A 50,591-nucleotide genomic window follows, 5' to 3' on the forward strand; every position below is an offset into this window, starting at 1 on the left:
TTACCCGCACCCTTCCGCGCTACCCGCTGGTGCCTGCGACGTTGCTGGGGCGCCTGGCCGTCGATCGACGCGATCAGGGCCGGGGGTATGGGCGTTTCCTGCTCGCGGACGCGCTTTGTCGCGCGGTCCGCAGCGAGATCGCCTCGTTTGCCGTGATCGTGGACGCCAAGGACGAAAACGCGAAACGTTTTTACGAGCGCGAAAGCTTTCTACCTTTTCCGGATCAACCGTTGAAACTGTTTCGGCCGATGGCGGATCTTGAGAAACTGTTTGCATGAGGCGGCCACGCCTCGTCATCCTTTCCCCAAGGGGGCGAGGATCGGGCGGGGGCAGAAAATCTTTGACTCGGGCGGGTCCGGGCCCTAAGGTCCCGGCCTTCCTTTGTTGAAAAAAGGGACCGGTTAAGCCGGTGGGGTCCTTGGGCTTCGTCGCGCTGTTCGGTCCGATCCGTCGAGGGCCAGACCTATGCGTGTTCGTAACTCCTTGAAGTCGGCGAAGGTGCGCGACAAGAATTGCCGCATCGTGCGTCGCAAGGGCCGTGTTCTTGTGATCAACAAGAAGAACCCGCGCCTGAAGACCCGCCAGGGCTAAAACCCCTGGCGTTTCCGGGTCCGGTGTGCGCTGGCACGCCGGAGACGGTTGACGCGAGTAAGTGCCGTTACCCCGCACACACCCCGCCCGGGTCGCGAAACCTGGTGTGGGGTGTGTGCGTTTGGGTGCGCGTCACCCAAGGCAAGGGGCGCAGGCGATCGCCTCACGTCAAGGCTTCCTCCGATCCGGCCGCCGGGCGCGTGGCCTCGCGGAAGAAATCGATGAAAGCCCGCAGAGCCGGCCGCATGTGCCGGCGCGAGGGATAATACAGGTAAAACCCCTCGAAAACCGGGGTCCAGTCGTCAAGAACCGGCACGAGAAGGCCGGCGGCAATGTCCTGGATCACGCGGTCTTGAAAAATGTAGGCAAGACCAACGCCTTGCAAAACCGCCCGATGGATCAGGCCCTGATGCGACAAGATCAAGGGGCCCTTGGGGTCGATCACCAGCTTCCGCCCGTCCTTTTCCAGTTCCCACGCATAGATCTGTCCGCTTGAAAAGCGGCGCCGGATGCATGGATGCGACAGGAGATCGTGCGGGGTCAGGGGGGCCGCCTGCCTTTGGAAATACTCGGGCGTGGCCACGATCCGCCCGCGCCGGCGCCCGCCCAGGGGAACGGCGATCATGGTGTCCTCAAGGGATTCCCCCAGCCGGATCCCGGCATCAAAGCCGCTGGCCACGATGTCCTCGAAATGGTCGTCGGTGCGAATCTCCAGTTCCACCTTGGGAAAGGATCGCGCGAACGCCCCCAGGTGGGGGGCAATCACATCCTCGGCGACCAGCAGCGGCATGGTCACGCGCAAGGGGCCCGACGGCTCGGCGCGCAGCTCGGCCAGGGCGGCGAAGCCGGAGTCGATCTCCGCCAGGGGGGCGGCCGTTGCTTCCAGCAGGCGTTCCCCTTCCGGGGTCAGGCGCAGGCTGCGGGTCGAGCGCGCCAGAAGCCGCACCCCCAGCGAGGCTTCCAACGCTCCGACCGCATGGCTGATCGCCGACGGCGCGAGGCGTAGCCGTTCGGCGGCGGCGCGAAAGCTCCCTTCACGCGCCACCGTGGTGAAAACGACCAGTCGGGAAAGTCGGGTGCGGTCCATTGTGCGAAAATTTCGAACATGGTGTTGCCGAAAGAGCCGGTTATCCAAACGATGCTCCCTCGGTACCTTCAGGGCAACCCATCCGAATCCTTGCAGGAGGCAAACCCATGAAAAAACGGACACTGGGCCAGGGACTTGAGGTTTCGGCGGTGGGGCTGGGGTGCATGGGCATGAGCCAGGCCTATGGCGCCTACGACGAGGCGGACTCGCTGAAAACCCTGGACCGCGCCCTGGATCTGGGAGTGAATTTCTTCGATACCGCCGAGGCGTATGGCCCCTACCGCAATGAAGAGCTGCTGGGGCGCTCGCTTGCTTCCCGGCGCGCGGGGTTGGTGATCGCCACCAAGTTCGGCTTTACCTTCAAGGCCCAGGCCGGCGATCACGGGGCGATCAGCGGAACCGACGGGCGGCCGGAACACGCGAAGGAAGTGGCCGAGGCCTCGTTGAAGCGCCTGCGGCTCGATGTGATCGATCTTTACTACCTGCACCGGGCCGACCCGGCGGTGCCGATCGAGGATACCGTGGGCGCCATGGCCGATCTGGTGCGCGACGGGAAGGTGCGGGCCCTCGGGCTTTCGGAAGTCTCCGCCGACATGCTGCGCCGGGCCCACGCGGTCCATCCGATCGCCGCCTTGCAAAGCGAATATTCACTGTGGACGCGGGACGTGGAAAGCAACGGAGTCCTGGCGGCGTGCCGGGACCTGGGGATCGGGTTCGTGCCCTTCAGCCCGCTGGGGCGCGGCTTCCTGACCGGCAAGCAGGTGGGCACGGACGGGCTGGAGGAGAAGGACTTCCGCCGCTCGCTCCCCCGTTTCCAAGACGAGAACCTGGCCGCCAACCGGCTTTTGGTCGAGGCGGTGACGCGGATGGCCGAGGCGCGCGGCGTCACGGCGGCTCAGGTGGCCCTGGCCTGGGTTCTGGCGCAAGGGAACGACATCGTGCCCATTCCCGGGGCGCGCCGGATCCGGCACCTGGAGGAAAACGTGGCGGCGGCGGATATCGCGCTGATCTCGGACGACCTGGATCGGCTCAACGACATCTTCGCGCCGGGCAAGGTGGCCGGGGCCCGCTACCCCGAGGCCTTCGAGAAACTGACGAAGACGTGATCCAGGCCTGTCGCGGGGGCCCGGAGGCCCCCTTGCAGGGACACCATCAGGCGGGGGCCCGGAGGCCCCCTTCCAGGAAAGCCGGCAGATCGCGAATCGACGACAAGGTGGCAAAGCGGTGGGACGCCTCGGGGGAAGGCTCGACCTGTTCGTGTTTCCAGGTCACCTCATAGGGGATATGGACCGCTTCGCCTCCGATGGCCAGCACCGGCAGGATGTCCGAGCGAACCGAATTGCCAACCATGAGGAACTGGCCGGGATCGAGTCCTTCGCGCTGCACGATCGAACGGTACATGTCGGGATCTTTTTCCAACACGACGTGCACCTCCTTGAAAAAGGGGCGCAGCTTCGATTTAGCCAGTTTTTCCCGCTGTTCGATCTCGTCGCCCTTGGTGATCAGAAAACACGGGTAACGCCCCCGCACCCACGAAAGGGTTTCAATGACGCCGTCAAGGAGGTGGACGTCCTTGTCGAGGAAGCGCTGAACCATCGCGATGATGTGGGCGATCTCGGCCCCGGAAACCCGCTGCTCGGTCAGTTCCAGGGCGGTTTCGATCATCGACAGGGCAAATCCCTTGGCGCCATAGCCGTACTTGCGGAGATTGCGCCGCTCCACCGCCATCAGATGCGCGTCGATTTGATCCGGATCGCCGGTATGGCCGACGATAATCTCGGTCAACTGGCGCTGCATGTCCTGGAAGTGGGTTTCGTTGTGCCAAAGCGTGTCGTCCGCGTCGAACCCGATGGCCTTGATCATGTCGTCCTCTTCGTTCGACCCGCAGCCCTTCCCCCGCCCCCCCTGGAGTCTGTTCGTTTCACGTTGAAGCGGACAGACTCCAGGGGATCGGGGGAGGCTGGTTTCCGGCCGGGCCGCGTCGCACGGCGATCCGGTCCGGCCGGAAAACAAAAGGATCAGCCCTTGATCTCGGGCAGATCGGTCAGGGCTTCGGCCAGGGCCGCGTCATCGAACTCGGGGTCTTGCAGCTTGCCCGAGAAGTAATCGGTGTAGGCCTGCATGTCGAAGTGGCCGTGACCGGACAGGTTGAACAAAATGGTCTCGGCCTTGCCCTCGGCCTTGCAGCGCAGGGCCTCGTCGATGGCGGCGCGGATGGCGTGCGACGACTCGGGGGCGGGCACGATGCCTTCGGCGCGGGCGAACTGGACGGCGGCGGCGAAGCATTCGGTCTGATGGTAGGAACGCGCCTCCATCAGGCCCAGTTCCTTGACGTGGCTGACCATGGGGGCCATGCCGTGGTAGCGCAGGCCGCCGGAGTGGGTGCCGGGGGGCATGAAGGTGGCGCCCAGGGTGTGCATCTTGACCAGCGGCGTCAGCTTGCCGGTGTCGCCGAAGTCATAGGCATACTGACCCCGGGTCAGGGTCGGGCACGACGAGGGTTCCACGCCGATGATGCGCACCGAGCGGCCCTTGATCTTCTCGCGCACATAGGGGAACGCAAGGCCGGCGAAGTTGGACCCGCCCCCGGTGCAGGCAATGACCACGTCGGGTTCGGCCTCGGCCATGGCCATTTGCAGCATGGCTTCCTGGCCGATCACGGTCTGGTGCAAGCACACGTGGTTGAGCACGCTGCCCAGGGCGTACTTGGTGTCGTCGCGCGAGGCGGCGACCTCGACGGCTTCCGAGATGGCGATGCCCAGCGAGCCGTTGGAGTCGGGATGGGCGGCCAGGATGGCGCGGCCGGCCGCGGTCTGGGGCGACGGGCTGGCCACGCAGGTGGCGCCGTAGGTTTCCATCAGGGCGCGGCGGTAGGGCTTCTGGTTGTACGAAACCTTCACCATGAAGACCGACACTTCCAGCCCGAACAGCGAGCCGGCGAAGGCCAGCGAGCTGCCCCACTGCCCGGCCCCGGTTTCGGTGGACAGGTGCTTGACGCCTTCTTCCTTATTATAGAAGGCCTGGGCGACGGCGGTGTTGGGCTTGTGGCTGCCGGCGGGGCTCACGCCTTCGTTCTTGAAGAAGATCTTGGCGGGCGTATCCAGGATTTTTTCCAGGCGCCGGGCCCGGACCAGCGGCGACGGGCGCCACAGACGGCAGATCTCGCGCACCGGCTCGGGGATGTCAATCCAACGCTCGGTGCTCATTTCCTGTTCAATGACCGCGCGCGGGAAAATAGGTGCCAAATCATCAGGCGAAATAATCTCGGTCGTGCCCGGATGGCGCGGCGGCGGCACGGGGGTCGGCAAATCGGCGGCCAGGTTGTACCAGGCCTTGGGCATCTGGTCCTCGGGCAGAAAGTACTTGGTGCTTTCGCTCATGATCGGGCAACCCCCCTTACTCTGTGACACGATCGCCTCTTCTACTCCCGCCGCTTCACCTGTGTAAACGATGGCGATCGGGGGACGGGAAAGGGAAACGCGAGGCGGAAACCCGGCGAACACACCCGGCCAGACCGTCCGACACGCTGTCTTCGGGGGATGCCTGGGGCCCCTCCTTCTTCCTTAGCCTGGAGCCGTTGCAAGGTCTGGCGTTGGCGGGCGGGCTGACCTAAAGTCCCGGACCGAGGGCACGGTCCAGGAAGGGGAAGGCGCCATGGCGGCGGAAGACACGCAGGCAGGACAGGCGATGCACACGGAGGCCCCGGCGCGGGTGCTGTGCACCGATTGCGGGGTGTCGCGGGGCGCGGATCCCCGCCAGTGCGGCCAGGCCTGCCAGTTCATTCATCCCGATTACGCCAGCCTGGAAACCCGGGTGCATGGACGCCCGCGCGATCCGGCCCGGCCCGACGAGCTGTTCTTCGGTCCCTTCGAGCGCATGGTGCAAGCCGCCCTCAAGGCCCCGCGCGCGGGCGCCCAGTGGACGGGCATCACCACCCGCCTGGGCGAGCGTCTGCTGGAAACCGGGCAGGTGGACGCGGTGCTGGCCATGGGCGCCGACCCCACGGATCGCTGGCGGCCCTTGCCCCGGTTGGTCACCGACGCCGCCGACATGGTGCACTGCCGGGGCATGCGCATGGGCTACGCGCCGCTTTTGTCGTTGCTGGACGAGGCGCGGGCGCGCGGGCTGCGCCGGCTGGCCGTGATCGGGGTGCCGTGCCAGATCTACCCCTTGCGGGCGCTGGAGCCGACCTTGGGCTTCGAGTCCCTGACCGTGATCGGCATTCCGTGCTCGGACAACACCACCACCGAGAATTTCCACACGTTTTTGTCGCTGCTGACCCCGGCGCCCGAAACCGTGACCTATCTGGAGTTTCGCGCCGACTACCATGTTGAAATGCGCTTCCAGGATGGGCGGGTGCGCCTGATCCCCTTCTTGAAGCTGCCGCTTTCAACCTTGCCCTCCGATTTCTTCCCGCTGACCTGCCGGGCGTGCGTGGATTACACCAACGCGCTGGCCGACCTGACCGTGGGCTACATGGGCGGGCGGGGCGAGCAGTGGGTGGTGGTGCGCAACCCGCGCGGCCAGGCGGTGTTCGATCTGCTGGGCGACGAGGTGCGGGTGCGAGAGCCCACCAGCGCCGGCAAGCGGGCCAGCGCGGTGAAGGGCTTCCTGGCCAATATCGAGCGGGCCGCCGGCGGCCTGCCCATGCGCACCATGCCCGACTGGGCGCGGCCGATCGTGGCGTGGATGATGCCGCGCACGGGGCCTCGTGGTCTTGAATTCGCGCGGACCCGGGTAGAAATGAAGGCATTGGAAGCGGTGGTCACCTTGCGCCATCGTTTTCCCAAGCGGGTGCGTGCCATGATTCCCCCTCACTTGTGGTCCCTGGTCGAGCCCTATGGCCTGACCCCGGGACCGGACGAACGTGCCTGACGGTTTTATGCGCGCAAGGAGGCGCCTTCTCCCCGTGTTTAACCTGACCCTGACACCCGAAGTCATCGTGCGGGCCTACGCGAGCGGTGTTTTTCCCATGGCCCGGGCCCACGACGACCCCCGTTTGTACTGGATCGACCCCCAGCACCGGGGCATCTTGCCCCTGGATGGCCTGAAGGTCTCCCGCTCGCTGCGCAAGATCCTGCGCCAGGAGGTTTTTTCGGTCACCGTCGACAAGGCGTTCTCGCACGTCATCCGGGCCTGCGCCACGCGCACGCCCAAGCGGGCCGAAACCTGGATCAACGACCGCATCACCCGCGTGTTCACCGATCTGCACCGTTTGGGCATGGCCCACAGCGTGGAATGCTGGTCGGCGGGATCGCTGGTCGGCGGGCTTTATGGCCTGTCGCTGGGCGGGGCGTTTTTTGGCGAAAGCATGTTCTCGCGCATGGCCGACGCGTCGAAGGTGGCGTTGTGTCACCTGGTGGCCCGGCTGAAGCGGGGCGGGTTCCATCTGCTCGATACCCAGTTCACCACGCCCCACCTGTGTTCGCTGGGGGCGATCGAGATCCCGCGCGATGCCTACCATGAGCGGTTGGAATCGGCGCTGGCCGAACGGGGCGAGTTCCATGTCCCGGTGCCCGAGGACGGGGTCCTCGACATCCTCGACCGGCCCTGTGGGTATTAACTCTTGATCCAGGCAAAGCCGTTGATCATGAACGCGTCGTTTGCGCTGTCTCCTCGTCGCGTCGCCCTTGGTCTGGATGTGGCGGCGGCGGCGGTGCTGCTGGGAGCCCTGTATGCCCAGGTCGGCCTGGGCATCGCGCCGTGTGTCTTGTGCCTGGCCCAGCGCGTGCCCTGGGTCATCGTGGCGGTGCTGGCCGCGATGGCCTTGCAGCCGGCCGTGCCCTTGCGCTGGGCGCGGATTTTGCTGGGGATCTGTGCCCTGGCCCTGGTGGTCAATGCCGGGATCGCGGGCTACCATGTGGGGGTCGAGCAACATTGGTGGGCGGGCACCGCCGCGTGCGGATCCGGGGCGGGAACCGCCGCCACGGGCGCCGGGCCGGCAACGCTGGCCGATCTCAAGGCCGCCCTGGCCGGCCCCATCGACGCGCCCCCCCCGTGCGACGAACCGGGGTGGACGTTCATGGGCATCAGCTTCGCGGGGCTGAATTTCGGCTTGTGCCTGCTGCTGGCGGGAATCGCCGTGTCGGGGGCTCGGCCGCGCGGCTGATCTGGCGGGGCGCCTGGGCGCGGCCCATATCAGGGGGGTCTTTCCCTGTTGAAGGAGCCCCCCCCATGACGGTTCGCCGCTCTCGCGCCACCCCCGTGCCCGAGGTGTTTCGTCCCAGCGAGGAGGACGTCCTGGCCCAGGTCCAAGGACGCCTCACGCGCCGGGGCCGCCGTCCCGGTGATCTGCCCCGGGCCGCCCTGGTCGACCGGGTGCTGCGGGTCGATCAGGCGGGCGAATATGGCGCCGTGCGCATTTACCAAGGCCAGCACGCGGTGATGGCGCGCCGGCGTTCGCCCAAGGCGGCGGTGGTCGCCGGCATGCGCGCCTCGGAAGAACGCCACCTCGCGACCTTCAATGCCCTGATGGTTGAACGCCGGGCGCGGCCGACCTTGCTTGCGCCCCTGTGGCATGTGGCCGGCTTCGCCCTGGGGGCGGGAACGGCGCTGCTGGGCGACGAGATGGCGATGGCGTGCACCACGGCGGTGGAGGAAGTCATTGACGACCATTACCGGGCCCAGGCCGACAGCCTGGGCGACGACGAACTGCCCTTGAAGGCGACGCTGGCCCATTTCCGGCTGGAGGAAGTCCATCACCGCGACCAGGGTCTGGCGCACGGAGCCGAGCAGGCCCCCGCCTATCCCCTGGTTTCCGAGGCGATCAAGGCGGGAACGCGGGTCGCGATCTGGCTGTCCGAGCGGCTGTAGGGTGCCTTGGATCCCGTCCGCTTCATGGTGAGGCGGACGGATCGCGGAGCCTCTTTATCCCTGACGCGCTCTCGTCGATCCGTCGGGCAAGAAAAAGCCCACCCCTGTCTCGGGTTTTCGAAACCATAAGCGCCCGATGATGGTGGGGGACCTGGAAAACCAAGGGATGATTTGTATCGAGCCCGTTTCCCCGAGGGGGGAGGCGGGTTTCTTTTTGTCAGAATCAAAAAACAATTCTTGTCGGCTGAATTTCCACGAGGAAGGGAGGGGGTGATTGCCATGCCCTGGCAAGAGAAAGGGGCTCTCCAGATAAAATTACAGACCATGGGTCGTACGCAAGGGGAGTGGAAAGAAAGCGCTCTATTCGTTGATTGTCTTGAAATATGTTGCGGGCTCATTTCAACAGTGTTGTTATGGATCGATAAGGAATCGATGGCTGAATAAGACGGTTAAACCCATCGATTAACAAGAAAACCCGTCCCTCGGATGCAATCTCCATGGTGGTGAAGTGCTGCTTGATTGCTCTTGAAGGGGCAATCTTTTAAAAAGTGAGTATCTGGGGGGTCGCATGATCAGGTTGAAGGCGCTGTTGGGAGAAGGGAGGCCGGCTTCTGGCGAGGAGTCGGGCATCCCTTCCGAGGTCAAACCGGAAAACGCGCTGGCGCTTCGACAGGTCGCCTTGCTGATCGACGGAGCCTATTTCGATGTGGGGGAGGGGACGGATCCCCTGACGACGGAAATCCGTGCGCTGGCCGAAAAGCTGCTGCATCGGGTGGAAGCGAACCTGGAATGCTCGGTGCATCTTTCCATGGGGGTCGCGTCCACGGTCATCTCGGCGGTGGAATCCAAGAAAGCGCTGGGGGGAACCCTGGACCGCATTCAGGCCATGGCGGCGGCGTCGGAGGAAATGGCGAACGCCATAGAGGGGATAGCCGAGGCGTCGTCATCGGCGGCGAAAGACGCGCAAGGGGTGTATGACCTGGCGCGGGCCAGCCGGGCGGAATCCCATCAGGCGATCAGGGCCATGGAGGCCATTTCCTCGGCGGTGCGAGAAGCCGCCGACCAGGTTTCGGCCATGGCCGAGGCGTCGGCCCAGATCGAAAGCATGGTCAAGCTGATTAACGAGATCGCCAGCCAGACCAACCTGCTGGCCCTGAACGCCACCATCGAGGCGGCCCGGGCCGGGGAAGCCGGCAAGGGGTTTGCCGTCGTCGCCTCCGAGGTCAAGAACCTGGCCAGCCAGACGGCGCGGGTGACCGAGGACATCCGCCGTCGCGTGGAGAAGCTGGGCGAGGAAACCCAGCGCATTACGCTCTCCATGCAAAACGGATCGGAGGCGGTGAGCCAGGGCTCGGGCGTGATTACCTCGACCATCGGGTCCTTGGACCGGATCGAGGCCCGGGCCGAGGCGGTGTCGGTGGGCGTGTCGGAGGTCGTCGAGCTTTTGTCCCAGCAGCGCTGTGCCTCCAACGAGATCGCCCAGGGCATCGAAGCCGTTGTCCGGTCGGTCGAGGACAACGTGGGCGCCATGGAAACCCTTCTCGACTCCATTGACCAGATCGAGGGACTGATCAGCTCCCGGGTGGAGGATCTCGCCCAAACGCCGTTCCCCGCGCGCGACCTGATCCAGGCCAAGGCGGATCATATGATGTGGCGCAAGCACCTTGCCGACATGCTGGTGGGGCGGGCGCATCTGGATCCGGGCGAGCTGTCCCATCACACCCACTGCCGTCTGGGCCGGTGGTACGCGAACGCCCCCGAGGCCTTGAAGCGGGCCCGGGCCTATGCCGATCTCCTGGAGCCCCACAAGGAGATCCACGATCTGGGAATCAAGGCCGCCGAGGCGTGGCAGAGGGGCGACATCGGCGCGGCGGTGGCGCTGGTGAAGCGGATCGAGGCGCCTTCGGAACAGGTGCAGCGTCTTCTGGACGACCTGATCGATATCGCGCGCCTGGGCTCCGACGGTCCGCTGTGCGGGGCGTGACGTGCCCCAAGGCGGGCGCTCCTCGCCTGGGGGCCCGCCTTCCCTCATCCCCCGGAACGGAGAAAGGCCCGGCGGATGCCGCCGGGCCTTTCGGAAACTGGTGGAGCTGAGGGGAATCGAACCCCTGACCTCGTGAATGCCATTCACGCGCTCTCCCAACTGAGCTACAGCCCCTCAAGTAAAGCTGGCTTCAGGGCACGCCCTTCTGCCTTCGAGGTTGGCTTCAGGGTGTCCCCGTCCGCCTTGGGACTCCGGTCCGAGGACCGAAGAGAAAGGATGGTGGAGCTGAGGGGAATCGAACCCCTGACCTCGTGAATGCCATTCACGCGCTCTCCCAACTGAGCTACAGCCCCATCCTTGGGTCACAACGAAGCAGGCTTCGTTGTCTTGGGATCGGCGGCCCGGGCCGGGGAAGAAGACCGGTCAGCGCCGCCGAGGTCCGGGTTTCTACAGGCTCCGGGCCGACCCGGCAAGAGGAAAAAACACCCTTCTTCAAAAAAAATCCGGTGGGCTTCCGAAGGGTGGACCCGGGGGTGGGTGGAGGGCCCGCCGGGGGGGGGAAGGGCGCCGGGGGGAAACGGCGCCCGTGCGTTTTTATTCGGATTCGTCGAGCTCGATGTGATCCTTGACCTCGTGGAGGTCGGAATCATCCTCGCCGAGGTCGGAGGTATCCTCGATCAGATCGCCCACTTCGTCGTCCTCGTCGGTCTCCAGATCCTCGTCGACCGCCATGTCGACCTCGCCGAGATCGACATCATCTTCTTCCAAGGTGGCGGCGGGCACGGCCTTGGGGGGCTCTTTCTTGCGTTCGGGCCGGCGCGCCTTGACCGGCGTATCGACTTCAAGGACCGCATCGCATTTTGGACAGACGATGGGGGTGCGGCGCATGTCATAAAAGCGCGTGCCGCAGCTCGTGCAGGTCCGCTTGATGCCCCATTCGGGTTTGGACACAGGTTTCCCCTCCCTTGCAATCACGGGTGGTGATGGGCCGCGGCCTCGGGTGCGTCGCGGGCATGATGGCGTGGGCCCCATGGGCCAGGCCGGCCGGACCGGCGGGCGTCTTCCCGGGCTTGGCCGCTATTGCCATTTTCCCCGGGTCCTTGTCAAACGATCCGCGCGGTCCTTTTGCGAGGAGGTTCCAAGGGACGGCAGGGAAGGCCCGCGCCGGGGCGGGGAAGGCACCCGTGGGAGTGTGGCCGGGCGCTCTGTTCACGCGGCGCCCCCTGTGGTAGGAAGCCCCCGTCTTGTGGTTTTCGCCTTCTGTCAAGGCCCATGCCCGGAGCGCCGATGATCGATCTCCCTTCTGCCCACCCCCTCAGCGCGCGTCGCGGTTCCCCCCTTTCGGGTCGGATCCGGGTGCCGGGTGACAAGTCCGTTTCCCACCGGGCCCTGATGCTGGGCGGCCTCGCGGTGGGGCGCACCACCATTACCGGTCTTCTGGAAGGCGAGGATGTGCTGGCCACGGCGCGGGCCATGGCCCTGATGGGCGCCTCGATCGCCCGCGAGGACGACGACGCCAGCGGCGCTTCGGTGTGGACGGTCGATGGCGTCGGCGTGGGCGGTCTGGCCGAGCCGGCCGAGGTCCTGGACATGGGCAACGCGGGCACCGGCGCGCGCTTGCTGATGGGGGTGGTGGCCACGCATCCCATCACCGCCTTGTTCACCGGCGACGCCTCGCTGCGCAAGCGGCCGATGGGGCGGGTGATCGACCCGCTGTCGCGGTTTGGCGCCACGTTCCTGGCGCGGGCCGGCAACCGGCTGCCCCTGGCGCTGAAGGGGGCGGCCGAGCCCTTGCCCGTGACCTACCGGGTCCCGGTGCCCAGTGCCCAGGTCAAATCCGCCGTGCTGCTGGCGGGGCTCAACACCCCGGGCGAAACCACGGTGATCGAGCCGGTCGCGACCCGGGACCATACCGAACGCATGCTGATCCACTTCGGCGCGCGCCTGGTGCGCCGTCAGGGGGACGACGGGGCGGACGTCCTGGTCTTGAGCGGACAGCCCGAATTGACGGGGGGGCCGGTGCGGGTGCCGGGCGACCCCTCGTCGGCGGCCTTTCCGCTGGTGGCGGCCTTGCTGGTGCCGGAAAGCGACCTCCTGCTGGAAGGCGTGGGCCTGAACCCGCTGCGCACGGGTCTGTTCGACACCTTGCGCGAGATGGGGGCCGACCTGGAGGTTCTGAACGTCCGCGAGGAAGCCGGCGAGCCGGTGGGCGACCTGCGGGCGCGGGCCAGCGCCTTGAAGGGGGTGGAGGTCCCGGCGGACCGGGCGCCCTCGATGATCGACGAATACCCCATCTTGGCCGTGGCGGCGGCGTGCGCGCACGGGACCTCGCGCTTTCATGGCCTGGCCGAGCTGCGGGTCAAGGAAAGCGATCGCCTCGCGGCCATCGTGCGCGGCCTGGAGGCCTGTGGGGTCGAGGCCACGACCGAGGGAGATACCCTGATCGTCAAGGGCCAGGGCGAGGCGCCCCAGGGCGGCGCAGTGGTGCAGGTGGACCTGGATCACCGGATTGCCATGGCGTTCCTTGTCCTGGGGATGGTCAGCGTCGAGCCGGTGCGCATCGACGACGGGCGGGCGATCGAAACCAGCTTTCCCGGGTTCGTGGATCTGATGACGGGCCTGGGGGCCCACCTCACCACCGAGCAGGAGACTTTCGCATGATCATCGCCATTGACGGCCCGGCCGCGTCGGGCAAGGGCACGCTGGCCCGGCGGCTGGCGGCGGCCTTGGGGTATGCTCATCTGGATACCGGCAAGCTCTATCGGGCCGTTGGCTGGGCGGTGGCGCGGGCCGGCGGCGACCCCGGTGACCCGCAGACGGCGGAAGCGGCGGCGCGTTCGCTCGATCTTGGGCTGCTGGGCGACCCGGCCCTGTCGTCCGACGAGGCCGGCATGGCGGCCTCGAAGGTGGCGGCGCTGCCGGGGGTGCGCGCCGCGCTTCTTGATTTCCAGCGCGCCTTCGCGGCACAGCCCCCCGATGGCGCGCGCGGCGCGGTGCTGGACGGGCGCGACATCGGCACCGTGGTGTGTCCCGGGGCCGATCTCAAGGTCTTCGTCACCGCGAGCCTGGAAGTGCGCGCCCAACGTCGTCTTCTGGAGTTGCGCCAGAACGGCCAGGATGTTAAGGAAGAGGTGGTGAAACGGGACATGCGCGAGCGCGACGATCGGGATCGTACCCGCTCGGTTGCGCCGCTGGTGCCGGCCGACGATGCCGTCGTGCTGGATACCTCGCTCCTGACACCGGATCAGGCCCTGGCTGCCGTCATGGGATTGCTGGCGAAACGCGGCCAGTAATCTTCAAGGCGTTTGGGCCACGCCGCCTAACGTTCTTGCGGGCCGGCCCGCCAACTTTCGTGGGTTGGTTCGTTTCGCAAGAAAATTTAGTAAGTTTTCAAAGCCTTCCGGCCGCCCTGGGGCGGCGGGAGGGCTGTTGTCCTTCCCCACGAGGCAAGACAAGACCGCCGGAGCCAACCGGCTGGCCAGATAAGACGAACGACGAACGAAAGGATGAACAACCCCATGGTATTGGCTCACGCAGGCCACGACGAGTTTCCCGCCCACGAGGATTTCGAGGCCCTTCTGAACGAACAGCTGGGCAGCTCGGGCAGCCTGGAAGGCTCGGTGCTGACCGGCACCGTCATCGGCCGTTCCGGTGATTTTTTTCTGATCAACGTGGGTCTGAAGTCCGAAGGGCGCGTGCCCGTCAAGGAATTCACCCGTCCCGGCGAAGAAGCGCAGGTTGCCATCGGCGACACGGTTGACGTGTTCGTCGAGCGTTACGAGGACAAGGACGGTCTGATCGTCCTGTCGCGCGACAAGGCGCGGCGCGAGGAAGCCTGGAACGAGCTGGAGAAGTCGTTCAACGACGGCCAGCGGGTGCGTGGCACCATTCACAGCCGGGTCAAGGGTGGCTTCACGGTCGACCTCAATGGGGCGATTGCGTTCCTGCCGGGCTCGCAGGTGGACATCCGTCCGGTGCGCGACATTTCGCCCCTGCTGGGTCAGCCGCAGGTGTTCCAGATCCTCAAGATGGATCGGGCCCGGGGCAACATCGTGGTGTCGCGTCGCGCGGTGCTGGAAGAGACCCGCGCCGAGGAACGCAGCAAGCTGATGGAGACGCTCAAGGAGGGCCAGATCCTCGACGGCGTCGTCAAGAACATCACCGACTACGGCGCGTTCGTCGATCTGGGCGGCGTCGATGGCCTGCTGCACGTCACGGATATTTCCTGGAAGCGCATCAACCACCCGACCGAGGCCCTGGCCATCGGCCAGACGGTCAAGGTGCAGGTCATCCGCTTCAACGCCGAAACCCAGCGCATCAGCCTGGGCATGAAGCAGCTGGAAGCCGATCCCTGGGACGGCGTGGCCGCCAAGTACCCGGTGCAGACCCGCTTCCTGGGCCGCGTGACCAACATCACCGACTACGGCGCGTTCGTCGAGCTGGAGCCGGGCGTTGAAGGCCTGGTCCACGTTTCCGAAATGTCCTGGACCAAGAAGAACGTCCACCCGGGCAAGATCGTGTCGACCAGCCAGGAAGTCGAGGTGATGATCCTCGACGTTGATCCCGACAAGCGCCGGATCAGCCTGGGCCTGAAGCAGACCATGTCGAACCCGTGGGCGTCGTTCCTGGAAACCCACCCGATCGGCACCGAGGTCGAGGGCGAGATCAAGAACATCACCGAGTTCGGGTTGTTCATCGGTCTCACCGGCGACATCGACGGCATGATCCACCTGTCCGACCTGGACTGGAACCGCAGCGGCGACGAGGCGGTGAAGGACTACAAGAAGGGCGACGTGGTGCGGGCCAAGGTCCTGGACGTCGACATCGAGAAGGAGCGGATCAGCCTGGGCGTCAAGCAGCTGGGCGAGGATCCGTACCGCGAGGCGACGGCCGAACTGCGCAAGAACCAGGTGGTGTCGTGCGTGGTGACCCTGGTTCAGGAAAACGGCATCGAAGTCGACGTCAACGGCGCCATTGGCTTCATCCGCAAGTCGGATCTGGCCCGCGAGCGCGGCGACCAGCGCCCCGAGCGGTTCTCGGTGGGCGATCGGGTCGACGCCAAGGTGACCAACATCGACAAGAGCAACCGTCGCATGACCTTGTCGATCAAGGCCCGCGAAATGGACGAAGAGAAGCAGGCGATGGCCGAGTACGGCTCGGCCGACTCGGGTGCGTCGCTGGGCGACATCCTGAGCGCGGCTTTGAAGCAGGCGCAGCAGCGCGCCGCCGCCGAGGATGACGAGTCCTGAGTGCGTGCTGACCGGTCTCCCCTTCCGGCGCTTCAACCCCTAGTGGGCCGGAGGGCGGGGGATCCCTGACCGCTTACGGGGCGCCCTTTTGAATGAAAAGGGCGCCCTTTTTACGTCCATCCGGGGAACGGAGCCGGTGGGCCACGGAAAATGCTGTCATATGAGCGGGTTGCTTGACGTGCGGGATTCCCTCTGGCACCCTTCGCTCGCCCCCTGGGGAGGGGCCCGAAGGCTGGAGGGATGGCGGGGCGATGACAAAATCAGAACTGATCGCGCGTCTTGCGGAGCGTAATCCGCACCTGTATCAGCGAGACGTGGAACGAATCGTCTCGACTATTTTCGACGAGGTCGCCGATGCCCTGGCGCGCGGGGATCGGGTTGAGCTGCGCGGGTTTGGAGCGTTTTCGGTCAAGAAACGCGATGCCCGGGTGGGCCGCAATCCCCGCACCGGGGAAACGGTTGACGTTGACGCCAAGGCGGCTCCCTACTTCAAGGCCGGCAAGCAGCTGCGCGAGCGGCTCAACGGGGGGGTCGACGTGGACGACGACCTCGACGACGACGAGGACTGAAGGACCCCTTCGCTGCCGGGGGTGGACAGGGGCAAACCGGGGCGATCGCGGGCCGGCAGGTGCCGCGCCCCCTGACGGGAGGATGAACCGTTGAAGAAACTTTCGTTCTGGCTGGTTGGCCTGCCGCTGGCCGTCGTGATCGCCGTGTTCGCCGTGAACAACCGGATCGAGGCCGAGGTCAGCTTGTGGCCGACCCCGTTTAGCGTGGATCTGCCGGTCTACCTGCTGGTCCTGGGCGGCGTGGCCCTCGGGCTGGTGGCGGGCGCCTTGATGATGTGGCTGTCGGCCGTGTCGCTGCGCGTGCGTTTGCACAACCGGGACCTGGAGATCCGCAGCCTGAAGCGCAATCTGGAGCGCTCGGCCAGCGAAGCGACCAAGCGTTTGGAAAAAGCCCAGGCCAAGGCGCTGCCCCCGGCGGCCTGACGCACGAGGCCGCCGCGCAAGGACGGGCCGGTGCTCAGGAACGCCTGGCGGGACCGGTTCCCTTGTCAATCCGCCCGCCCGGTCGGGCCGCTCACGGGGACATGGGGGAACCCCCCACGAGGCCCCCGCTCAAAGGACGGAAGGGAGCGAATGGCCCGCTCCCCCGTTTCCGCCCCTTCCCAAGGCGGGGGCGCCTTTCCCTTGAGGGGAGCCCCGGGGCGTGGGCACCGCTTTTCCCGAAAAGACAAACTCAAACAAAGGGATCCGGAGATTGTTCGCTTCAACGTGAAACGGACAGGCTTTAGTGGCCCAGCAGCACGGGCAGGGTCATCTGGCGCAGGATGTCGCGGGTCACGCTGCCCCTGAGCATGCGCGGCAGGCCCAGCTTGCCGTAGGCCCCCATGACCAGAAGATCGGCGCTGAGATCGGCCGCCTGCGACAGCAGGAAATCGGCGACGCTGATGTTGGCGATCGCCGGCGTTTCAACGGTGGCCTGCACTCCGTGGTCTTCCAGACGCCGTTTCAACTCGACCCACCGCCAATCGGAAGGATCGATCAGCTCGGGGGCGTGGCGCACGACCATGACCCAGGCCTGGGCGCCGTGGATGAACGGCAAGGCGTCGCCCAGGGCGCGGCTCGATTCCCGGCTGTCGTTGTAGGCCACGAGAACCCGCGAGAACGCGAAGGTATAGGTTCCGGTGTAGGGAATCATCAGCACCGGTCGCCCGCAGTTCAGCACGACCTGCTCGGCCAGGTCGGCCGGAACCCGGTCGGCGGTGGCGCGGGGGTCGATCTGTCCCAGCACGGTGAGGTCGGCGTACTGGGCGTTCGCGGTGATTTCGGCGGCGATGAAATCGGGGTTGACCGAATGAATGGTGTGCCACTCCGCCGCGACCGAGCCAAAGGGCGCCATGATTTCAAAAAAACGGTCGCGCTGCGGGGCTGCCTCGCGGTCGATGGCCGCCTTGTCGCCGTGATAGGCATAACTGGCCAGCGCGGTGGCCATCTGGCCGAAGACCCCCAGCACCCGGCCGCCGCCGCGCGCCGCCAGAAGGCGGGCGGCCGCGTCGGCGCGGCGTGGCCAGGAGTCGCCGGCATCAATATGCACCACGATTTTCATGACAGGTTTCCTCCCCCGTTTCCATTCGTCTTGGGTGGGGTGTGATCCCGGCGGCGCCGTGCGCCCGCGTTCGACAAGGCCCCGGCGAAGTGGAACACCCCCAGCATCGCGAAGGGTGACCGAAGCCCGATCATTACGCAAGCGTCAACCCGTTTCTCCCCATGGTCTGTGTTCTTTTTGGTTGAAAAACATCAGGGAATGACGGCTACTCGGGGCACGTCCGCGCCACGGCGGGCCGTGGGCGCGGGGAGATGGGTGTCATGGCCCCGCGTGGTCCTGGCGTGGCCCCGGGACTTGTCTGTCGCCCCCCCACGAAGGCAGGCCGGTCGGGAGAGAGAGGTGAACGTCCTGGTGTCGAGGTGCGAAGGCGATCCAGTGGGCGCGCGGGTTTCCGTGCAGCCCCAGGGAATCCTGCTGGTCGTCGAACCAGGGGACGAAACCATCTTGCATGCTTCGATACCCTTGAACCTGGGGACCGGGCGAAAATCCGTGCTGGGGGAGGCCCTTGGCTCGGTTCTGGAAGCGGAGGATGCCAGGCGCTGCCTGGAGCGGGCCCGCGCGAACGAGCCGCCTTTCTTGATTGATCCCCTCGTGGTGCGGGACCGCCAGGGGCGCGTGTTCGAGGCCCTGGCGCATCGCGCGGGCCGTCGGGTGGTGGTGGAACTGTTCGAGACGCCCCCCCGTCCCCTGGGAGAGGACGTGCTCGGTCGCTTGACCGTCGCGCTGGGACAGGTGGCGCGGGTGGCCACGCTGGAAGCCCTGTGCGCCCACGCCGCGCGCACGCTGGCCGACCTGACCGGCTACGACCGGGTCATGATCCACCGCTTCACCGAGGCCTGGGACGGCGACGTGGTCGCCGAGGTGTGCCGGGGGGGCATGGCCTCCTTCCTGGGGCGACGCTTTCCGGGCCTGGGGCATGCCCCCGAGGCGCGCGCGCGTCTTGAGCGGCTGTCGGTGCGCGCCATTCCCGACGTGGGCTACCGGCCCCAGCGCCTGGAGGGGCGCGGGAGCAGGGTGGATCTGGGGGGGTGCCTGCTGCGCGGGGTGAGCCCGGGGCTGCGGGCCGCCCTGGAGGCCCTGGGGGCACGGGCGAGCCTGGCCGTGGCCATCGTGGTCGAGGGGCGGTTGTGGGGCATGGTGGTGTGTCATCATGGCGAGCCCCGGCCGCTGCCCCCCTCCATCATGGGGGCGGCGCAGGTGTTCACCGAAATGGTGGGCCAGCAGATCGTGCGCCTGGACAGCGAGGCGCGGGCCCATTCGCGCGCGCGGGTATCGGCGGTGATGGAAGGGGTGGCCGGGCGCCTGGCCGAAGGGGCGGGCATGGCCGAGGCCCTGCGCGCCGCCCTGCCTGATCTGCGCGCCTTGTTCGGGGCCGGAGCGGCGGTGCTGTCGCTTGATGGCCGCCAGGCCAGCGCGGACGGTCCGCTTGATGGCGCGCCGGTCGAGGTGGATCCGGCGCAAAAGGTTCTGGTGAGCGAGCGCGTGCCCGAGGGCGTGGTGTTGCCACCCGCCTTGGCCCGTGGTTTCGCCGGGGTGGTGCTGCTGCCGCTGTCGGACGCGCCCGACAAGGATTTCATGGTGCTGGGGCGCGAGGAGGCGTCGTGCCTGATTCGTTGGGTGGATCCCCGGGGAAGGCAGGCGCTCCCCCCGGCCGGCCTGGAGGCCTGGGACGAGGAGGTGCGCGGCTGTTCACGGCCCTTCACGGCCCTCGACGAGGAAGCGGCGGTGGCGTTGCAGCTGTTCCTGGCCGAGCGTCTGGGCGAGGTGCGCCGGCGCGAGGCCGAGGACGCCCTGGAGGAATCCCAGCTTCGCCTGCGCCATCTGGCCGAGTGTTCGTCGGATTGGTTTTGGGAAACCGATGCCCAGGGCCGCCTGACCACCGTTTCCGATCTGCTCAAGGGGTTGGGGGACCTGCGCGCGGCCGAGCTGATCGGGCATCCGTTGACGCTTCTTCTGGGCGCGCCCGACGATCCGGGCGAGGGGTCGGAGGTGGAGGATATCGAGTCCGCCCTGGCCCGGGGCCATGCCTTCCATGGCCTGACCGCGTTGCTGCGGGTGGCGGGGCGGGGGCAGTGGTGGGTGCGCCTGTCCGGGGTGCCGTTGCTGGGCGCGGCGGGTGAACTGTTGGGCTTTCGGGGCACGGGCACCAATGTCACCCCCTTGAAGGCCTTGCAGGAGGAACGCCTGCGGGCCCAGAGGCTGGAGGCCCTGGGGCGCATGGCCAGTGGCATCGCGCACGAAATCAATAATGTTCTGCAACCGATGCTGACCATGTCCTACTACGCCGGCAAGCGGGTGGAGGACACGGCCTTCGTGCGTCAGGCCTTGGCGGACATCGAGGAAAGCGGTCTGCGCGCGCGCGAGATCGTGCGGGCGATCCTGGCCTTCGCGCGTCAGGCGCCCTCGCGGCGCCAGCCCCTCACCATCGCCCGGGACCTGGGGCGCGCCATTGAGTTCGCGCGCAAGGGCCTGCCGCAGCTGCGGGTTTTCACGGATATCGAAGAAACGTCGGTCCAGGTCCTGGCCAACGAAACCGAATTGTCCCAGATCGTTTTGAACCTGCTGGCCAACGCCAACGACGCGATGGACGGGCGGGGGATCGTGCATGTGGGCCTGCGGACCCAGCCCGACGTGGGGCGGGTGCGGATCACGGTGCGCGACGAGGGGCCGGGGATGGATCTGGACATCCGCGATCGTATTTTCGACCCGTTTTTCACCACCAAGCCCGAGGGGCGTGGAACCGGCATGGGGCTGGCCGTGGTGCACGGTCTGGTCGAGGCCTGGGGTGGCACCATCGGGGTTGAAAGCGCCCCGGGAATGGGTACGATATTCTGGATATCACTGCCGGTCACGACCGCGACCGCCCTCAAGACATCGCAAGCGGAACCCTGAGCATGCCCGAAAGTCTGTCTGTTCTGGTCGTTGATGACGATCCCGAAAGCCGCAAGGCGATTCGTCTGGGGGTTGAGGATATGGGCTGGGCGGCGATCGAAGCCCGGGATGGCGAGGAGGCGATGCGGGTCCTGCGCGAACATTCCCTTGGTCTCGTGGTCTGCGATGTCTGGATGCCCAAGGTGGATGGGATCAGCTTCATCAAGTCGGCCCTGGAAGCCCGGCCCGACTTGCGGGTGCTCGCGGTTTCGGGGGGCGGCTCGGCTCCGGCCGCGCTCAGCTTGAAAATGACCGAGATGTATGGGGCGTTCGATATCCTGTACAAGCCTTTCACCCAGCCCGAGCTGATCGAGAAACTGCGGATCCTGGCGGTGGGGGCATCGTAAGGCGATCGACGCGCGGGCGCTTTTTGGTGCGGGAGGGCTCGCGCGCCAAGGCGCCGGCGGTTGTGGAACGCGCTGTAGAGCAATCGAAATGAGGCGAGCGGATCCGCTACGCCATCCTGAAGGGCGTTCCTAAAGCCCGCGAGGGGCGCGAGGCCGTCTGATACGCGTGAGAAGAGGAGATCCTCGTCCGGCTTATGGGGGCCTGGAAGCCGTGGAGCCGGTTATTCGGACGGTTCCAGGGCGTCGCCGTGGTCGCGGTCGGTCTCGAACAGGTAGCGGATCAGGAACTCCAGGGACTCGGCGAACACGGGCTTCTTGGAGTCGGGAAGCCCCTCGATGCCGTCGATCAGGTGGTTGATCGGGTCCTGGGCGATCAGGGCGCGGCCGGCTTCCGTCAGCGCCAGAACGTGCGAGCTTTTCTTGCCCCGGCTGGGCTGGCGGGCCAGATAGCCCTTGCGGACCAGGGCCGAGATGGATTGCGAGGCCGTGCCCCGGCTTGACCCATAGTGTTCGGCGAATTTCATCACCGTGGCCACGGATTCATTGGCTTGGCTAAAATAGCGCAGGGCCATCCACTGCGCCGGGTTCAAGCCGCCCGTGAAGCCACGGCTGTGGGCCAGTCGTCCGACCTGTGTCAACAGCTCGGCCACGGCCCGGGAGGTACAGCTGTGTTTCATCCGTTTCTTCCGTCACGGGGGCATCGGGCCCCGAAGCGTCTCCCGGCCATCGGAAGGTTTCGACTTAGAATAACTCGTTTCAAGGAAGGGTGCAAGGAAACAGCGTTTTGGCTGTCTTTTCGCATATTCTGCGTTTTCCTTGTGCGTTTCATCCCGTTTTAATTGCTGCGGGGCGAGGCCCCTGATCCAGTATCCTCAATGAAATCGGGGGCAGGATAGCAAAGCGTTCGCGCATGCGGCAAGAGGGCGCTTTTCCCTTGTCTTTCGGTTTGTTGCGCAAAGGCAATAAGATGTGGTCTGAGGTCGGTACGGTCTGGATTTAAGGCTGGACTACCCGAAAGAACATGATAAAGTCACCAAAGGTGCAAATGCGTCTCGTCAGAAGACCCGGCACCGCTTGAGAGGGAATTGGGGGTGGGGTAAGTGGAATGCTTGTCCTCCTCCCCGCAGTGAACATGCTGATGGGCTTGGCATAATGTTTGACGCCTTTCGGGAAGAGCTTGCTCGTCCCCCCTTGGATTCCAATAGGACATGGCGGCGGGGGAATCCAGGCGCAGGGCGGAAATTCAATCCCAGGGACGATGTGCGGAGCCCGTTGGACAGGACGCGAGAGAATGGCAAAGCGGGAGGACGCGCAGGCCATGCGCATTATGATCGTAGATGACCACGAACTATTCCGGAACGGCTTGCGCTATCAGCTGGCCCATATCGACCCGTCGATGGAAATCGTCGAAGCCGATACGTTCCACGACGCCATCCACCTGGCCGGAAGCGCGCCACGGCTGGACAAGGTGTTCCTTGATGTGATGATCCCGGACATGGACTGGCGCGAGGCGCTGCTGGCGCTGCGTGACCGGCCCGAACCGCCGGACGTGGTGGTGGTGTCCGGTGTGGGCGACGCCCGCATCATCCGCGCCGCCATTGATCACGGGGCCTGTGGCTTTATTCCCAAAAGCCTGAAGGGCGACATCCTGGAAAGCGCCTTGCGCCTGGTCCTGGTGGGCGGGTTCTCGATCGCGCCGCAAGGCGTGACCCCGGCCGTGGGCGGCCTCACCCTGGCAGCCGGTGGACTGGGTGGCGGAGCGGTGGGCGTGGCCGAGGACGTGCCGCTGACCCCCCGTCAGCGCGAGGTCTTGAACCACATCCATGCCGGGCTGTCGAACCGGCAGATCGCGCAGGCCATGACCCTGTCCGAGGCGACCATCAAGATGCACATCGGTCGTCTGTTCAAGGTGCTGGGCGCGCAAAGCCGCACCGACGCCCTGGCGGTGGCCCGGCGCAAGGGTGTGCTGTAAGGCACCGTGACGACTTTTTCCCGTTCCGTCGCGCGGCACGCCGACGGAAGGGGGCATCCCTTGGAGAACGCTCCCGGTTCCGGGCAGGGCTGCGGCCCCACCCGGGCGGGAGCGTTCTCCTTTTTGGCGTCAGGGCTGGATCCTGGCCGGGCGCGAGGCGGGGGTGGCCCTGTCGCAAAGCTGACATTGTCGTACATTTGACAGCCGGGCGGGGATTTTTCCCTTTATTTTCAAGGCCTGGCAAATGGTACGAAGATTGCTTATTCCCGAGCGAGGCGGTGAATCCCCCACGCCAGCCGGGAGGTGTCGATGATCAGCGAGCGTCTTGCAGCCACCGTATTCAACGAACCCGATTGCGCGCACAACCGCGCCAAAAGCCCCACCGAGCGCAAGAAAGGCTGCGCGGCCAAGGGCCCGACCCCGGGCAATGCCGCGGGCGGATGCGCCTTCGATGGCGCCAAGATTGCCTTGCAGCCGGTGATCGACGTGGTTCACCTTGTGCATGGCCCGCTTGCGTGCGAGGGCAACTCGTGGGACACGCGCAATGTCGGGACGTCGGGCCCCCTGATTTATCGCTATGGTTTTACCACCGACCTGTCCGACCTCGACATCATCCAAGGCGGCGAAAAGAAGCTCTACAAGGCGATCAAGGAAGCCATCGCCCGCTACGCCCCACCGGCGGTTTTTGTCTACCAGACCTGCGTGCCCGGCCTGACCGGCGACGATATCGAGGCGGTGTGCCGCGAGGCGACCAAGCGCCTGGGCACCCCGTGCGTGCCGGTGCTGGCCCCGGGCTTCGCCGGCTCCAAGAACCTGGGCAGCCGTCTCGCGGCCGAGGCCCTGCTGGCCCACGTCATTGGCACCCGCGAGCCCGACGACGCCGGCCCCACCGACATCAACATCATTGCCGAATACAATGTGATGGGCGAGTTCGCCCTGGTGGCGCCCTTGTTCAAGCGGCTGGGCATCCGGGTGCGCACCTGCATTACCGGCAACGCCCGCTATCACGATCTGACCACGGCGCACGCGGCGCGGGTTAACATGATCATGTGCTCGCAAGCCATGCTCAATCTGGCCCGGGGCATGCGCGAGCGCTGGGGGATCCCCTATTTCGAGGGCTCGCTGTATGGGGCGGGCGATACCTCGGCGGCGCTGACCACCATGGCGCGGATGCTGGTGGAGCGGGGCGCGCCCGCCGACCTGATCGAGCGCACCGAGGCCCTGGTCGCCGAGGAGGAGGCCCGCGTCCACGCCGTGCTGGCGACCTATCGCCCGCGCCTGGCCGGCAAGCGCGCGCTGCTGTTCACCGGGGGCGTCAAAAGCTGGTCGGTGGTCAACGCCCTTCAGGAATGCGGCATGGACGTGATGGGCACGTCGGTGCGCAAATCGACCGACGACGACAAGACCCGCGCCCGCGAGGCCCTGCAACGCAACCCCGGCACGGGCACCGAGGGCATCTTGTACGAAAAGCTGAGCCAGCCCGACATGGACACGATCTTCCGCGCCGGCGAGGCCGACATCATGCTGTCGGGCGGGCGTTCGCAGTTCGTGGCCTTGAAGTCGCTCACGCCGTGGATGGACATCAACCAGGAACGCCATCACCAGTACGCGGGCTACGACGGCCTGATCAATCTGGTGCGACAGGTGGACCGGTTCATCAACAACCCGGTGTGGGAGCAGGTCCGGGCCCCGGCGCCGTGGGACAAGGTGTCCCGGGTGGAGGCGGTGTCATGAGTGCCCCCCCGGCCGCCTCGGGTCCGGAAGGGGCCACGTCCGTTCGCGCCGCCCGGGGGGGTGGCCTGCCGCGCTCGAACAAGGCCCTGAGTGTCAGCCCGCTCAAGATCAGCGCCCCCCTGGGCGCGGCGCTGGCCTTCCTGGGGGTGGAGCGCTGTTTGCCCTGCCTGCATGGCACCCAGGGCTGCACGGCGTTTGCCCTGGTCTTGCTGGTGCGCCATTTCCGCGAGCCCATCCCCTTGCAAACCACGGCGATGGGCGAGGTCTCGACCATCCTGGGCGGCTTCGACAACGTTGAACAGGCGCTGCTCAACATCCAGAAGCGGGCCCATCCCCGCGTGATTGCCCTGCTGACCACGGCGCTGACCGAAACCCGGGGCGAGGACATGGTGGGCGACGTGGCCGCCATCCGGCGCAAGCACCGCGAACTGGACGACACGGCCGTGGTCCTGACCCGGGTTCCGGATTTCGCCGGCAGCCTGGAAACCGGCTGGACCAAGGCGGTGTGTGCCCTGATCGAGACCCTGGTGCCCGAGGGCGAAGGCCCGCGCGAGGCCGATCACATCGCGGTGTTGCCCGGGGCGCACCTGACCCCGGCCGACATCGAGGAAGTGCGCGCGTTGATCGAGGCCTTCGGGCTCAAGGCCACCATCCTGCCTGACCTGTCGGACTCGCTCGATGGCCACGTGCCCGACGCCTGGAGCCTCACGTCCCTGGGGGGCACGCCGGTGAACGCGATCAAGGGACTGGGGCGCACGCGCGCCGCCCTCGTGATCGGCGAGCACATGCGCCCCGCCGGCGCGCTGCTCGAAGCGCGCACCGGGGTGCCGGCGATTCACCTGGACACGGTGACGGGCCTGCCGGCGACGGATCGCCTGATCGAGGTGCTGACCGAGCTGTCGGGACGCCCCGCGCCAAAAAGCGTGCGCCGGCAGCGCTCACGCCTGCAAGACGCCCTGATGGACGCGCATTTCTTCTTTGGGGGCACGCGCATCGCCCTGGCCGGCGAGCCTGACTTCGTGTGGAGCATGGGGACCTTGCTCACCGGCCTGGGCGCGATCTTGCAAACCGTGGTCGTGCCCGTGGACGCGCCCCATCTCGCGGCCCTGCCTGCCGAGTCGATCCTGGTGGGCGACCTGGAGGACCTGGGGACCCGGGCCAAGGGCTGCGATCTGCTGATTGCCAGCACCAACGGCCAGTGGCCGGCCCGTCACGCGGGCGTGCCGCTGTTTCGGGCCGGGTTCCCGGTCATTGACCGGCTGGGGGTGCCGTTTCGCTGTTCGGTCGGCTACCGGGGCACGCGTGACCTGGTGTTCGCCCTGGGCAACGCCTTGATCGAGTCGTCGGAGGCCCGGCACGCGGCCCACGACCATGCCGAAGGCGAGCCCGATGCCTTGGGGAATGCCGGGGCTTCCGACGCATCCTTGCCCGCGTCGGGCCCGGTGTGCCAGGAGACGAGCGCATGCGGCGCCTGTGCTCCCCCATCCGCTTTTCATCAAACGGAGGATACGGAGCATGGACGCCCCGCCGGCCGCCCGCAGGCTGCGATTGGTTGAAACCGGGATCGTCCGTGGTCCCGTGGCAGGAGGTCATATGAAAGTCGCGCTCGCAACCCATGACATGACGCGTGTTGACGCCCACTTCAACGGCGCGCGCACCTTGGTGTTGTACGATGTGGACCCCGAGGGGTACCGCTTCGTGGAAGCCATTCAATTCGCTGAAACCAGCGCCGAGGACGGCCGCCACTCGCCCGACGGCGAGGACCGGATCAAGGCCAAGGTCGAGGCCCTGGAAGGGGTGGCCTTGCTGTTCGTCAAGGCGATCGGCGGGCCGGCGGCGGCCCGGGTGGTGCAGGCCCGCATTCACCCGATCAAGGTCGCCGACGACGAACCCATTGTCGATGTGCTGGAACGGGTCCGGCGCATGCTGGGCGGCAACCCGCCGCCGTGGCTGCGCAAGATCATGATGGCCCAGACCGGCGACAAGCCGGCCCGGCCCTCGTTCCTCGACGACGAGGACGACGATCTGGCCCCGGTGCCCGAGGAGACCAAGGCATGAGCGACGCTCCCCTGGAGACTCCGTTCGTCCGCCACCTGGTTCGCCAGGTGCGCGCCCAGGATTCCTATGGGGTGTGGGAAGGCAAGCCCGACGAGGAGTTGCTGGCCCCGTTCATCGTGACGCGGGCCCAGCGCCGGGAAATGCCGATCATCGCCGACCCGGATCCGGATCTTCTGGCGCGGGTGGAGCAGTTCTACGCCGCCGTGGGCCTGGCCCTGGAGGAGGCCACCGGTTTGCTGGGGGCCCCCTTGATGAGCCTGAACCACGAGGGCTTCGGGCGGGTGCTGATGACCACCGGGCGCCTGGTGGTGCTGAATCTGTATTTGCGCGACATCAACCGCTTTGGCTTCGAGTCCCTGTCGGTGCTCGCGGACAAGGGGGCGGGTCTGGTCGATGAGGCCCGCGCCATGATCGAGCGCTTTCCCGAGGTCGCCCGCGCCTGAGGCGCGAGCGTTAACCAAGGCCTCCCGCGCCTGCGGGCGCGGGGGACGGCCCTTTTCACGTTTCTTGTGTGCCTCTTGTGTGTGTCTTTGGCCCTTTTGTTCCTGATCGTGTGTGCTTCCTGTTCTCCCCCGTGCTCATACAAAAAAGAACCTTGACCCCTGCTTGAAGGAACCGCTTCCATGCCAGTTACCTTTTCCACCCGGGACGGCTCGCCCTGGGTCCCGTTGTACCTGACCGCCATCAATGATCAGGCCTGCATTGGCTGCGGGCGTTGCTTCAAGGTGTGTGGGCACGATGTTCTTGAGATGAAGGGCATCAACGAGGACGGCGAGCACTGCGATCCCTACGACGATGACGAGGAGATCGTGCGCAAGATCATGACCGTGTCCAACGCGGGCAAGTGCATCGGCTGCGAAGCCTGCGCCAAGGTGTGCGGCACCAACGCCCAGAGCCACGAGGCCGCCGAGGCGTGAGCCCCGGCCAGCCCACCGGGGGGGAGCGGGCGCCGGTCGCCGGCTCCTCCACCCCGAGGCCCGCGTCCGCCGGCTCCTCCACGCCCACGCCGGCGCCCGCCAGCTTCTGGACTCCGGGGCCGGTTCCCGAGGGGGTGGACCCCTTCGATCACCGGGTGTTCGCGTGCCTGGTGCGCGCTGCCCTGGCCGACGCCCCGCGACCGCTGGCCCATGCGCTGGGCCTGGACCCGGCCGCGCTGGCCCGCCTGGGCGCCCGCTATTTTCCCGACGCTCCCCTGGATCCCGGGGCCCCGGACGCCGGCCCCGACGCCCTGGAGGAACCGGATCTGCGCGCCTTGCTGCGGGCCCATCGCACCCGGGGAATCGAGGAAGAGGCATGGCTGGCCGCGATCGTGGCCCGACGCGCCCTCAAGCCCGATCACCTTTGGCAGGATCTGGGCCTGGACCAACGCGCCGACCTGACGCGGTTTCTGGAACGCCATTTCGAATCCCTGGCGACGCGAAACGTCCACAACATGCGCTGGAAGAAATTTTTTTACCGCACCTTGTGCGAGGCCGAAGGCGTGGTGGTGTGCAAATCCCCCACCTGCGCCGAGTGCGTGGACTACGCCGACTGCTTCGGCCCGGAAACCGGGGGGGGATCGCGGGCCTGAGGGGCGATCCCAAGAAGGGAGCAGCCGGAGCGCCACTCCCTTGATCGTTTTCGTCCCATCGCGCGGGCTGGCCGGTTTCAAGTCGGGGCGACGGGGCCCCTAGGGCTTTCTCGGCGCGATGCGTCGTTCGGGATAGCAGTGTCCCCTCTTTTTCCGATGGCACTCAGGCCGCGCGTCGGGCGCACATCGTATCGTGAAGCGCCTGGCGGATTTGTTTGTCGGGGACGATCGTTTCCCCATCCTTTTCAAGGATCAAGGGGACGGCTGTGAATGTGGCCGCGATCTTGGTGATCTTGATGCTTCTAAGAAGCGTTTCGCGCTCCGGCTCGGAGAATCTGTTGTAATCCGTCTTGGCGAGGACGATTTTTTCCAGGTCGCTGATGATGGTGTCGTACACATTCCGAACACGTTCGAGTTCTTCGCAGTACAAATCGCACATTTCGACAATGGAATCGAGAATGGGTGTCCCGTTCTCCATTGCCTCCACGGCTTTTGAAACGGAATTTTTGATTTCATCCGCTTTTTCAAGGCTGGAATTGCCTTTGGAATTCAAAAGGAGGCCTCCAACGGCCAGAAGAGGGCCCGCAACAGCACCTCCCAAAACCGAGGTTCCCAAAGCCATGCCCCCTCCACCCGTGGCGAGTGAACCACCGCCAAGGGCGGCCAAGGCGGCGTTGTGTGCAGCCACACCCGACAAGGCCGAAATGGCGGTGCCCGTGGATGCGGTTCCCAGGGCCAGGGTGCCGGCGTAGGCGGCATAGGCGGTCGCGGCACCCAATCCCGCCGCCACGGTGCTTCCTTTCAGAAGATCCAGTGCGCCTAACGAAAGATCCTTGATCTTTTGCAACTCGTAAACGGTGAACCGAAATTCATCGGCAGCGTAGTGTGCAAAGTCAGGTTTGTTTTTGATCGCTTCGAAGGCATTCGAAAACCGAATGAATCCGGAATGTGTTTCGGCTTTCATTTTTCCGGAGTTTGCGAGGCTGTCTTGGGCTTTGTCCGTTTTTTCATCGAAGGTAGATTTTTTTTGTATAATATAGTTTTTCGGCATCATCCTTTATCTTGTTTGCATCCGATATTTTATTCATTCCATTGATGCCGCTCGCGATACCGGTGATGCCGGCCACCGCTGACACGCCAATCAGAATCAAGGGGAGAGGCATGGATTTTATCCCTTAAAGATGCCTGAGGATGGAGCAGGCCTGTTTGTTGAGGGCGTGATATTCGGATCGCGACATCACCTCCTTGAAATGGATCTCGTACAGGTCGTCGACACGACACTTCAGGGGGCGTTCATCGTAAATTCGGCACAATAAAGTTGAGCGGTCGTAATGGATGCAGCACCCGGTGCCATCGTCGAGGTCGCGATAGAGGGCTGATCGTTCGAGATTCCGACAGCAGGCACCGCAAGCGTCGCAGGGAAAGGATTCAAGCGGCGGTGAGGCGGGATCACCCAGAGGATCAGAAACTGAGTTTGGCATCCGCGATCTGCATGAAAGCGTCCAACTCGGGGACGGTTTTGCAAGGCGCCGCCACGCCCAGCTTTTCCAGAACCCGATCAAGGCGTAGATTCATGTCCAGGTGGTCTTGGTATAAAATATCGGCGCACTGCCGTAGTCTCGTGGTTTCCGTTCGGAGATGTTCAAGGTCAATGCCGCCGATTCGAGCAGCATAGGCTTCATACGCACCGGCAACTTCACGGTAATAATCGGCTTTTTTCTCCATGGATGACTTAAGACTGTTTGCAAAATTAACGATTGATTTGACCAAGTCGGAGTGGTCCAGGTAATAAAGCATTGTTACGCTTAGAATGCCTGTGATCAGGCTCCCCAGGAACGAAGGGAGGATGTCGCCAACAATGGGAATGCTGCTGGTCGCGCTGGAGACCTGTGCTTGAATGGTGGCCCCAAGAACAATGGAAATGCCCGTGGAAATGACTTTGAATACGGCAAGAAGTTTGTCGCCGAGAGGAAGTTTTTCCGGATTAAAAATAAGAATTTTCAGGGCCTCGACGATGGAAGACCATGTTGATCTTATTATCATTCCAGCGCTTTTGGCGGTGACGGTAATTGTGTTGATCAGCGTGCTTGTTATGGAAGAGAGGATTCCAGCAAGAACACCATCCTTGAATGATGTTATAATTTCTTTGAATTTTATCTTTATGGATTCCCATGCTTTTTTTATTGCATTCTTGATTCCATCAAGAAAATACGAAAAATCTTGTTTTTTGGTGATGGCCTCAAAAATTTTTGGAAAGGCTTTGCGGAGCTCAATCCAAAATTCAACAAAAACAACACCAAGAGCTTGCCGAATGCCAAGCCGTATTCCTTGATTTAAAGCCGCAATTCCGGCATGTTCAAAAAATTTTTTGCTGGTATAATATTTCTCAGCCATCTTGCGATCGATGGTCTTTTGGGCCTCGTTTTCGGCTTTAATCAGTTTTTCGTGGTCAACGTTTTCTTTTTGTTCAAGTGTTGTTAGGGTTTTTCTAAGGTAATCCTTTTCGTCAGGTAAAAGATCCGGCTTATCAAGCTGATGGCGTAGTTCATTTATTTTTTCTATTCTTGACTCGCGTTCGGCCTGGAGTCGAGAAATAAATGCTTCAGCGTCGTCCGCCTTTTTGGATCGATTGATTGATGGGTGAGTGGCTACAAGGTTTTCTTCTATATTGGCAAGGTCAGGGCCGTCCATTTCCGCAAGGGTTCTGGCTTTGTCGTCGTGAATTTTTTTAGCGGCGACAACATGATCCAGATCGAAGGAATCGTTTTTTGCAATCTGATTTCCTGAATAAGCGTCTTGTAAATTACCTTTTTCTTTGTCCCCTTTGTATTTTTTATTTGTTTCTATATAATTTTTATGGCTGTGATAATCCGCGCTTTCATAGTTGCCGCGATTTTCATAGCGTTCTTTTTCTTTTGCGTTTTTGTATCCCGCTTGGGGATCGCGAACCGTTTTGATGGTGTCGACATCTCCTCCGCGCTGGTCGTTGAACAGCATGAAGTCCAATCCAAACGACGTAACAAGTGATTTGACCACCACCCGTTCGTATTCATCGACGAGGCAGTTCTTAACGGGAATGGAGGGGGGAGGTGTCGTCGTGGCGGAGGACAGGCTTGCAGAGGCAGACATGGGGGCTGACCTGACTAGGAGCGTTTTTCTCGACTTGAGGGTTTGTGAGTGAGAAAAATCCCTCTGAATCTATTTACACCTAAAAATACGCAAAATTCAAGTGTATCATTTAAAATTTAAGCGATATTTCATGTGAATTGGAGTCGCGCTGATGGGGCAAGGGAAAGCCGTATTCGGCCATGGGGGCTTTTATCCGGTGCGGCCTTCTTCTCGGACAAACAGGCGGATTGGTGTCGTGGGGGCGTGATTATCAATCAAGAGGGCGCCCAAGGGTAATCAAGCCGGATAGATCCGGATGCCGAGTCGCTTGATATGATCGAGCAGGGGCGGAAAGTGTAGCGCGTTCAGGGCCTTGACGTCGAAGCGATAGGGAAGGGGCAGGTCGTCGAGGGCGCTGGCCACCGCTTCGGCCTGCAGCGCGTCAAGCTCGCCCTCCAGCGCCAGATCAACGTCCGATCCTGGCATCGCGGTTCCCTTGGCGCGCGATCCAAAGAGAAGCGCGCCGCTAACCCCTGGCGTCGCGGCCAGAACACCCCGGATCAGGGCCAGTTCCCGGGGGGTGAGGCTTGTGGACGTGCTCATGACGCCAGACGCTCCATCAGCCAAAGATGCAGATCCTCGAACGCGGGCAGGTATCTGTCTTGCACGGCCTGAACCGTGGCGTCGAACGCCTTGGCGTCATAGGTGTGGGACAACAGGTTCCGGTGGGTGATCATGTCGATCCAGACCTGTCCGTCCCCCAGAATCCGGGCCGCGAAGGCTTCCTTGATGACGGCGCGGGGTGTGACCGGCTCGACCGGCCGCCCTTCGTGTTCCAGGTAATCCTTCAGGGTCTTCCAGGCCAGTTCCAAGGTGAAAACGAAACGCTGGACGGTTCCCTCCTTCTCCAGGGCCGACAAGGTGGCAATTCCCTGGTCCACGGGTTCGCGCAACAGCACAAGGGCCCGATCGAAATTTTGAAACCGCTGTTTCCATCGAACATCCTGGGACACGAGGAATGCTCCTTTTCTCCAAGGGGGAAGCCTGCCTGGATCGGGGGCGGTTTCTTCCCTTTCTTCATCACATCCGCCCCTTGCATCCCTTCTTCTTGCCCGGACGAACCGTTGGAGCGCCGTGCGGTAAATCGGATCCGGGCACGGTGCTCCAACTGTTTGTTTCTTACGTTCGATTGATCCGAAAAGCGTTTCTCACTTTTCGGGTCTCGCTCTAAACGTCGCTCGGGGTCGGCAGGGGGCGGCCCAGGCGGCCGGCCAGGTCCTGGATGTATTGCCACGCGGTGCGGCCCGAGCGGCTGCCGCGTGTCACCGCCCATTCCCGGGCCTCGCGCGCGATTTCCTCGGGGTCCGCGTCCAGGCCATAGGCCTTGGCGTAGCCCAGGACCATCGCCAGGTAGGTCGGCTGGTCGATGTTGTGAAAGCCCAGCCACAAGCCGAAGCGATCCGACAGGCTCACCTTTTCCTCGACCGCCTCGCCGGCGTGCAAGGCGGTGGACTGTTCGTTTTCCACCATCTCGCGGGCCAGCAGGTGGCGGCGGTTCGAGGTGGCGTAGAACACCACGTTGGTCGGCCGGCCCTCGATGCCGCCTTCAAGCACCGCCTTCAGCGACTTGTAGCTGGTGTCGTGGCCGTCGAACGACAGGTCGTCGCAAAACAGCACGCACGCCCGCCCGGCTTCCGCCAGAATGTGCAACAGCGTGGGCAGCGACGGAATATCCTCGCGGTGGATTTCCACCAGGGCAAGGCGGGGATGGCCTCCGGCGTCCAGGATCCGGTTGACCTCGGCGTGCACCGCCTTGACCAGCGACGACTTGCCCGTGCCCCGGGCTCCCCACAGCAGGGCATTGTTGGCCGGCAGGCCCCGGGCGAAGCGCAAGGTGTTCTCGCGCAGCGTTTCCACCTGCCGTCCGATGCCGCACAGCAGCTCAAGGGGCACGCGATTGACGTGGGGCACCGGTTCCAGGCGCCGGGCGGCCGCGCTCCAGATGAAGGCATCGGCCGCGAACAGGTCGGGCTGGGGCACGGGGGGCGGGGCCAGGCGGTCCAGGGCGTCGGCCAGACGGGTGAGAACGGCCAGCAGGTCGGGAGCGGGAGACTCGGTCATGGCGGGCTTTCGCGGGCAGGCGGGGACAACGGAACCGGGGATCGCATGGGTGTGCTTTCCCCGTCCCTTGGAGTATCTCCTGGCGTTGGGTGTTTGCAAGCCCGGCCGGGGTCGGTATAGTCCGGACCTCCGGGGGCGGGGCATTCGTCCTTGCGCCCCCCTCGTCCACGCCCACCTCACGAGGCCCCGATGTTCATTTCCCCGGCTTTCGCCGAGTCCGCGACCGATCCCGCCGCTTTGATGAACAGCGTGCAGTCGTTCCTGCCGCTGATTCTTATTTTTGTCATTTTCTATTTCCTGCTCATTCGTCCGCAGCAGCGGCGCATGAAGCAGCACAAGGCCATGCTGGCGGCCATCCGCCGGGGTGACAAGGTGGTCACGACCGGCGGCATCATCGGCACCGTTGCCAAGGTGGTGAGCGAACAGGAGCTCAGCTTGGAAATCGCCGAGAATGTGCGCGTGCGTGTGATGCGCGACATGATTGCGAACGTGCTGTCGCGCTCCGAGCCCGCTCCGGGCGCCGAAAGCAACGACAATCGCGGTGGCGACAAGCCCGAGGGCACCGCCTCGGGCCTCAAGAACCTGCTGACCAAGAAGTAATCGGGGCGGAACGCGGCTCCCGCCTGCCGTCGCTGTTTGCGTCTGGCGGGCGGGCCCCGTGTTCCGGTTCTCCCTGGGTCGGTTTTTTTCCCTATTGTGTCTGAAGCAGGGCGATCATGCTGTCCTTCGGCAAGTGGAAGATGTCGCTGGTTATCCTGGCGGCGATTCTAGGCGTTGTCTTCACCATGCCCAACGCCTTGCGCGACCGGGCCGCGAGCCTGCCTGGCTGGTGGCAGCCGATCACGCTGGGCCTTGACCTGCAAGGCGGCTCATACTTGCTTTTGCAAGTGGAAATAGATGCCTTGCTCGCCGAGCAGCTGGACGGCGTGGTCGAGAGTACCCGCGCGGCCTTGCGCGAGGAGAAAATCGCCTACCTTGATTTGCGCCGCGAGGGCCAGCAGGTCCGGGTGACCATCCCCGATGCCAGCCAGCGCGACGCCGCCTTGCGGGTGTTGCGCAAGGTGGAAACAGGGACCGATATCGAAAGCAGCGCCGAGGGCGTCTTGCGTCTGGCCTTCACGGAAAAGGCCCTGGCGGAAAAGCGCGATCAGGCGGTGGAACAGTCGATCGAGATCATCCGCCGGCGCGTGGACGAAACCGGCACGCGCGAGCCGACCATTCAGCGCCAGGGCACGGCGCGGGTGATCGTCGAGCTGCCCGGCGTTGACAATCCCGAGCACATGAAGGCCCTGATCGGCAAGACCGCCAAGCTGACCTTCCACCTGCTTGATGAAACCGTTTCGGCCGACGACATGGCCCAGGGCCGGGTGCCGCCGGGCTCGCGGGTGCTGCCCAACGCCGAGGCCGATCGTCCCGGCCAGCCCGCCCAGATGGCGGTGCGCAAGAAGGTGGAGGTGGCCGGCGATCGCCTGACCGGCGCCCAGGCCACCTTCCAGAACGGCGAACCCGTGGTCAGTTTCCGCTTCGACACCGTGGGCGGACGCAAGTTCGGTCAGGTGACCTCGGAGAACCAGGGCCATTTCCTGGCCATTGTCCTCGACAACACCGTGATCAGCGCGCCGCGCATCCGCGAGCCCATTTTGGGCGGATCGGGCGTGATCACCGGCACCTTCACCACCCAGCAGGCCCAGGACCTGGCGCTGCTGCTGCGCGCCGGTGCCTTGCCCGCGCCGCTTACCGTGCTGGAGGAACGCACGGTTGGCCCCGGCCTGGGCGCCGACAGCATCGCGGCGGGCGAGCTGGCCAGCGTGGTCGGGGGCATTGCCGTGATCGGGTTCATGATCCTGGCCTACGGTCTGTTCGGGGTGTTCGCCAACCTGGCGCTGGTGGTCAACATTTCCCTGCTGCTTTCGGCCCTGGGGATTCTGGGTGCCACCTTGACCTTGCCCGGCATCGCGGGCATTGCCTTGACCATCGGCATGGCGGTTGACGCGAACGTGCTGATCTTCGAGCGCATCCGCGAGGAATCCCAAGCCGGCCGCTCGCTGATCAACGCCATCGACACCGGTTTTCGCAATGCCTTGTCGGCCATCTTGGACTCCAACATCACCACGGTGTTCGCGGCCGGCCTGCTGTACAGCTTTGGGTCGGGCCCCGTGCGCGGGTTCGCGGTGACCCTGGCGCTCGGCATCTTCACGTCGATGTTCACGGCCATCCTGGTCACTCGTGCCATCATTTTTGCCTGGCTGCGGCTTGCGCGGCCGAAGACCCTTCCCCTTTGAGGTCACGGCCATGCTGCGTCCCATTCGCCTGATTCCCGACAATCTCAACCTTGACTTCATCTCGAAGCGTGTCTGGTTCATTTCCGCCTCGGTGATCTTCCTGACCGGCTGCCTGCTGTCGGTGGCGATCCAGGGGCTGAACTTCGGCATCGACTTCACCGGCGGCATCCTGGTGGAAGCGCGCACGCCCGAACCCGTTGACCTGGGGGCCGTGCGCACGGCCTTGAACAACCAGGTCGCCGGCGACATCGCGCTCACCACCTATGGCACCGACGGGCGCGACCTGATGATCCGCGTCCCCGAGCAACCCGGCGGCGAGGCCGCCAACACCGAGGCGCTGTCGCGCCTGAAGGCGACCCTGGGCGAGGGCGTGGAATACCGCCGCACCGAGCTGGTGGGCCCCAAGGTGGGCGACGAACTGGTGCAGGCCGGCGCGCTGGCCATGGTGTTCGCCATCTTGTCGATTACCGCCTACATCTGGTTTCGCTTTGAATGGCAGTACGCGGTGGGGGGCGTGATCGCCCTGCTGCACGATGTCATCGCCACCGTGGGCCTGTTCTCGATTTTCCAGATCCAGTTCGATCTGACCAGCGTGGCGGCGATCATGACCGTGGCCGGCTACTCCATCAACGACACGGTCGTGATCTTCGACCGCGTGCGCGAGGAGTTGCGCCGCTACAAGAAAATGGAGATGGGCGAGGTTCTGAATCTCGCCATCAACCGCACCATGTCGCGCACCGTGCTGACCGGGGGCACCACCTTGCTGGCCCTGATCTGCCTGTTCGCCCTGGGCGGCGACGTGCTGCGGGGCTTCAGTCTGGCGATCGCCTGGGGCATCGTGGTGGGCACGTACTCGTCGATCTACGTGGCGGTGCCGGCGCTGATCTACTTCCGCTTCGATCGCAGCGGCGAGGGTGACGCCCCGCCCGCGCCGTCGTCCAGCGAACCCGGCAAGGCCGAGGCCGAAACCGGCGCCAGCCTGGCCGCCCGCGCCGCCGCCGCCGAGGCCGCGTTGCTGGAGCAAGGCGACGGGCCGCGCAAGCCCGGCGTGGTCACCGGCAAGGCCCGGTCGCGCGACGCACGGCGCTAGGGCCATGGATCTCACCTTGCAGGCGGCGCCCGGCCGTCAGGTGGTCCAGGCCTATGGGGAGGGCGGCTTTCGGGTCAGTGGCGTGGCCTGGACCGGCTCGCTGCTGGTCTTTCCCGGCGAAACCCTGGCGTGGCCGGGAACGACCCCGACCACCTTGGACGAGGCCGCCCTGGCCCAGGTGCGGGAGCGGGCCTCGCACCTGGACCTGCTGCTTGTTGGCACCGGTCCGAGCCTGGTTTTTCCGCCGGCATCCGTGCGCGCGGCCCTGAAGGACATGGGGCTGGCGATGGAAACCATGGACACCGGCGCCGCCTGCCGGACCTACAACGTGCTGATCCACGAGGATCGCCGCGTCGCGGCCGCGCTTGTCGCGGTGTAGTCCCGGGACGACACAAGGGGAGGCGGGGCGAGACCCGCGCTTCCCCGTCGTTCAGGCCCGGCCCGGCCCGGGCCGTGGAAGTCAGGGCTCGGTGCGCGGCTTGCGCACGATATAGGTATCCATGATCCAGCCGTGCCGGGCGCGGCCCGCCTCGATCTCGGCGTCGATGACCGGCGCCACCTCGGCGACAGGGCCGGCGACCAGCCGTTCGTCGGGCGTGCCCAGGTAGGCGCCCCAATAGACATCGTGCCCCGTTTCGGCGAAGCGGTGGTACGCCGCGCGCGAATCCAGCATCACCACCGCGTTGGTCACGCTCTCCGCCGCCACGTCTTCGAGCAGGCGGCCGGTGGTGATGGTGATGGTTTCGGCGATGCGGTTGAGCCCGATGCGGTGGCGCGCGGTCAGGGCCTGCACGCTGGTGATGCCCGGAATCACCGTGAACTCAAAATCCAGGGTATCGCGGGCCTTGAGCAGCACCAGGGATTCGATCATGCCGTCGTACAGCGACGGATCGCCCCAGACCAGGAAGGCGCCGGTCTGGCCGTCTTCCAGCTCGGTGTCGATCAGGCGCCCGATGACATCAATGCGTTCATCGCGCCACGCCACCACGCCGCCGGCGTAATGGGGGTCTTCGCGGTTGCGCCGCGGGCTGGGGGCGGTGACCACCCGGTGGGGGTGGGAGACGTGGCGCTCCAGGATCTCGCGGCGCACCGCCAGCAGCTCGTCCTTTCCCCGGCCGGCCTTCTCCAGCATGAAAAAGACATCGACCGTGTTCATGGTCTTGACGGCTTCCAGGGTGACCTGGTCCGGGTTGCCGGGACCAATGCCAATCAGGTGGATGGTTTTCATGGGCAAGGCGCCTTGAAAGGGGCCCTGAAGGGCGAGCACGCGCCTTGAAGGGGCCGGGAACGGAAGAACGATAAAGGGGGCGGGGCGCCGGGCCCCGCCGCGAGCGGGGGTTATCGCGCGAGCGCCAGTAGGGCGTCCAGGTCCAGGTGGGCCTCGATGTGATCGGCCAGCGCGTCGAGCGTGGTTTCCACCCGGTGCTCGTAATCCAGGGCGGAGGCGCGCGCGCCGACCTCGTTCAGCCAGTGGGCGCGGAAGGCGTCGGCCCCGAACAGGCCGTGGACATAGGCGCCCATCACCCGACCGTCGGCCGAGCGGGCCCCCTCGTCGCGCACGCGGCCCTGGCCGTCGTCGAGGCAGAGCCAGGGACGCGCCAGACCCGGGCCCTGGGTGCGGCCCATGTGCATTTCATAGCCCGTGACCCGGCATCCGCTCAGGCGGTCGGTCACGTCCATGTCGATCAGGGTTTTCTCGCGTCCGATGGTGGTTTCAACGTCGAGAAGGCCCAGGCCCTCGGTTTCGCCCGGCGGGCCCTCGATGCCATCGGGATCGCGCAGCACCCGGCCCAGCATCTGGAAGCCGGCGCACAAGCCCACCACCCGGCCGCCCCGGCGCACGTGGGCGTGGATGTCGATGTCCCAGCCGTTTTCGCGCAGCACGGCCAGATCGGTGCGCGTGGCCTTCGAGCCCGGCAGGATGACCACGTCGGTATCGGCGGCGATGGGCTGGCCGGGCTGCACCCAGCGCAGTTCGACGCCCGCTTCCGCCGACAGGGGATCCAGGTCATCGAAGTTGGCCACGCGCAGCAGGCGGGGCACCGAAATGACCAGGCCGCGCCCGCCGCCCTCGGCCGGGCGTTCCAGGGCCAGCGAATCCTCGGCCGGCAGGGTCTCGGCCGCGTTGAACCAGCGCAGCATGCCCAGGCACGGCCAGCCGGTATGCTCGGTGATGGTGGTGCAGGCCGGTTCGAAGATCGACCAGTCGCCCCGGAACTTGTTGATCAGATAGCCCACCACGCGGTCGCGGTCGGGCTGGCTGAGCAGGGCGTGGCTGCCCACGATCGCGGCCATGGTGCCGCCCCGGTCGATGTCGGACAGCAAGACCACCGGCAGGTCGGCCGATTCGGCCAGGCGCATGTTGGTGATGTCGGTGCTGCGCAAATAGACCTCGGCGCCGCTGCCCGCGCCTTCGACCAGAACCAGGTCGGCCTCGGTGGTCAGGCGGTGGAAGCTGTCGAGCACGGCGGGCATCAAGGAGCGGCGCATCAGGTGATAATCGCGGGCCGGGCAACTACCCAGGACCTGGCCGCGCAACACGACCTGCGAGCCGACCTCGGTTTGCGGTTTCAGCAAAACCGGGTTCATGTGGATGGAGGGGAGAACGCCGCAGGCACGCGCCTGCAAGGCCTGGGCACGGCCGATCTCGCCCTTGGGCACCGTGCCATCGGGGCCCGGGGGCGCGTCGCTGTCGAGGGCGATGGCGGCGTTGTTGCTCATGTTCTGCGCCTTGAAGGGGCGCACGACCAGGCCGCGACGGGTGTAGGCCCGGCACAGACCGGCCACCACCATGCTTTTGCCCACGTCGGAACTGGTGCCCTGGATCATCAAGGCGCGGGCCCGGCGCGGGCCGGCGGCGGGAAGCCGGGGCAGGTCAAGGGGAAGGGGCGGGACGGACATCGAGGGAACTTTCCAAGGGAAGCGGGCGGCCCGCGCGGGCCATGGGATCAGGGTTTGGTGGCGGCAAAAAGTGTCACGGGCATGGCCGTGCGCCAGCCCAGGAACCCGCCCAGGGGCGCCGCGTGCGCCACCGACAGGCGGGTCAGGCTGCCCCCGACCCGGGCGTGGAGATCGACCAGGAGCGCCTCGGTCTGCAAGGTCACGGCGTTGGCCACCAGCCGGCCGCCGGGGCGCAGGGCCTGCCAGCAGGTTTCGAACACGCCGTCCCCGGTCAGGCCGCCACCGATGAATACCGCGTCGGGCGGGGCGAGGCCGGCCAGGGCCGTGGGCGCGCGGCCTTCCACGATCTCCAGGCCCGGCACGCCCAGGGCCTCGCGGTTGATCGCGATGTGGGCGCGGCGGTCGGCCCGGTCCTCGATGGCGACGGCGCGGCAGGTGGGATGCGCGCGCATCCATTCCACGGCGATCGAGCCGCAGCCGGCCCCCACGTCCCACAGCCGTTCGCGCGGGCGCGGGCCCAGAAGGCCCAGGGTGACGGCGCGCACCGCCTGCTTGGTGATCTGGCCATCGTGGTGGAAAGCCCCGTCGGGCAGGCCGGCGAGGGTGGACCAGCCGGGACCGGCCACACGCCCGGGGCCGCTGTCGGGGGTGACTTCGACCGCAACCAGGTTGAGGTCGGCGCCGGGCGCATGGGCCCAGCCGGCGGCGGGGCCGCTCAAACAGCGCTCGCGCGGGCCGCCCAGGTGCTCCAAAACATGTAGGGTGCTGGACCCGAAGCCCCGCTCGGCGAGCAAGGCGGCCAGACGGGCGGGCGTGGTGGCGTTTTCGCTGAGCACCATCAGGCGCGCCCCCGCCACCAGATGGGGCTGGACCAGGGCGAGCGGACGGCCGTGCACGGTGACGGGCACCACGTCTTGCAGGGCCCAGCCCAGGCGGGCGGCGGCCAGGGAAAGGGAGGAGGGAGCGGGGAAGACGCGCATTTCGTCGGCGGCGAGCAACCGGCCCAGGGTGGCGCCCACGCCATAGTACATGGGATCGCCGCTGGCCAGCAGGCACACCTTTTGCCCGCGCCGTTCCACGACCCGGGCCAGGGCCTCGGTGAAGGGGGTGGTCCAGGCCTCGCGGGTCTGGCCCGCCCGGGGGGGCACCAGGGCCAGATGGCGCTCGCCGCCGATCAGCACCTCGGCGTCGTCCACCGCCGCGCGGGCGGCCTCGCCCAACCCGGCCAGCCCGTCCTCGCCAATGCCCACCACCGTCAACCATGCCGCCATGCGCGTCGTCCCGGCTTTTAAGTCAGTTTCCTTGCGCCGGGGTCATACGGCACCCCCCCGCCCAGGGCAAGGGGGCTGGCGGACAGAGGCAGGGGCTTTCATCAGATGAAGTACATCAGGTCCGGCGGGCCGCCCCGGCGGGCCAGAAGGCCGGTGAGGGTGCAGGAATCCAGGATGTCGGCCATGGCGTCGCGCACTTCCAGCATCAAGGTGCGGATGGCGCAGGCCTGCACGTCGCCACAGTCGTCGCACGGCCGAAAGGCGGTGCGGCTGGCGCAGGGGATGGGGGCCAGCGGGCCGTCGAGGACGCGGATCACGCCGCCGATGTAAATTTCATCGGGGGAGCGGGCCAGGAAGTAGCCGCCACCGCGCCCCTTCTTGCTGCCCACCAGGCCGGCGTTGCGCAGTTCCAGCAAGATGGCATCCAGGAATTTCTTGGAAATGCCTTCGTGCTCGGCGATCTCGGCGATCAGGACCGGGCCCTGGTCGGCGGTGTCGGCCAGGTACATCAGGGCCTTGAGGCCGTATTTTGCTTTGTTGCTGAGCATGATCCGTCTTCGGGCGGCGGTGGGGCTTTTTCTTGGCCGTCCATGAAGGTTATGTCAATGGGTTAAATAGACAAAAGCCCGTGCCTTCCCTGGCCGCCCGGATGTGTGCGCGTGCGGGGGTGGCTTAGGGGTCATCGTGGCAGCCGGGCTTGCGCCGGGGGGGAGGGCCCGGGGGCACGAGGCCCTGTTCCTCGCGCCGGATGGCTTCCAGGCCTTGGCGGAAGGTCGGGTAGAGCAGGCGCAGCCGCAGGTCATCCCACAGGCGTTCGTTCTGAACCCGGCGGTGATCGGCCCAGAAGCTGAGCGCCATGGGGCTGAGGGTGGGGGCCACGCGCTCGAAGGGTTCGTTGGGGAAGGGGGGGCGGCCCATCAGGGCGCAGGCGTAATCCAGAACCTCGGCCGGTTCGGCGGGCTCGTCGTCGCACAGGTTGTAGATCGCGCCGGGGTCGGGATCGTGCATGCTGGCCGCGACCACCAGGCCGATGTCGTCCACGTGAATGCGCGAAAACACGTGCCCCGGCCGCCCGATGCGCCGGGCCGTGCCCGCGCGGATCTGGTCGAACACGCTGCGCCCGGGGCCATAGATGCCGCCCAGGCGCAGCACGTGCACGGGGGCGTCGTGGTCGCGCCACAGGCCGAACCAGGCCTCCTCGGCCGCCACGCGCCAGCGGGTGCGTTCCTGGGTCGGGCGCACGGGGGTGCCTTCGTCCACCCAGCCGCCACCGCTGTCGCCATAAACGCCGGTGGTCGAAAAGTAGCCAATCCAGGAAAGCGGCGCGGTGGCCAGGTCGTGGTCATGCTGGCGCAAGACCGGGTCGCCGTCGGCGTCGGGCGGGATCGAGGAAAGCACGTGGGTCACGCCCGCGAACGCGGCCGGGTCCAGGGGAGTCACGCCGTCGAAGGGGACCATGGCAAGGCCCGGGATCGCGTCTTGCAGTGCTTCGCAGCGGCTGGGGGTGCGCGCGGTGCCCAGAACCCGCCATCCGTCGCGCAGCAGTCCGCGCGCGAGGCGGGTGGCGGCGTAGCCCAGCCCGAAGCACAACAAATACCCTGGCGTGTCGGCCATGATGAGGCTCTCCCTTCCCCGTTTCGCGCCCGTGCCGGATACAAGTCTCCGCTTTCCGGCGCGCTTGTCCTTGCATCCGCGGATCCTTCGGGCAACTCTAGGCAGATGGACCGCCGACGACAAGACAGCCAGAGGCCCTTTTCCATGTTCTTCTTTCGCCTTCTTGCCGTGGGAGCGCCGCGCTTTTCCCATCGCCTGCCGGCCTTTTCCCGTGCCCCCGGCCGGTTGGGAACGGGCGCCGTGCTGCTGATGGGCGCGCTGGCCACGCCCGGGTGGGCACAGCAAGGCAGCGGCCCCATTTCGCTCACCGCGCCGCCCGCGGAGTCCAGCCCCGCCTATGGCGCCGAGTTCGGTCCCGGGGGCGGGGCTTCCTCCCCGGGGCAGCCGGTGCCCCTGGTGCCGTCCGGGGGGGAGGCGGGCGGCTCGTCCGTCTCGCCGCCTTCGTTCTCCTCGTCCGCCACCTCGGGGGCGTCGCCCCTGGGCAGCGACCTGCCCGATCGCGAGGTGGGACGCGCGCCCGGCACGCCGCCTGCCTCCTATCCGCCCGCCATCGCGTCGGAGCCGGTGGCGTCGTCCCCCGGGGCGGCCGGAAGCGTCGGCCCGTCGGTCTCGGCCGGAGCCGGGGCGGTGCCCGTGTCCGAAGCCGCCGCCGAGGCCCGCGCCCTGATGGGAGCGGCCGAGGCAACGTTCGTGCGCCTGACCGCCGACACCGGGTTCGGGCCGACCGTGCGCGACCTGATGACCCGGGCGCGCGGCGTGCTGATCGTTCCCGACTTCTACAAGGCCGGTTTTTTCCTGGCGGCAGCCTACGGCAACGGGGTTCTGATGGCCCGGGGGCCGGATGGCCGATGGTCCGATCCCGCGTTTTATCGCCTGACCGCCGGGTCGCTGGGCTTCCAGGTGGGTTTGCAAAACAACGAGGTGGTGATGGTGATCATGACCGAGGCCGGCTTGCGCGCCGTCATGGAGGATCACTTCAAGGGGGGCGCCACCATCAGCGCCACGTTTTTCCTGGTCGGGGGCGGCGCCGATGCCTCGACCACCACCGATATTGGCCAGGACATTTACGCCTATTCCCATTCGGTGGGCCTGTTCGGGGGCGCCGGGCTGGAGGGCACGGCCATCCAGCCGCGCACCGCGTGGAACGAGGCGGTCTATGGCGGGGGCGTCACGCCCGACGCCATCTTGATCCAGAGGGTCGCGCACACCGACTTGGCCCAGGGACTGCACCGCGCCCTTGCCGGCGTCCGATGATTTCCCGTTCGCCGGCCGGCACGGGCGGGAAGCGGGCCCGGGCCTTGATGATCCAGGGCACCGGGTCGGACGTGGGCAAGTCGTTGCTGGTGGCGGGGCTGGCCCGGGCCCTGACCCGGCGCGGCCTGGTGGTGCGCCCCTTCAAGCCCCAGAACATGAGCAACAACGCGGCGGTGACCGCCGACGGAGGCGAGATCGGCCGCGCCCAGGCCTTGCAGGCGCGCGCGTGCGGGGTGGCGCCCAGCGTGCACATGAACCCGGTGCTGCTCAAGCCCCAGGCCGAGATCGGGGCCCAGGTGGTGGTGCAAGGCGAGGTCCACGGCGCGGCGAGCGCCGGGGCCTACCGTGCCTTGGCGCCGGCCCTGCTCGCGGCGGTGCTCGACAGTTTCGGCCGGCTGCAAGCCGAGGCGGATCTGGTGCTGGTCGAGGGCGCGGGCAGCCCGGCCGAACTGAACCTGCGCGCGGGCGACATCGCCAACATGGGGTTCGCCGAGGCGGCCGACGTGCCGGTGGTCCTGGTGGCGGACGCGAGCCGGGGCGGGCTCGCGGCCCAGGTCGTGGGCACCCATGCCCTGTTGTCCGGCGCCGAGCGGGATCGCATCCAAGGCGTGATCGCCAACAAAACCGACGATCCACGCGGGGAACGCGTCGCCCTGGGCGTGGCCACGGCGGCCACCGGCTGGCCCGGGGTGGGGGTGGTGCCGTGGCTGGCGGCGGCCGCGTGCCTGCCGGCCGAGGACGCGGCGGCCCTCGACCACGCCAAGCCCTGCGGATCGGCCTGGGGCGGATCGAAACGGCCGGTGCGGGTGGTGGTGCCCCGTCTGTCGCGCCTGTCCAACTTCGATGACTTCGACCCGTTGCGGGCGGAACCCGATGTCGCGTTGACCTTCGTTCCCCCTGGCCAGCCCTTGTCCCGGGACGCCGACCTGGTGATCGTGCCCGGCAGCAAGGCTTCGCTTGCCGACCTCGCGTTCTTGCGCGCGCAAGGCTGGGACCTCGACTTGCGGGCGCACGCGCGGGCCGGGGGGCGGATTCTCGGCCTGTGCGGCGGCTACCAGATGCTGGGGCGCTCGGTCGCGGATCCCGAGGGCGTGGAAGGAGAGGCCGCCGCCGCGCCCGGCCTGGGACTCCTTGAGGTGGACACGGTGCTCGCGGGCGCGAAAGTGCTGCGTCCGGTCTGGCTGACCGATCGCCTGTGGGGCAAGGGGGTGGGGGGCTACGAAATGCACCTGGGGCGCACCCAGGGCCCCGACACGGTCCGGGCCTGGCTGGGAGCCGACAGCGCGCGTAGTGCCGATGGCCGGATCCTGGGCACCTACGTGCATGGCCTTTTCGCCGAGGACGCCTTTCGGGCGGCATTCCTGGCGTGGCTGCGCCCGGAGCGCCAGGCGCCGGAAGGGAGCTTCCAGGGACGGGTCGAGGCCGCCCTGGATGCCCTGGCCGGGCACGTCGCCGCCTCGGTGGACCTGGACGCCCTGGACCGGATGGCGCGGTAAAGGGGCGCGTCATGCGCGCCCCCGGGTCGTTCAAAAAGGGGCGCGTCATGCGCGCCCCTCGGGCGTTTCAAAAAGGGGCGCGTCATGCGCGCCCCTGGGCCGTTTCAAAAAGGGGCGCGTCATGCGCGCCCCTTTGGGGTCAGGCGCGCAAGGTGCCGCCGGTGGCCTTGGTGACGGCGGCAATGACCTTGGACGAAACCGCCTCGATCTCGGTTTCGGACAAGGTGTGGTCGGTGGGCTGCAAGGTGACCGCCAGGGCCAGGGACTTGCGGCCCGCTTCCAGGCGATCGCCCTGGTAGACGTCGAAAACCTGGACATCCACGATCAAGGCGCGGTCGGCGCCGCGCGCGGCCCGGATCACGGCCTCGGCGCTCACGGCTTCCTCGACGACGAAGGCAAAGTCGCGGCCCACGGGCTGGAAGGGCGACAGGGACAGCGGCGCCCGGGCCCGGGTCGGCCGGGCCTTGGGCAAGGGCAGGATGTCCAGGTCGATTTCCGCGCCGACCACCGGCCCCTTGACGTCAAGGAGTTCCAGCACCGAGGGGTGCAGTTCGCCGAAGGTGGCCAGCACCTTGGGCCCCAGGCGCATCTGGCCCGAGCGCCCCGGGTGGAACCAGGCGGGGGCGTCGGCGGTGATCTGGAGGTTGGCCACGGGCACCCCCGCCGTCTCCAGCACGGCCAGCACGTCGGCCTTGATGTCGAACACGTTCACCGGCCGGGTGGCGGTCTGCCAGTGGCGGGGCGCGCGGGCGCCGGCGCGGATCAGGGCCGCGACCAGGGTTTGCTGGCCGGGCTCGCCGCCGTGGAAGCGGGGCCCCACCTCGAACAGGCCGAGGTCGGGGAATCCGCGCGCGGCGTTGCGTCCGGCGGCCGCGACCAGGGCGGGCAGGATCGACGGGCGCATGGCGTCCAGGTCGCTGCTGATCGGGTTGGCGAGACGCAAGGCCGCCTGGCCGCCGCCGAAGGCCTCGGCCCAGGCGGAGGGCATGAACGACCAGGTGACGGCCTCGCACAGCCCCAAGGTGGCAAGCCGGCGCTTGACCGCGACCATGCGCCGCTGCGCCGCCGTGAGCACCGAGGGCGGTTGCGGCGGGCGGGGCAGGGGCACGGCGGGCACCGCGTCGAAGCCATGCAGGCGGATGACCTCCTCGACCAGGTCATGCTCGCCGGTGAGGTCGACGCGCCACGAAGGCGGCTGGACGGCCAGCACCGGCCCCCCGTTGTCGGTGACCACGCAGCCCAGGGCTTCGAGCATGGTGATCATGGCCGGCCGGGGGATGCTGACCCCGCCCAGGGCCTCCACCCGCTCGGGCCGGAACGCGATGGTGCGCATCCAGGCCGGCGGCGCGCCGGCGATGACCAGCTCCGACGGCTCGCCGCCGCACAGATCCAAGATCAGGCGGGTGGCCAGTTCGGCCCCCATCACGGCGCTTTCCGGATCCACGCCGCGCTCGAAGCGGTAGCGGGCGTCGGACTCGATCCCCAGCGCGCGGCCGGTGGCGGCGATGCGCTCGGGCGCGAAGTAGGCCGACTCCACGAAAACAGTGACGGTTTCGGCCGAGCAGCCGCTTTCCTCGCCGCCCATGACACCGCCAATGCCAAGCGCGCGCGCGTCGTCGGCGATCACCACCATGGAAGGCGACAAGGTGTAGGATTGACCGTCAAGCGCCAGCAGGGTTTCCCCCTCGGTCGCGAAGCGGGCGTGGATTGCGCCTTGCAGGCGATCGGCATCGAACACGTGCAAGGGCCGGGCGCGGTCCAGCGACACCAGGTTGGTGATGTCGACCAGGGCGCTGATCGGCCGCAGGCCCACGGCGGTCAGGCGGGCCTTCAGCCAGTCGGGGCTTTCCCCGTTGCGCACGTTGCGGATCAGGCGCCCCACGAACTGGGTGCACGCGCCGCTTTCTTGCGTATCGGGAGCCAGGGTCACGGCGATGGGGCAGGGGAACAGGCCGGGCACCGGCTCGACGGGGTCGGGCTTGAGCTGGCCCAGGCCGGCGGCGGCCAGGTCGCGGGCAATGCCGCGCACGCCCAGGGCATCGGCCCGGTTGGGGGTGACGGCGATCTCGATCATCGGGTCAACGGGCAGGACCGAAACCAGGGGCGCCCCGGTGGGGGCGTCCACGGGCAGTTCCATGATGCCCTCGTGGCCCTCGCCCAGGCCCAGTTCGCGCGCCGAGCACATCATGCCCTGGCTTTCCACGCCCCGGATCTTGCCGGTTTTCAGGCGGTCGCCGGTGGCGGGGATGACAGCGCCCGGCAGGGCCAGGGCGACCTTGAGGCCGGCGCGGGCGTTGGGCGCGCCGCACACGATCTGAAGCTCGCCCGACCCGCTGTCGACCCGGCACACGCGCAGGCGGTCGGCGTCGGGATGGGGGGCGGCGTTCAGCACATGGCCGACAACGAAGGGAGCCAGGGCGGGGGTGGGATCGACAACCGATTCCACTTCCAGACCAAGGGCGGTCAAACGCTCGGCGATCACCGAAACCGGGGCGTCGGTCTCCAGGTGCTCGCGCAGCCAGCCCACGGTGAATTTCATCGCGACAGTCCTCCGTGCACGGTCGGAACATCAAGGGAGGCAAACCCGTAATGACGCAGCCAGCGCAGGTCTGACTCGAAGAAGGTTCTCAGATCGGGGATGCCGTACTTGAGCATGGCAATGCGCTCCAGGCCCATGCCGAAGGCAAAGCCCTGGTATTCCTCGGGATCAAGGCCGCAGGCCTTGAGCACGTTGGGATGGACCATGCCGCAGCCCAGGATTTCCAGCCAGTCGTCGCCCGCGCCGATGCGCAGCTCGCCGCCCTTGCGCGAACAGCCGATGTCGACCTCGGCCGAGGGCTCGGTGAAGGGGAAGAAGCTGGGGCGAAAGCGCATGGGCACCGCCTCGACCTCGAAATAGGCCGACACGAACTCCGACAGGCAGCCCTTCAGGTGGCCGAAGTGGGTGGCCTTGTCGATCACCAGCCCTTCGAACTGGTGGAACATGGGGGTATGGGTCATGTCCGAGTCACAGCGGTAGGTGCGGCCCGGCGCCAGAATGCGGATCGGCGGCTTCTGGCCCACCATGGTGCGGATCTGCACCGGCGAGGTATGGGTGCGCAGCAGGTGGCGCGTGCCGTCGGCGCGTTCGGGCAGGAAGAACGTGTCGTGCATTTCGCGCGCGGGGTGGCCGGGCGGGAAGTTCAGCGCGGTGAAGTTATGGAAATCGTCCTCGATTTCCGGGCCCTCGGCGACGCAAAAGCCCATCTGGGCGAAGATGGCGACCACCTCTTCCCAGGTCTGGCTGATCGGATGCAAGACGCCCTCGGGCGCGGGGAGCACGGGCAAGGTCACGTCCAGGCGCTCGCGCGCGAGGCGTTCGCCCAGCGCCGCCTGGGCCAGCGCGGTCTTGCGGGCGTCAAGCGCCTGGGACAGCTCGTCCTTGAGGGCGTTCAGGGCCTGGCCCGCGTTCTTGCGCGCCTCGGGGTCCATGCCGCCCAGGGACTTCATCCAGGTGGTGATGTCGCTTTTCTTGCCCAGGGCGGCAACCCGCGCGGCATCCAGGGCGGCCAGGGAGTCGGCGGCCCCGATGGCATCAAGTTGGCGCGCGCGCAAGGTGTTCGCCTGCTGTATGAGATCTTCAAGGGTGGCGAAGGTCATGTCATCTCATCCCGGCGTGGTCACGAAAGGATCCGGATCGACGCAAGGGCGGGGGCCGCGCGCAGCGCCGATTCTTCGAGGGCATTTTCAACAAGCGCGGATGGTCTTCCGCGAGTTGAAAATGCGACACAAACGAGAGTCCGTCAGGGAAAAGGGAGCCCCGCTTTTCCCGAAAAAACAAACTCAAGCAAAGGGTTCCAAAGTCCGTCCGCTTCAATCCGAAGCCGACGGGCTCCGAAGGGCGCGAGCAAGGCCGCGAAAGCGAGACCCCGTTTCCCGGATCCCTCGCGCCCGCCCCCAGGGCCTTCAAGGCCCGCCGGCCGGATCAGGAAAGCGCCCGCGCGGGACCGGAAGGGCCGGAAAACACGCAAGGCTCGATCCGCGAAACGGCGGGACAAAAAAAAACGGGGTCCGCCAAGGCTGGCGGCCCCCGAAATCCGGTGGTCCCGACGCCCGACACCGGCCACGAGGGCCAGCAGCGGGACGACGCATCAACCCGCGTCCTGGAGCGCCGCTTGGGCCTGCTTGACCAGGCTGGCAAAAGCCTCGGGCTCGCGCACGGCGAGGTCGGCCAGGATCTTGCGGTCCAGCTCGATGCCGGCCTTGTTGAGGCCATCCATGAAACGGCTGTAGGTCAGGCCATGCAGGCGAGCGCCGGCGTTGATGCGCTGGATCCACAACGAGCGGAAATCGCGCTTGCGGTTGCGGCGGTCGCGATAGGCATACTGAAGGCCCTTTTCGACCTTTTCGATCGCGATGCGATAGTTGGTCGAATTACGGCCACGATAACCCTTGGCGAGATCAAGGATTTTCTTATGGCGGGCGTGATTGGTTTTGGCGTTTGTCGCGCGGGGCATGGGGGCGGCTTCCTTCTGTCGAGGCCTGGATTGTCAATTCGGGCGGCAATAAGCCCCGATCAGCCGTAGGGCATGTACTTCTTGACAATCTTCTCGTCGGAGGAGCACAAAATAAAGGTGCCACGGGCGTGGCGCTTCATCTTGGTGCCCTTGTTGGACAGAAGGTGGCTCTTGTACCCGACCTTGACCCGGACCTTGCCGGTGCCGGTCAGGCTGAAGCGCTTTTTGACTGCGCTTTTCGTCTTCATTTTGGGCATTTCGGGTTCCTTTGCTGCCGCCGACGCCTGTGACTCCCCGAAAGAATGGGGCAGACGTTGAGGCACTGAAATGACGTGTTGAGCGACTGGGCATGCCCGGGGCCTGATCTGGAAAAGCCCACAGCCGCGCCGCCCGGTTTGTCCTGAGGAAGTCGGGTTATACAGAGGTCATTCGCCCCGCGCAAGGCGTGTTTGGAGCGCGGGCAGGGCAATCGGGTGAAGCCCTCGATGCCCTTGAAAGAGGGTTCCTCAA

General features: G+C 66.3%; 48 protein-coding genes and 2 tRNA genes. 28 read left to right on the forward strand and 22 right to left on the reverse strand.

Annotated features, from left to right (window positions below):
* Positions 1 to 278: GNAT family N-acetyltransferase (locus ROR02_RS05990; RefSeq protein ID WP_147163108.1), on the forward strand; the 278-nt coding region annotated here is incomplete at its 5' end.
* A 187-nt stretch (positions 279 to 465) separates the two neighbouring features.
* Positions 466 to 591, forward strand: a complete 126-nt coding sequence (ykgO, locus tag ROR02_RS05995) for a type B 50S ribosomal protein L36 (RefSeq protein ID WP_014415198.1) — start codon at positions 466 to 468, stop codon at positions 589 to 591.
* Positions 592 to 754: 163 nt separating this feature from the next.
* Here ykgO and ROR02_RS06000 read toward each other — a convergent pair whose 3' ends face one another.
* A complete protein-coding gene (locus tag ROR02_RS06000) occupies positions 755 to 1,678 on the reverse strand; it encodes a LysR family transcriptional regulator (RefSeq protein WP_147163109.1) in 924 nt (307 codons plus the stop codon).
* A gap of 107 nt (positions 1,679 to 1,785) precedes the next feature.
* Between ROR02_RS06000 and ROR02_RS06005 the strand changes: the two genes are divergently transcribed.
* Positions 1,786 to 2,784: an aldo/keto reductase gene (locus ROR02_RS06005; protein ID WP_147163110.1), complete on the forward strand. Its 999-nt coding sequence runs from the start codon at positions 1,786 to 1,788 to the stop codon at positions 2,782 to 2,784.
* Between the two features lie 46 nt (positions 2,785 to 2,830).
* On the opposite strand, the gene ROR02_RS06010 is transcribed toward ROR02_RS06005, so the two are convergent.
* Both ROR02_RS06010 and ROR02_RS06015 read right to left on the reverse strand, forming a co-directional pair.
* On the reverse strand, positions 2,831 to 3,541 hold the full coding sequence (locus ROR02_RS06010) for an HAD family hydrolase (protein ID WP_147163111.1): 711 nt from the start codon (positions 3,539 to 3,541) through the stop codon (positions 2,831 to 2,833).
* Between the two features lie 155 nt (positions 3,542 to 3,696).
* On the reverse strand, positions 3,697 to 5,058 hold the full coding sequence (locus tag ROR02_RS06015; protein ID WP_147163112.1) for a TrpB-like pyridoxal phosphate-dependent enzyme: 1,362 nt from the start codon (positions 5,056 to 5,058) through the stop codon (positions 3,697 to 3,699).
* Positions 5,059 to 5,365: 307 nt separating this feature from the next.
* On the opposite strand from ROR02_RS06015, the gene ROR02_RS06020 reads away from it, so the two are divergent.
* The 5 genes from ROR02_RS06020 to ROR02_RS06040 all read left to right on the forward strand — a co-directional run bounded on the left by ROR02_RS06020 (position 5,366) and on the right by ROR02_RS06040 (position 10,475).
* Positions 5,366 to 6,553: a Coenzyme F420 hydrogenase/dehydrogenase, beta subunit C-terminal domain gene (locus ROR02_RS06020; protein WP_147163113.1), complete on the forward strand. Its 1,188-nt coding sequence runs from the start codon at positions 5,366 to 5,368 to the stop codon at positions 6,551 to 6,553.
* A 34-nt stretch (positions 6,554 to 6,587) separates the two neighbouring features.
* A complete protein-coding gene (gene aat, locus ROR02_RS06025; protein ID WP_407672597.1) occupies positions 6,588 to 7,241 on the forward strand; it encodes a leucyl/phenylalanyl-tRNA--protein transferase in 654 nt (217 codons plus the stop codon).
* A gap of 27 nt (positions 7,242 to 7,268) precedes the next feature.
* Positions 7,269 to 7,787, forward strand: a complete 519-nt coding sequence (locus ROR02_RS06030) for a disulfide bond formation protein B (RefSeq protein WP_147163114.1) — start codon at positions 7,269 to 7,271, stop codon at positions 7,785 to 7,787.
* A gap of 65 nt (positions 7,788 to 7,852) precedes the next feature.
* A complete protein-coding gene (locus ROR02_RS06035; RefSeq protein WP_147163115.1) occupies positions 7,853 to 8,491 on the forward strand; it encodes a demethoxyubiquinone hydroxylase family protein in 639 nt (212 codons plus the stop codon).
* A gap of 568 nt (positions 8,492 to 9,059) precedes the next feature.
* Positions 9,060 to 10,475, forward strand: a complete 1,416-nt coding sequence (locus ROR02_RS06040) for a methyl-accepting chemotaxis protein (protein WP_147163116.1) — start codon at positions 9,060 to 9,062, stop codon at positions 10,473 to 10,475.
* 98 nt (positions 10,476 to 10,573) lie between these two features.
* Here the strand turns inward: ROR02_RS06040 and ROR02_RS06045 are convergent.
* From ROR02_RS06045 to ROR02_RS06055, 3 genes are all read right to left on the reverse strand, one after another.
* Positions 10,574 to 10,649, reverse strand: a tRNA-Ala gene (locus ROR02_RS06045).
* A 103-nt stretch (positions 10,650 to 10,752) separates the two neighbouring features.
* Positions 10,753 to 10,828: transfer RNA gene (locus tag ROR02_RS06050), tRNA-Ala, on the reverse strand.
* A gap of 241 nt (positions 10,829 to 11,069) precedes the next feature.
* Positions 11,070 to 11,426, reverse strand: coding sequence for an FYDLN acid domain-containing protein (locus ROR02_RS06055; protein WP_147163117.1), 357 nt, complete (start codon positions 11,424 to 11,426; stop codon positions 11,070 to 11,072).
* A 336-nt stretch (positions 11,427 to 11,762) separates the two neighbouring features.
* On the opposite strand from ROR02_RS06055, the gene aroA reads away from it, so the two are divergent.
* The 5 genes from aroA (at position 11,763) to ROR02_RS06080 (ending at position 16,716) form a co-directional block, all read left to right on the forward strand.
* On the forward strand, positions 11,763 to 13,136 hold the full coding sequence (aroA, locus tag ROR02_RS06060; protein WP_147163118.1) for a 3-phosphoshikimate 1-carboxyvinyltransferase: 1,374 nt from the start codon (positions 11,763 to 11,765) through the stop codon (positions 13,134 to 13,136).
* Positions 13,133 to 13,768: a (d)CMP kinase gene (gene cmk / locus ROR02_RS06065; protein WP_147163119.1), complete on the forward strand. Its 636-nt coding sequence runs from the start codon at positions 13,133 to 13,135 to the stop codon at positions 13,766 to 13,768. Before aroA ends, cmk begins: the two co-directional genes overlap by 4 nt.
* A gap of 225 nt (positions 13,769 to 13,993) precedes the next feature.
* Positions 13,994 to 15,724 (forward strand): 30S ribosomal protein S1, encoded by a 1,731-nt coding sequence (gene rpsA, locus ROR02_RS06070; protein ID WP_147163120.1) that lies wholly within the window; start codon positions 13,994 to 13,996, stop codon positions 15,722 to 15,724.
* Between the two features lie 251 nt (positions 15,725 to 15,975).
* Entirely contained in the window at positions 15,976 to 16,293 is a 318-nt protein-coding gene (gene ihfB / locus ROR02_RS06075; protein ID WP_147163121.1) for an integration host factor subunit beta, read from the forward strand.
* A 90-nt stretch (positions 16,294 to 16,383) separates the two neighbouring features.
* Positions 16,384 to 16,716: a LapA family protein gene (locus ROR02_RS06080; protein ID WP_147163122.1), complete on the forward strand. Its 333-nt coding sequence runs from the start codon at positions 16,384 to 16,386 to the stop codon at positions 16,714 to 16,716.
* 301 nt (positions 16,717 to 17,017) lie between these two features.
* On the opposite strand, the gene ROR02_RS06085 is transcribed toward ROR02_RS06080, so the two are convergent.
* Entirely contained in the window at positions 17,018 to 17,836 is an 819-nt protein-coding gene (locus ROR02_RS06085; RefSeq protein WP_147163123.1) for a universal stress protein, read from the reverse strand.
* A 339-nt stretch (positions 17,837 to 18,175) separates the two neighbouring features.
* On the opposite strand from ROR02_RS06085, the gene ROR02_RS06090 reads away from it, so the two are divergent.
* Together ROR02_RS06090 and ROR02_RS06095 are read left to right on the forward strand one after the other, a co-directional pair.
* Complete coding sequence (locus ROR02_RS06090; RefSeq protein ID WP_281291007.1) at positions 18,176 to 20,728, forward strand: ATP-binding protein; 2,553 nt, start codon at positions 18,176 to 18,178, stop codon at positions 20,726 to 20,728.
* Between the two features lie 2 nt (positions 20,729 to 20,730).
* Positions 20,731 to 21,114, forward strand: a complete 384-nt coding sequence (locus ROR02_RS06095; RefSeq protein WP_147163125.1) for a response regulator — start codon at positions 20,731 to 20,733, stop codon at positions 21,112 to 21,114.
* Positions 21,115 to 21,335: 221 nt separating this feature from the next.
* Here ROR02_RS06095 and ROR02_RS06100 read toward each other — a convergent pair whose 3' ends face one another.
* Complete coding sequence (locus ROR02_RS06100) at positions 21,336 to 21,791, reverse strand: MarR family winged helix-turn-helix transcriptional regulator (RefSeq protein WP_147163126.1); 456 nt, start codon at positions 21,789 to 21,791, stop codon at positions 21,336 to 21,338.
* Positions 21,792 to 22,432: 641 nt separating this feature from the next.
* On the opposite strand from ROR02_RS06100, the gene ROR02_RS06105 reads away from it, so the two are divergent.
* The 7 genes from ROR02_RS06105 (at position 22,433) to ROR02_RS06135 (ending at position 28,448) form a co-directional block, all read left to right on the forward strand.
* Positions 22,433 to 23,086 carry a LuxR C-terminal-related transcriptional regulator gene (locus ROR02_RS06105; protein ID WP_147163127.1) on the forward strand — a complete coding sequence of 218 codons (654 nt, stop codon included), beginning with the start codon at positions 22,433 to 22,435 and terminating at the stop codon, positions 23,084 to 23,086.
* A gap of 309 nt (positions 23,087 to 23,395) precedes the next feature.
* Positions 23,396 to 24,820 carry a nitrogenase iron-molybdenum cofactor biosynthesis protein NifE gene (gene nifE, locus ROR02_RS06110; protein WP_147163128.1) on the forward strand — a complete coding sequence of 475 codons (1,425 nt, stop codon included), beginning with the start codon at positions 23,396 to 23,398 and terminating at the stop codon, positions 24,818 to 24,820.
* Positions 24,817 to 26,376, forward strand: a complete 1,560-nt coding sequence (gene nifN / locus ROR02_RS06115) for a nitrogenase iron-molybdenum cofactor biosynthesis protein NifN (protein ID WP_147163129.1) — start codon at positions 24,817 to 24,819, stop codon at positions 26,374 to 26,376. The genes nifE and nifN overlap by 4 nt, the downstream gene beginning before the upstream one ends.
* Before the next feature lie 37 nt (positions 26,377 to 26,413).
* On the forward strand, positions 26,414 to 26,878 hold the full coding sequence (nifX, locus tag ROR02_RS06120) for a nitrogen fixation protein NifX (RefSeq protein ID WP_147163130.1): 465 nt from the start codon (positions 26,414 to 26,416) through the stop codon (positions 26,876 to 26,878).
* Positions 26,875 to 27,321, forward strand: a complete 447-nt coding sequence (locus tag ROR02_RS06125) for a NifX-associated nitrogen fixation protein (RefSeq protein WP_147163131.1) — start codon at positions 26,875 to 26,877, stop codon at positions 27,319 to 27,321. The genes nifX and ROR02_RS06125 overlap by 4 nt, the downstream gene beginning before the upstream one ends.
* Positions 27,322 to 27,501: 180 nt before the next feature.
* A complete protein-coding gene (fdxB, locus tag ROR02_RS06130) occupies positions 27,502 to 27,795 on the forward strand; it encodes a ferredoxin III, nif-specific (protein ID WP_147163132.1) in 294 nt (97 codons plus the stop codon).
* Positions 27,792 to 28,448 carry a nitrogen fixation protein NifQ gene (locus ROR02_RS06135; RefSeq protein ID WP_246135428.1) on the forward strand — a complete coding sequence of 219 codons (657 nt, stop codon included), beginning with the start codon at positions 27,792 to 27,794 and terminating at the stop codon, positions 28,446 to 28,448. The genes fdxB and ROR02_RS06135 overlap by 4 nt, the downstream gene beginning before the upstream one ends.
* Positions 28,449 to 28,611: 163 nt before the next feature.
* Here the strand turns inward: ROR02_RS06135 and ROR02_RS06140 are convergent, their stop codons facing one another.
* The 5 genes from ROR02_RS06140 to ROR02_RS06165 all read right to left on the reverse strand — a co-directional run bounded on the left by ROR02_RS06140 (position 28,612) and on the right by ROR02_RS06165 (position 33,677).
* Positions 28,612 to 29,502 (reverse strand): hypothetical protein, encoded by an 891-nt coding sequence (locus ROR02_RS06140; protein ID WP_147163134.1) that lies wholly within the window; start codon positions 29,500 to 29,502, stop codon positions 28,612 to 28,614.
* 407 nt (positions 29,503 to 29,909) lie between these two features.
* Complete coding sequence (locus ROR02_RS06150) at positions 29,910 to 31,577, reverse strand: phage tail protein (protein ID WP_147163136.1); 1,668 nt, start codon at positions 31,575 to 31,577, stop codon at positions 29,910 to 29,912.
* A 276-nt stretch (positions 31,578 to 31,853) separates the two neighbouring features.
* Positions 31,854 to 32,159 carry a nucleotidyltransferase domain-containing protein gene (locus ROR02_RS06155; protein WP_147163137.1) on the reverse strand — a complete coding sequence of 102 codons (306 nt, stop codon included), beginning with the start codon at positions 32,157 to 32,159 and terminating at the stop codon, positions 31,854 to 31,856.
* Positions 32,156 to 32,569, reverse strand: coding sequence for a nucleotidyltransferase substrate binding protein (locus ROR02_RS06160; RefSeq protein WP_147163138.1), 414 nt, complete (start codon positions 32,567 to 32,569; stop codon positions 32,156 to 32,158). Before ROR02_RS06160 ends, ROR02_RS06155 begins: the two co-directional genes overlap by 4 nt.
* A gap of 214 nt (positions 32,570 to 32,783) precedes the next feature.
* A complete protein-coding gene (locus tag ROR02_RS06165) occupies positions 32,784 to 33,677 on the reverse strand; it encodes an ATP-binding protein (protein ID WP_147163139.1) in 894 nt (297 codons plus the stop codon).
* 189 nt (positions 33,678 to 33,866) lie between these two features.
* On the opposite strand from ROR02_RS06165, the gene yajC reads away from it, so the two are divergent.
* From yajC to ROR02_RS06185, 4 genes are all read left to right on the forward strand, one after another.
* Positions 33,867 to 34,277 carry a preprotein translocase subunit YajC gene (gene yajC, locus ROR02_RS06170; RefSeq protein WP_147163140.1) on the forward strand — a complete coding sequence of 137 codons (411 nt, stop codon included), beginning with the start codon at positions 33,867 to 33,869 and terminating at the stop codon, positions 34,275 to 34,277.
* 116 nt (positions 34,278 to 34,393) lie between these two features.
* Entirely contained in the window at positions 34,394 to 35,959 is a 1,566-nt protein-coding gene (gene secD / locus ROR02_RS06175) for a protein translocase subunit SecD (RefSeq protein ID WP_147163141.1), read from the forward strand.
* A 10-nt stretch (positions 35,960 to 35,969) separates the two neighbouring features.
* A complete protein-coding gene (gene secF, locus ROR02_RS06180) occupies positions 35,970 to 37,049 on the forward strand; it encodes a protein translocase subunit SecF (RefSeq protein ID WP_147163142.1) in 1,080 nt (359 codons plus the stop codon).
* Between the two features lie 4 nt (positions 37,050 to 37,053).
* On the forward strand, positions 37,054 to 37,428 hold the full coding sequence (locus ROR02_RS06185; protein ID WP_147163143.1) for an Mth938-like domain-containing protein: 375 nt from the start codon (positions 37,054 to 37,056) through the stop codon (positions 37,426 to 37,428).
* A gap of 81 nt (positions 37,429 to 37,509) precedes the next feature.
* Here the strand turns inward: ROR02_RS06185 and cobF are convergent, their stop codons facing one another.
* The 5 genes from cobF to ROR02_RS06210 form a co-directional block, all read right to left on the reverse strand.
* The gene (cobF, locus tag ROR02_RS06190; protein WP_147163144.1) at positions 37,510 to 38,277 is read right to left on the reverse strand and encodes a precorrin-6A synthase (deacetylating); all 768 of its coding nucleotides are present in this window, start codon (positions 38,275 to 38,277) and stop codon (positions 37,510 to 37,512) included.
* Positions 38,278 to 38,387: 110 nt separating this feature from the next.
* Positions 38,388 to 39,950 (reverse strand): cobyric acid synthase, encoded by a 1,563-nt coding sequence (locus tag ROR02_RS06195; RefSeq protein ID WP_147163145.1) that lies wholly within the window; start codon positions 39,948 to 39,950, stop codon positions 38,388 to 38,390.
* Positions 39,951 to 39,997: 47 nt separating this feature from the next.
* The gene (gene cbiE, locus ROR02_RS06200; protein ID WP_147163146.1) at positions 39,998 to 41,221 is read right to left on the reverse strand and encodes a precorrin-6y C5,15-methyltransferase (decarboxylating) subunit CbiE; all 1,224 of its coding nucleotides are present in this window, start codon (positions 41,219 to 41,221) and stop codon (positions 39,998 to 40,000) included.
* Between the two features lie 101 nt (positions 41,222 to 41,322).
* Positions 41,323 to 41,769 carry an RrF2 family transcriptional regulator gene (locus ROR02_RS06205; RefSeq protein WP_147163147.1) on the reverse strand — a complete coding sequence of 149 codons (447 nt, stop codon included), beginning with the start codon at positions 41,767 to 41,769 and terminating at the stop codon, positions 41,323 to 41,325.
* A 124-nt stretch (positions 41,770 to 41,893) separates the two neighbouring features.
* Positions 41,894 to 42,835: an SDR family oxidoreductase gene (locus ROR02_RS06210; protein WP_147163148.1), complete on the reverse strand. Its 942-nt coding sequence runs from the start codon at positions 42,833 to 42,835 to the stop codon at positions 41,894 to 41,896.
* Between the two features lie 144 nt (positions 42,836 to 42,979).
* On the opposite strand from ROR02_RS06210, the gene ROR02_RS06215 reads away from it, so the two are divergent.
* Together ROR02_RS06215 and ROR02_RS06220 are read left to right on the forward strand one after the other, a co-directional pair.
* Positions 42,980 to 44,089 (forward strand): lipid-binding SYLF domain-containing protein, encoded by a 1,110-nt coding sequence (locus ROR02_RS06215; protein ID WP_147163149.1) that lies wholly within the window; start codon positions 42,980 to 42,982, stop codon positions 44,087 to 44,089.
* Entirely contained in the window at positions 44,086 to 45,585 is a 1,500-nt protein-coding gene (locus ROR02_RS06220; protein WP_147163150.1) for a cobyric acid synthase, read from the forward strand. Before ROR02_RS06215 ends, ROR02_RS06220 begins: the two co-directional genes overlap by 4 nt.
* 139 nt (positions 45,586 to 45,724) lie before the next feature.
* Here ROR02_RS06220 and pheT read toward each other — a convergent pair whose 3' ends face one another.
* The 4 genes from pheT to rpmI all read right to left on the reverse strand — a co-directional run bounded on the left by pheT (position 45,725) and on the right by rpmI (position 50,338).
* Positions 45,725 to 48,124, reverse strand: a complete 2,400-nt coding sequence (pheT, locus tag ROR02_RS06225) for a phenylalanine--tRNA ligase subunit beta (RefSeq protein ID WP_147163151.1) — start codon at positions 48,122 to 48,124, stop codon at positions 45,725 to 45,727.
* Positions 48,121 to 49,224 (reverse strand): phenylalanine--tRNA ligase subunit alpha, encoded by a 1,104-nt coding sequence (gene pheS / locus ROR02_RS06230; protein ID WP_147163152.1) that lies wholly within the window; start codon positions 49,222 to 49,224, stop codon positions 48,121 to 48,123. The genes pheT and pheS overlap by 4 nt, the downstream gene beginning before the upstream one ends.
* Before the next feature lie 491 nt (positions 49,225 to 49,715).
* Positions 49,716 to 50,081, reverse strand: a complete 366-nt coding sequence (gene rplT / locus ROR02_RS06235; RefSeq protein ID WP_147163153.1) for a 50S ribosomal protein L20 — start codon at positions 50,079 to 50,081, stop codon at positions 49,716 to 49,718.
* A gap of 59 nt (positions 50,082 to 50,140) precedes the next feature.
* Positions 50,141 to 50,338 carry a 50S ribosomal protein L35 gene (gene rpmI / locus ROR02_RS06240; RefSeq protein ID WP_147163154.1) on the reverse strand — a complete coding sequence of 66 codons (198 nt, stop codon included), beginning with the start codon at positions 50,336 to 50,338 and terminating at the stop codon, positions 50,141 to 50,143.
* Positions 50,339 to 50,591 lie beyond the last annotated feature (253 nt).

Origin of the sequence: Pararhodospirillum oryzae (assembly GCF_007992075.1) — a bacterium.
Lineage (GTDB): Bacteria > Pseudomonadota > Alphaproteobacteria > Rhodospirillales > Rhodospirillaceae > Pararhodospirillum > Pararhodospirillum oryzae.

What these genes read in the sequence shown, in the direction of transcription:
- cbiE (WP_147163146.1), bottom strand. Translation starts at nt 41,221, where the DNA reads ATGGCGGCATGGTTGACGGTGGTGGGCATTGGCGAGGACGGGCTGGCC.
- secD (WP_147163141.1), top strand. Translation starts at nt 34,394, where the DNA reads ATGCTGTCCTTCGGCAAGTGGAAGATGTCGCTGGTTATCCTGGCGGCG.
- ROR02_RS06085 (WP_147163123.1), bottom strand. Translation starts at nt 17,836, where the DNA reads ATGAAAATCGTGGTGCATATTGATGCCGGCGACTCCTGGCCACGCCGC.
- ROR02_RS06125 (WP_147163131.1), top strand. Translation starts at nt 26,875, where the DNA reads ATGAGCGACGCTCCCCTGGAGACTCCGTTCGTCCGCCACCTGGTTCGC.
- fdxB (WP_147163132.1), top strand. Translation starts at nt 27,502, where the DNA reads ATGCCAGTTACCTTTTCCACCCGGGACGGCTCGCCCTGGGTCCCGTTG.
- pheT (WP_147163151.1), bottom strand. Translation starts at nt 48,124, where the DNA reads ATGAAATTCACCGTGGGCTGGCTGCGCGAGCACCTGGAGACCGACGCC.
- nifX (WP_147163130.1), top strand. Translation starts at nt 26,414, where the DNA reads ATGAAAGTCGCGCTCGCAACCCATGACATGACGCGTGTTGACGCCCAC.
- ROR02_RS06105 (WP_147163127.1), top strand. Translation starts at nt 22,433, where the DNA reads ATGCGCATTATGATCGTAGATGACCACGAACTATTCCGGAACGGCTTG.
- ROR02_RS06140 (WP_147163134.1), bottom strand. Translation starts at nt 29,502, where the DNA reads ATGATGCCGAAAAACTATATTATACAAAAAAAATCTACCTTCGATGAA.
- ROR02_RS06165 (WP_147163139.1), bottom strand. Translation starts at nt 33,677, where the DNA reads ATGACCGAGTCTCCCGCTCCCGACCTGCTGGCCGTTCTCACCCGTCTG.
- ROR02_RS06150 (WP_147163136.1), bottom strand. Translation starts at nt 31,577, where the DNA reads ATGTCTGCCTCTGCAAGCCTGTCCTCCGCCACGACGACACCTCCCCCC.
- aroA (WP_147163118.1), top strand. Translation starts at nt 11,763, where the DNA reads ATGATCGATCTCCCTTCTGCCCACCCCCTCAGCGCGCGTCGCGGTTCC.
- cmk (WP_147163119.1), top strand. Translation starts at nt 13,133, where the DNA reads ATGATCATCGCCATTGACGGCCCGGCCGCGTCGGGCAAGGGCACGCTG.
- rpmI (WP_147163154.1), bottom strand. Translation starts at nt 50,338, where the DNA reads ATGCCCAAAATGAAGACGAAAAGCGCAGTCAAAAAGCGCTTCAGCCTG.
- ihfB (WP_147163121.1), top strand. Translation starts at nt 15,976, where the DNA reads ATGACAAAATCAGAACTGATCGCGCGTCTTGCGGAGCGTAATCCGCAC.
- ROR02_RS06215 (WP_147163149.1), top strand. Translation starts at nt 42,980, where the DNA reads ATGTTCTTCTTTCGCCTTCTTGCCGTGGGAGCGCCGCGCTTTTCCCAT.
- ROR02_RS06040 (WP_147163116.1), top strand. Translation starts at nt 9,060, where the DNA reads ATGATCAGGTTGAAGGCGCTGTTGGGAGAAGGGAGGCCGGCTTCTGGC.
- rpsA (WP_147163120.1), top strand. Translation starts at nt 13,994, where the DNA reads ATGGTATTGGCTCACGCAGGCCACGACGAGTTTCCCGCCCACGAGGAT.
- ROR02_RS06100 (WP_147163126.1), bottom strand. Translation starts at nt 21,791, where the DNA reads ATGAAACACAGCTGTACCTCCCGGGCCGTGGCCGAGCTGTTGACACAG.
- pheS (WP_147163152.1), bottom strand. Translation starts at nt 49,224, where the DNA reads ATGACCTTCGCCACCCTTGAAGATCTCATACAGCAGGCGAACACCTTG.
- ROR02_RS06020 (WP_147163113.1), top strand. Translation starts at nt 5,366, where the DNA reads ATGCACACGGAGGCCCCGGCGCGGGTGCTGTGCACCGATTGCGGGGTG.
- ROR02_RS06000 (WP_147163109.1), bottom strand. Translation starts at nt 1,678, where the DNA reads ATGGACCGCACCCGACTTTCCCGACTGGTCGTTTTCACCACGGTGGCG.
- ROR02_RS06035 (WP_147163115.1), top strand. Translation starts at nt 7,853, where the DNA reads ATGACGGTTCGCCGCTCTCGCGCCACCCCCGTGCCCGAGGTGTTTCGT.
- ROR02_RS06015 (WP_147163112.1), bottom strand. Translation starts at nt 5,058, where the DNA reads ATGAGCGAAAGCACCAAGTACTTTCTGCCCGAGGACCAGATGCCCAAG.
- ROR02_RS06155 (WP_147163137.1), bottom strand. Translation starts at nt 32,159, where the DNA reads ATGAGCACGTCCACAAGCCTCACCCCCCGGGAACTGGCCCTGATCCGG.
- ROR02_RS06005 (WP_147163110.1), top strand. Translation starts at nt 1,786, where the DNA reads ATGAAAAAACGGACACTGGGCCAGGGACTTGAGGTTTCGGCGGTGGGG.
- ROR02_RS06010 (WP_147163111.1), bottom strand. Translation starts at nt 3,541, where the DNA reads ATGATCAAGGCCATCGGGTTCGACGCGGACGACACGCTTTGGCACAAC.
- secF (WP_147163142.1), top strand. Translation starts at nt 35,970, where the DNA reads ATGCTGCGTCCCATTCGCCTGATTCCCGACAATCTCAACCTTGACTTC.
- rplT (WP_147163153.1), bottom strand. Translation starts at nt 50,081, where the DNA reads ATGCCCCGCGCGACAAACGCCAAAACCAATCACGCCCGCCATAAGAAA.
- ROR02_RS06095 (WP_147163125.1), top strand. Translation starts at nt 20,731, where the DNA reads ATGCCCGAAAGTCTGTCTGTTCTGGTCGTTGATGACGATCCCGAAAGC.
- cobF (WP_147163144.1), bottom strand. Translation starts at nt 38,277, where the DNA reads ATGAAAACCATCCACCTGATTGGCATTGGTCCCGGCAACCCGGACCAG.
- nifE (WP_147163128.1), top strand. Translation starts at nt 23,396, where the DNA reads ATGATCAGCGAGCGTCTTGCAGCCACCGTATTCAACGAACCCGATTGC.
- nifN (WP_147163129.1), top strand. Translation starts at nt 24,817, where the DNA reads ATGAGTGCCCCCCCGGCCGCCTCGGGTCCGGAAGGGGCCACGTCCGTT.
- ROR02_RS06210 (WP_147163148.1), bottom strand. Translation starts at nt 42,835, where the DNA reads ATGGCCGACACGCCAGGGTATTTGTTGTGCTTCGGGCTGGGCTACGCC.
- ROR02_RS06195 (WP_147163145.1), bottom strand. Translation starts at nt 39,950, where the DNA reads ATGTCCGTCCCGCCCCTTCCCCTTGACCTGCCCCGGCTTCCCGCCGCC.
- yajC (WP_147163140.1), top strand. Translation starts at nt 33,867, where the DNA reads ATGTTCATTTCCCCGGCTTTCGCCGAGTCCGCGACCGATCCCGCCGCT.
- ROR02_RS06220 (WP_147163150.1), top strand. Translation starts at nt 44,086, where the DNA reads ATGATTTCCCGTTCGCCGGCCGGCACGGGCGGGAAGCGGGCCCGGGCC.
- ROR02_RS06205 (WP_147163147.1), bottom strand. Translation starts at nt 41,769, where the DNA reads ATGCTCAGCAACAAAGCAAAATACGGCCTCAAGGCCCTGATGTACCTG.
- ROR02_RS06030 (WP_147163114.1), top strand. Translation starts at nt 7,269, where the DNA reads ATGAACGCGTCGTTTGCGCTGTCTCCTCGTCGCGTCGCCCTTGGTCTG.
- ROR02_RS06185 (WP_147163143.1), top strand. Translation starts at nt 37,054, where the DNA reads ATGGATCTCACCTTGCAGGCGGCGCCCGGCCGTCAGGTGGTCCAGGCC.
- ykgO (WP_014415198.1), top strand. Translation starts at nt 466, where the DNA reads ATGCGTGTTCGTAACTCCTTGAAGTCGGCGAAGGTGCGCGACAAGAAT.